At 56.2% G+C, this 57671-nt stretch carries 46 protein-coding genes and 1 pseudogene (1 of these 47 running past the window's edge); 28 read left to right on the top strand and 19 right to left on the bottom strand.

Features of this window, described 5'->3' with window-relative positions:
• The 3 genes in view from BTJ39_RS08060 to BTJ39_RS08050 are tightly spaced (at most 28 nt apart) and all read right to left on the bottom strand, a layout consistent with a single transcriptional unit that may run on beyond the window.
• Positions 1–812 carry the 5' portion of an ABC transporter permease gene (locus BTJ39_RS08060; RefSeq protein ID WP_078002168.1) on the bottom strand. The gene continues 136 nt to the left of window position 1, outside the view, so the window shows 812 of its 948 coding nt (coding positions 1–812); its start codon is at positions 810–812; the stop codon falls past the left edge of the window.
• A 9-nt stretch (positions 813–821) separates the two neighbouring features.
• Positions 822–2420: an ABC transporter substrate-binding protein gene (locus BTJ39_RS08055; RefSeq protein ID WP_078002167.1), complete on the bottom strand. Its 1599-nt coding sequence runs from the start codon at positions 2418–2420 to the stop codon at positions 822–824.
• Between the two features lie 28 nt (positions 2421–2448).
• Positions 2449–3720 carry a M20 family metallopeptidase gene (locus BTJ39_RS08050; RefSeq protein ID WP_078002166.1) on the bottom strand — a complete coding sequence of 424 codons (1272 nt, stop codon included), beginning with the start codon at positions 3718–3720 and terminating at the stop codon, positions 2449–2451.
• Between the two features lie 74 nt (positions 3721–3794).
• Here BTJ39_RS08050 and BTJ39_RS08045 point away from each other — a divergent pair, with 74 nt between their 5' ends.
• The gene (locus tag BTJ39_RS08045; RefSeq protein WP_078002165.1) at positions 3795–4568 is read left to right on the top strand and encodes a GntR family transcriptional regulator; all 774 of its coding nucleotides are present in this window, start codon (positions 3795–3797) and stop codon (positions 4566–4568) included.
• Between the two features lie 11 nt (positions 4569–4579).
• On the opposite strand, the gene BTJ39_RS08040 is transcribed toward BTJ39_RS08045, so the two are convergent.
• From BTJ39_RS08040 to BTJ39_RS08030, 3 genes are all read right to left on the bottom strand, one after another.
• Complete coding sequence (locus BTJ39_RS08040; protein WP_078002164.1) at positions 4580–5770, bottom strand: sugar transporter; 1191 nt, start codon at positions 5768–5770, stop codon at positions 4580–4582.
• A gap of 224 nt (positions 5771–5994) precedes the next feature.
• Positions 5995–7308, bottom strand: a complete 1314-nt coding sequence (locus BTJ39_RS08035; protein WP_078002163.1) for an MFS transporter — start codon at positions 7306–7308, stop codon at positions 5995–5997.
• 111 nt (positions 7309–7419) lie between these two features.
• Positions 7420–8637, bottom strand: a complete 1218-nt coding sequence (locus tag BTJ39_RS08030) for a PfkB family carbohydrate kinase (protein WP_176110261.1) — start codon at positions 8635–8637, stop codon at positions 7420–7422.
• Between the two features lie 238 nt (positions 8638–8875).
• Here BTJ39_RS08030 and BTJ39_RS08025 point away from each other — a divergent pair, with 238 nt between their 5' ends.
• Positions 8876–10072, top strand: coding sequence for an MFS transporter (locus BTJ39_RS08025; RefSeq protein ID WP_078002161.1), 1197 nt, complete (start codon positions 8876–8878; stop codon positions 10070–10072).
• A gap of 274 nt (positions 10073–10346) precedes the next feature.
• Complete coding sequence (locus BTJ39_RS08020) at positions 10347–10838, top strand: RrF2 family transcriptional regulator (protein WP_078002160.1); 492 nt, start codon at positions 10347–10349, stop codon at positions 10836–10838.
• 214 nt (positions 10839–11052) lie between these two features.
• Here BTJ39_RS08020 and BTJ39_RS08015 read toward each other — a convergent pair whose 3' ends face one another.
• Together BTJ39_RS08015 and BTJ39_RS08010 are read right to left on the bottom strand one after the other, a co-directional pair.
• Entirely contained in the window at positions 11053–14211 is a 3159-nt protein-coding gene (locus BTJ39_RS08015; protein ID WP_078002159.1) for an efflux RND transporter permease subunit, read from the bottom strand.
• A gap of 24 nt (positions 14212–14235) precedes the next feature.
• Positions 14236–15384 (bottom strand): efflux RND transporter periplasmic adaptor subunit, encoded by a 1149-nt coding sequence (locus BTJ39_RS08010; protein WP_078002158.1) that lies wholly within the window; start codon positions 15382–15384, stop codon positions 14236–14238.
• A gap of 332 nt (positions 15385–15716) precedes the next feature.
• On the opposite strand from BTJ39_RS08010, the gene BTJ39_RS08005 reads away from it, so the two are divergent.
• The 6 genes from BTJ39_RS08005 (at position 15717) to BTJ39_RS07980 (ending at position 21352) form a co-directional block, all read left to right on the top strand.
• Complete coding sequence (locus BTJ39_RS08005; protein WP_078002157.1) at positions 15717–16064, top strand: helix-turn-helix domain-containing protein; 348 nt, start codon at positions 15717–15719, stop codon at positions 16062–16064.
• A 110-nt stretch (positions 16065–16174) separates the two neighbouring features.
• On the top strand, positions 16175–17197 hold the full coding sequence (locus BTJ39_RS08000) for an AI-2E family transporter (protein ID WP_078002156.1): 1023 nt from the start codon (positions 16175–16177) through the stop codon (positions 17195–17197).
• Between the two features lie 199 nt (positions 17198–17396).
• On the top strand, positions 17397–18911 hold the full coding sequence (locus tag BTJ39_RS07995; protein WP_078002155.1) for a methyl-accepting chemotaxis protein: 1515 nt from the start codon (positions 17397–17399) through the stop codon (positions 18909–18911).
• Between the two features lie 321 nt (positions 18912–19232).
• The gene (locus BTJ39_RS07990; RefSeq protein WP_078002154.1) at positions 19233–20462 is read left to right on the top strand and encodes an anthrax toxin-like adenylyl cyclase domain-containing protein; all 1230 of its coding nucleotides are present in this window, start codon (positions 19233–19235) and stop codon (positions 20460–20462) included.
• A 150-nt stretch (positions 20463–20612) separates the two neighbouring features.
• The gene (locus tag BTJ39_RS07985; RefSeq protein WP_078002153.1) at positions 20613–21083 is read left to right on the top strand and encodes a ribonuclease domain-containing protein; all 471 of its coding nucleotides are present in this window, start codon (positions 20613–20615) and stop codon (positions 21081–21083) included.
• Complete coding sequence (locus BTJ39_RS07980) at positions 21080–21352, top strand: barstar family protein (protein WP_078002152.1); 273 nt, start codon at positions 21080–21082, stop codon at positions 21350–21352. The genes BTJ39_RS07985 and BTJ39_RS07980 overlap by 4 nt, the downstream gene beginning before the upstream one ends.
• Before the next feature lie 32 nt (positions 21353–21384).
• Here the strand turns inward: BTJ39_RS07980 and BTJ39_RS07975 are convergent, their stop codons facing one another.
• The 3 genes from BTJ39_RS07975 to BTJ39_RS07965 are packed head-to-tail and all read right to left on the bottom strand — an operon-like array spanning position 21385 to position 28328.
• The gene (locus BTJ39_RS07975) at positions 21385–23772 is read right to left on the bottom strand and encodes a virulence factor SrfC family protein (protein WP_078002151.1); all 2388 of its coding nucleotides are present in this window, start codon (positions 23770–23772) and stop codon (positions 21385–21387) included.
• Entirely contained in the window at positions 23769–26756 is a 2988-nt protein-coding gene (locus BTJ39_RS07970) for a virulence factor SrfB (RefSeq protein ID WP_078002150.1), read from the bottom strand. Before BTJ39_RS07970 ends, BTJ39_RS07975 begins: the two co-directional genes overlap by 4 nt.
• Before the next feature lie 3 nt (positions 26757–26759).
• Complete coding sequence (locus BTJ39_RS07965) at positions 26760–28328, bottom strand: SrfA family protein (RefSeq protein WP_078002149.1); 1569 nt, start codon at positions 28326–28328, stop codon at positions 26760–26762.
• A gap of 266 nt (positions 28329–28594) precedes the next feature.
• Between BTJ39_RS07965 and feoA the strand changes: the two genes are divergently transcribed.
• Positions 28595–28822 (top strand): ferrous iron transporter A, encoded by a 228-nt coding sequence (feoA, locus tag BTJ39_RS07960; protein ID WP_078002148.1) that lies wholly within the window; start codon positions 28595–28597, stop codon positions 28820–28822.
• Positions 28819–31161 (top strand): Fe(2+) transporter permease subunit FeoB, encoded by a 2343-nt coding sequence (gene feoB / locus BTJ39_RS07955; RefSeq protein ID WP_078002147.1) that lies wholly within the window; start codon positions 28819–28821, stop codon positions 31159–31161. The genes feoA and feoB overlap by 4 nt, the downstream gene beginning before the upstream one ends.
• Positions 31162–31166: 5 nt before the next feature.
• Here feoB and narL read toward each other — a convergent pair whose 3' ends face one another.
• Both narL and BTJ39_RS07945 read right to left on the bottom strand, forming a co-directional pair.
• Complete coding sequence (narL, locus tag BTJ39_RS07950; protein ID WP_422386031.1) at positions 31167–31814, bottom strand: two-component system response regulator NarL; 648 nt, start codon at positions 31812–31814, stop codon at positions 31167–31169.
• Positions 31777–33462: a histidine kinase gene (locus BTJ39_RS07945; RefSeq protein WP_176110259.1), complete on the bottom strand. Its 1686-nt coding sequence runs from the start codon at positions 33460–33462 to the stop codon at positions 31777–31779. The genes narL and BTJ39_RS07945 overlap by 38 nt, the downstream gene beginning before the upstream one ends.
• A 267-nt stretch (positions 33463–33729) precedes the next feature.
• On the opposite strand from BTJ39_RS07945, the gene BTJ39_RS07940 reads away from it, so the two are divergent.
• The 11 genes from BTJ39_RS07940 (at position 33730) to BTJ39_RS07890 (ending at position 45583) form a co-directional block, all read left to right on the top strand.
• A complete protein-coding gene (locus BTJ39_RS07940) occupies positions 33730–35112 on the top strand; it encodes a NarK family nitrate/nitrite MFS transporter (RefSeq protein WP_078002145.1) in 1383 nt (460 codons plus the stop codon).
• 35 nt (positions 35113–35147) lie between these two features.
• Complete coding sequence (locus tag BTJ39_RS07935; protein ID WP_078002144.1) at positions 35148–38864, top strand: nitrate reductase subunit alpha; 3717 nt, start codon at positions 35148–35150, stop codon at positions 38862–38864.
• On the top strand, positions 38864–40396 hold the full coding sequence (gene narH, locus BTJ39_RS07930; RefSeq protein ID WP_078002143.1) for a nitrate reductase subunit beta: 1533 nt from the start codon (positions 38864–38866) through the stop codon (positions 40394–40396). Before BTJ39_RS07935 ends, narH begins: the two co-directional genes overlap by 1 nt.
• Positions 40396–41085: a nitrate reductase molybdenum cofactor assembly chaperone gene (gene narJ / locus BTJ39_RS07925; RefSeq protein ID WP_078002142.1), complete on the top strand. Its 690-nt coding sequence runs from the start codon at positions 40396–40398 to the stop codon at positions 41083–41085. Before narH ends, narJ begins: the two co-directional genes overlap by 1 nt.
• A complete protein-coding gene (gene narI / locus BTJ39_RS07920) occupies positions 41085–41765 on the top strand; it encodes a respiratory nitrate reductase subunit gamma (protein WP_078002141.1) in 681 nt (226 codons plus the stop codon). The genes narJ and narI overlap by 1 nt, the downstream gene beginning before the upstream one ends.
• A gap of 182 nt (positions 41766–41947) precedes the next feature.
• Complete coding sequence (locus BTJ39_RS07915; RefSeq protein WP_078002140.1) at positions 41948–42301, top strand: DUF488 domain-containing protein; 354 nt, start codon at positions 41948–41950, stop codon at positions 42299–42301.
• Positions 42302–42408: 107 nt separating this feature from the next.
• Positions 42409–42561 (top strand): hypothetical protein, encoded by a 153-nt coding sequence (locus tag BTJ39_RS07910; protein ID WP_422386026.1) that lies wholly within the window; start codon positions 42409–42411, stop codon positions 42559–42561.
• A gap of 82 nt (positions 42562–42643) precedes the next feature.
• The gene (locus BTJ39_RS07905) at positions 42644–42904 is read left to right on the top strand and encodes a hypothetical protein (protein WP_078002139.1); all 261 of its coding nucleotides are present in this window, start codon (positions 42644–42646) and stop codon (positions 42902–42904) included.
• A gap of 198 nt (positions 42905–43102) precedes the next feature.
• Positions 43103–44023 (top strand): hypothetical protein, encoded by a 921-nt coding sequence (locus tag BTJ39_RS25365; RefSeq protein ID WP_338418158.1) that lies wholly within the window; start codon positions 43103–43105, stop codon positions 44021–44023.
• 347 nt (positions 44024–44370) lie between these two features.
• Positions 44371–44649, top strand: a complete 279-nt coding sequence (locus BTJ39_RS07895) for a DUF2057 domain-containing protein (protein ID WP_422386024.1) — start codon at positions 44371–44373, stop codon at positions 44647–44649.
• Positions 44650–44662: 13 nt separating this feature from the next.
• Complete coding sequence (locus tag BTJ39_RS07890; protein WP_078002137.1) at positions 44663–45583, top strand: LysR family transcriptional regulator; 921 nt, start codon at positions 44663–44665, stop codon at positions 45581–45583.
• Between the two features lie 9 nt (positions 45584–45592).
• Here the strand turns inward: BTJ39_RS07890 and BTJ39_RS07885 are convergent, their stop codons facing one another.
• The gene (locus BTJ39_RS07885; RefSeq protein WP_078002136.1) at positions 45593–46525 is read right to left on the bottom strand and encodes an alpha/beta fold hydrolase; all 933 of its coding nucleotides are present in this window, start codon (positions 46523–46525) and stop codon (positions 45593–45595) included.
• Positions 46526–46582: 57 nt separating this feature from the next.
• Positions 46583–47787, bottom strand: a pseudogene (locus tag BTJ39_RS07880) (MFS transporter).
• 158 nt (positions 47788–47945) lie between these two features.
• On the opposite strand from BTJ39_RS07880, the gene BTJ39_RS07875 reads away from it, so the two are divergent.
• Together BTJ39_RS07875 and BTJ39_RS07870 are read left to right on the top strand one after the other, a co-directional pair.
• On the top strand, positions 47946–48563 hold the full coding sequence (locus BTJ39_RS07875) for a TetR/AcrR family transcriptional regulator (RefSeq protein ID WP_078002135.1): 618 nt from the start codon (positions 47946–47948) through the stop codon (positions 48561–48563).
• A 48-nt stretch (positions 48564–48611) separates the two neighbouring features.
• Positions 48612–49265, top strand: a complete 654-nt coding sequence (locus BTJ39_RS07870; RefSeq protein ID WP_078002134.1) for a DUF2268 domain-containing putative Zn-dependent protease — start codon at positions 48612–48614, stop codon at positions 49263–49265.
• A 208-nt stretch (positions 49266–49473) separates the two neighbouring features.
• Here BTJ39_RS07870 and BTJ39_RS07865 read toward each other — a convergent pair whose 3' ends face one another.
• Both BTJ39_RS07865 and BTJ39_RS07860 read right to left on the bottom strand, forming a co-directional pair.
• Positions 49474–50667, bottom strand: coding sequence for a TCR/Tet family MFS transporter (locus BTJ39_RS07865; RefSeq protein ID WP_078002133.1), 1194 nt, complete (start codon positions 50665–50667; stop codon positions 49474–49476).
• 249 nt (positions 50668–50916) lie between these two features.
• Positions 50917–51573, bottom strand: coding sequence for a TetR/AcrR family transcriptional regulator (locus BTJ39_RS07860; protein ID WP_078002400.1), 657 nt, complete (start codon positions 51571–51573; stop codon positions 50917–50919).
• 69 nt (positions 51574–51642) lie between these two features.
• Between BTJ39_RS07860 and BTJ39_RS07855 the strand changes: the two genes are divergently transcribed.
• Both BTJ39_RS07855 and BTJ39_RS07850 read left to right on the top strand, forming a co-directional pair.
• Positions 51643–52374, top strand: a complete 732-nt coding sequence (locus tag BTJ39_RS07855; RefSeq protein WP_078002132.1) for an SDR family oxidoreductase — start codon at positions 51643–51645, stop codon at positions 52372–52374.
• Between the two features lie 180 nt (positions 52375–52554).
• Positions 52555–53667 carry a glycosyltransferase family 9 protein gene (locus tag BTJ39_RS07850; protein ID WP_078002131.1) on the top strand — a complete coding sequence of 371 codons (1113 nt, stop codon included), beginning with the start codon at positions 52555–52557 and terminating at the stop codon, positions 53665–53667.
• Positions 53668–53697: 30 nt separating this feature from the next.
• On the opposite strand, the gene BTJ39_RS07845 is transcribed toward BTJ39_RS07850, so the two are convergent.
• Complete coding sequence (locus BTJ39_RS07845; RefSeq protein ID WP_078002399.1) at positions 53698–54060, bottom strand: winged helix-turn-helix transcriptional regulator; 363 nt, start codon at positions 54058–54060, stop codon at positions 53698–53700.
• Positions 54061–54140: 80 nt separating this feature from the next.
• Between BTJ39_RS07845 and BTJ39_RS07840 the strand changes: the two genes are divergently transcribed.
• Positions 54141–55121: a zinc-dependent alcohol dehydrogenase family protein gene (locus tag BTJ39_RS07840; protein ID WP_078002130.1), complete on the top strand. Its 981-nt coding sequence runs from the start codon at positions 54141–54143 to the stop codon at positions 55119–55121.
• 39 nt (positions 55122–55160) lie between these two features.
• Here the strand turns inward: BTJ39_RS07840 and BTJ39_RS07835 are convergent, their stop codons facing one another.
• A complete protein-coding gene (locus BTJ39_RS07835; RefSeq protein WP_078002129.1) occupies positions 55161–56108 on the bottom strand; it encodes a glycoside hydrolase family 6 protein in 948 nt (315 codons plus the stop codon).
• Between the two features lie 287 nt (positions 56109–56395).
• Here BTJ39_RS07835 and BTJ39_RS25360 point away from each other — a divergent pair, with 287 nt between their 5' ends.
• Entirely contained in the window at positions 56396–57340 is a 945-nt protein-coding gene (locus BTJ39_RS25360; protein WP_176110257.1) for an oligogalacturonate-specific porin KdgM family protein, read from the top strand.
• Positions 57341–57671: the final 331 nt, after the last annotated feature.

Raw genomic sequence — 57671 nt, 5'->3', positions numbered from 1 at the left:
AGCTCACGACCAATACCGGGAATCGCGAAAATCTCCTCCACCACCACAATGCCGCCGAGCAAATACCCTACGTCCAGCGCCACAATGGTAATGGTGGGCAGCAGGCCGTTACGCAATGCGTGGCGCCACAGAATACGCCGCCGTGAAAGCCCTTTAAGCCAGGCTGCGCGGATATAATCGGTATGCAGCACGTCCACCATTTCTGAACGCACCATGCGCGATACGTGCGCCACCAGGATCATGGCGACCGTTACTGAAGGCAGGATCAGATGGCTGACGCCGCCCCAGAAATCTTCGCTGAGGGGCACATAGCCGGTTGCGGGTAACAGCTGCCAGACATCAGCAAACAGCAGTAACAGCAGGGTGGCGGTAACAAACTCCGGAAACGAAATACCGATATAAGAGAGCACGCTGACCAGCAGATCGGCGAAGCGGCCGCGACGCACCGCTGCCCAGATGCCGAGCGGTACTGCCACCACCAGCATCAGCAGCAGGGCGCACGCCGCCAGCAGCAGCGAGCGCGACAGCGCGCCCAGCAGCGTGGGGCCAACGGGCAGATTGGTGCGCATCGAGGTGCCAAAATCACCCTGAACGATCGCGCTCAGCCAGTGCCAGTATTGCTGCCAGGCGGGAACGTCCAGTCCCAGGCGCGCGCGCACCGCCGCCAGCGCTTCCGGCGTGGCATTCTGCCCAAGCAGCGTTACCGCCGCATCGGCGGGCAGCAGCTGGGTAATGCCGAACACCAGCAGAGAAACTACCAGCAGCGTGTAGCAGACCAGCAGCAAACGTTTCAGCAGATAGTGGCCAGTCACGCAGCCTCCTTATTTACGCTGCGGCGCTTTCGCCGTTAACCACGTATGGTCGAGACGAAACACCGCGCCGCGTGGATTGAGCTGATAACCGCCTACGTAATCGCGCGCAGCGGAAAGCAAATCGAAAAACGCCGGGATCACCGACGGCACCTGCTGATTCATCAGCGTCTGCGCCTGGCCGTACAGTTCGGTGCGTTTTGCGCTGTCAGCGGTCTCACGCGCGTCCTTCACCGTCTTATCGAACGCGTCGTTGTTCCAGCGGGTTTCGTTCCAGGAGGCGGTTGAGGTATAGAGCAGGGAGAACACCGCATCAGGCGTGGCCTGCATGTTATAAAAGCCGACGTAGAAATTGCCTTTCTTCCACACCTGATCGAGATAGGTGCTGTGGGCCATGGTCTGGACGTTAATGCGAAAGCCGGCTGGCTTAGCCATTTCTCGCAGGGCGATGCCGAGCTGGGTGCGGGAGGCGGGTTTATCAGAAGCAATCAGCGTCAAATCCAGCCCGTTGGGATAGCCGGCCTCCGCCAGCAGCGCTTTGGCTTTGGCGTAATCTGCCGCCTTCAGCGCCAGCTTTTTGTAAAACGGATAGGCCGCGTTGACCGGCGTATCGTTACCCGGCGTACCGAGGCCATCGGCGACAAAATCCACGGTGGCATTACGATCGACGCACAGCGCCAGCGCCTGACGCACGCGAATATCATTAAACGGCTTTTGATCGCAGCCCATATTAACGTTGAGAAACTGTCCGGAGGCGACGCGCAGAGGAAGCACGCCAGAGGATTTGGACAAACGCGGAAACTCGCTGGCCTGCGCGGAAAGCATCAGATCGGTATCGCCGCCAATCAGCGCCGAGCCTTCGGCGATGGAATCGGGATAGACCACCACCTCAACGCCGTCGAGGTACGGGCGCTGCGGATCGTAATAGTGCGGATTGCGTTTAACCACCACTTTGCGTTCGGGGTCGAAAGAGACCAGCATGAAGGGGCCGGCGCCGTGGGCTTCTTTGCTGAGGATATCCAGCTTGCCGTCGGCTATAGCAGCCGGAATAATTTTGGCATCGGGGTAGGCCAGCATCACCGGCAAATCGGCATAGGGGCCGTCGGTGGTTATCACCACGGTATTATCATCTTTCGCCGCAACCTGCTTAATTGGACCAATATTATGCTGGCCTGGCGAGGCGTTTTTCGGGTCCAGTACTGCGTTGAGGCTGGCGACCACATCTTTTGCCGTCAGCGCGCTGCCGTCGCTGAATTTTAATCCCTTACGCAGATTAAACGTCCATTCGGTCAGCGCTTCATCAGGCTGCCAGCTTTCCGCCAGATCAGCTTCGGCTTTCATCTGCTGAGTCAGGCGCGTCAGACCGCTATACAGCAGTTCTGCCAGCAGGTATTCCGGATTAACCCGCGCCTGTTGAGGGTTGAGCATGCCCGTCGCCTGATCGACGCTGATACGCAGCACGCCGCCGTGGCGCGGCTCACCGCCGGGCGTACTGCTGCTGGCATTAACGGCAGCGCGTACGGCGCCAGACCAGGGTAATAAAGCGCTGCCGGCAAGCACGCTGCTGCCAGCAATAAACTGACGACGGTTAACATCTTTCATTGCACACATACTCACTTTCCTCGCTGGTTGAAAAACCCTAGGTTGGCAAAAAGTCAGCGGCCAGATAGGCCAGAATGGACTGCGAAAGAGAAACAATGTCTTGCATAGTGGTAAACTCGTCGGCGGCGTGAATATGATTATCCGGACGCGCCAGTCCCCCGAGCAGAATTTCCTGTATACCCGCCTGCTGCACCCATCCCATATCGGAACTGGTGGAAGAGCCCCAGGCTGCGAAATCGTTTGCCTCAAAACCAAAACCCCGGCTGAGCGCCGCCTGCCAGCGCGGCCAGTGCGGGCCGGTAGGATCGCTTACCGGCGCCAGGTGGCCGATCAGATGCCAGCTAACCGACAGCGCCGGACTGAGGTCAGCCGCCTGCTTCAGGCAGTGCTCCAGCTCCTGCCATACCTGATCAAACTGTTCTTCCGGGGCATAGCGTCGGTTAATCAGCAACTCACAGCGATGGGGCAAGGTGGAACCCTTGCTGCCGCTGTGGGCAGCTGCCAGCGTCAGACGGGAAACCAGCGGTTTTCCCTGCCAGTGCGGCGGAGAAGGCAGAGCAGAAGTGCGCTGCTCTATCTGCTGTTTAAGGCTATAGATCGCATTCATCACCGGTAGCGCCGCCTCCAGCGCGTTAATACCGCCAACCGGATCGCCAGAGTGCGCTGAGCGACCTTCGATATGGATCGCCACGTCCAGGCTGCCGAAACAGCCCGCCCAGATGCGCGGCACGGCGCCGCCGTTAAAGCTCAGCAGGTGGCCGCTAAATAGCTGTTGCTCGGCGAGATAGCGAATACCGGGATATAAGCCGCCTTCTTCATCGGTACATAGCAGGAATACCGGCTTAAAGCGGAGTGGCAGCTGATAACGTTCAGCCGCGCGCAGCGCAGCCAGAGCGGCGACAATGGTGCCTTTCATATCGGCGCTGCCGCGTCCGAGCAGCTTGCCATCGCGCTGAGTCAGCGCCAGCGGCGGGCAGCTCCAGCCATCGCCGGCCGGTACGGTATCAACGTGAAAATAGAGATTACAGTGCTCACCGGCATCGGTCGGGGCGCGGGCTATCAGGTTAACCCTTTCCCCCTGAGCGCTGCCGTCAGCGGTCTGCCACAGCGCCGGCGGTACGCTAACCCGTTCAAACGACCAGCCGAGCGGTGACAGCAGCCCGGTGATTAAATCAGCAAAAGCGCCATAGCCATTTCCCGGCGGAAAGCAGGTATCGATACTGAGCATCTTTTCCAGGTCGGCAAGAATGGCATCGCTGTCTTCGGTAAGGGAAAAAAGTGCTGTTTCCAGCGGGTTGCTGTGCTGCATCTCTACCGCCTGTTGTATTTCTATATAGTTTATAGATAATGCAGAAAAAGCATAAGGTCAACAGGTAACCAACAATGACGGAACGCAAACAGCCGCAGCAGGAGCATCACAGCATTAGCAGGCTCAGTGAAAACGACGGCGCGCCGCTTTATCAGGTAGTGAAATATCGCGTCAGCGAGCCGATCCTTACCGGTGAATGGCCTGCCGGTACGGTGCTGCCCAGTGAAAATGCCCTGGCGGCAAATTTTGGCGTTTCGGTAGGAACAATGCGTAAAGCGCTGGCGGCGCTGGTGGATGAGGGGATGCTAATGCGTCGTCGCAAAACCGGTACCGTGGTGACCGGCTGGGCGCAGGTACACAACCTCGGTTATTTCTTTCAGTATTTTCGCCTGCATGGTCGCGGCGGCGAACTGCTGCACTCTGAAACCACGCTGCTGGATTATCAACAACGGAATGCCAGCCAGACTGAAGCTGAAAAGCTGCAAATTGCGCCAGGCGATAGCGTTTACTCTTTGCAACGTTTGCGTCGGGTCAAGGACGTGCCGGCCATGCATGAACGGCTGGTTTTGCCCGCCGCGAGACTGGCCGATTTTCCCGATGCTGAAAATCTGCCGCCGCTGCTTTACCGTTTTCTGCTGGAACATTATGGCCTGCGCGTAGCGGCGGTGCGTGAACAGATCACCGCCGAGCTGGCAACAGAAGAGGATTTACGCCTGCTGGAACTGCAGGGGCCCCATGCGATTATGCTGATTGATGAGGTGTCTTTTGACCAGAGCGCCATACCGGTGATTTTTGCCCATCATCGCTTCAGTACTGACCGCTTTATGTATGTGAATGATATCCGCTAGCGCCATCTGTTTTAGCCATGCACCCGTAGCTGCGGATAGCGGTGGAAGCTCCACAGGCACCAGGCAAAGGCAATAAAGCCGATAGCGCCGCCTGCATAACCCACCTGAGCCACACTGTAATGCAGACTTATCTGGTTACCCAGCAGGGCGCCGCCGCCGATGCCGATATTATAGATGCCCGACAGCAGCGACATTGCCACGTCGGTTGCATCCGGCGCCAGCGCCAGCACCCGGACCTGTACCGCCAGCCCCATAATCATCACGGCCATTCCCCAGATGATACTCAGCAGGGCAATGGCCAGCATATGGGTTGCCGCCAGCCACAGCAGCAGCATAGATAAGGAAATAATCGCCAGGGCAACCACCAGGAAAATGGCCGGAAAGCGATTTCCCAGGGTGCTGAACAGCACGCTGCCAAGGATCCCCGCCGCGCCGAATAGCAGCAGTAAGAAGGTGGTGCCGTTGCCGGTCACGTTAGCGACCACTTCCATGAAGGGTTCAATATAGCTGTAAGCGGTATAGTGGGCGGTGACCGCCAACGCAATCAGCAGGTACAGCGCCATCAGCGCCGGGCGACGGAACAGCAGCGGCAGGCTTTTTAACGATCCCGTATGTTCGCTTGGCAGCTTTGGCAGCAGGCGCACCAGGCAGATCAAGGTTACCAGCGCCACGATACCGATAACGCCAAAGGTGCTACGCCAGCCAAGATACTGACCAATTACCCGGCCCAGAGGCAGACCCAGCACCATCGCCAGCGCGGTGCCGGTCGCCAGCATGCTTAATGCCTGGGTCTTTTTGCCGGCCGGCGCCACGCGGATCGCCAGCGAGGCGGTAATCGACCAGAACACCGAATGGGCCAGCGCGATGCCGATACGCGATATCACCAGCACATTAAAGCTCCAGGCCACGGTGGAAAGGGCGTGGCTGACGATAAACAGGATAAAGATAATCGCCATCAGCAGCCGACGTTCAACGTTGCGCGTCAGCAGCATCATGGGGAGCGACATTACTGCCACCACCCAAGCGTAAATGGTCAGCATAATGCCGACTTCCGCCGTTTTCATCGACCACGTCCCGGCAATATCTGACAGCAGGCCGACGGGAACGAATTCGGTGGTGTTAAAGATAAAGGCGGCGATAGCCATCATGATGACGCGTAGCCATGCCGTTTTGCGCGAAACAGTGGTAGAAGTCGCTTCCATGTAATAAAACGCCCGCTTCAGGTTGTTGCAGAATATGGATCGCAAAAAAACAACGATGCGCTGTATTGTGGTTGATTTCGCTAAGGGATCAAATCAAAAGTCGTGGAATTTAATAAAACCCCATAATGTGATCAGCATCACGGGGTTTGTCAGAGCAATCTGGGGATAAATCAGCATCAGCGAGGGTCATCTCCGCAGATGCTGCTGACGAAAAGCAGTCTGGATCACTCCTCGACCGGACGCTGAGGTAAGCGCCAGGCGCACAGGGCAGAAAGCAGCGACATGGCAATCATGTAGCCAATGACCAGCGTGCTGTTATGCCAGCCAACCAGCAGCGCAGTGGCCACCATCGGCGACAGCCCGCCGCCTAAAATCGGGCCGATTTGCTGAACCAGCGACAGGCCGCTGTAGCGGATGCGGGAAGGGAAAAGGGCGGAAAACAGCGCGCCCTGCGCGCCATAGGTTGTGCCATGACCTAATGCCAGTCCAAGGGAAATCGCCAGATAAATCCAGCCGAGCTGCCCGGTCTGCAACATCAGCATAAACGGCCAGGCCAGCAGCGCCTGCAGCAGCATGCCGCCCAGATAAACCCGGCGCTGCCCAATTTTGTCCGACAGCCAGCCGAAAAGCGGCAGGGTAAAGCACTCCAGCAGGCAGCCCAGCAGCACGGCATACAGGATCACCTGGCTTGGCAATGACAGCACGTTCACGCAGTAGCTGATAGCGAATACGGCATAAATATTAAACAGGCCGCTTTCGGCGATTTTCGCCCCGATGCCCAGCAGTATGGTGCGCCAGTGATTACGCACGGCCTCAGCAACCGGCACTTTTGCCTGCTGGCCGCTCTGTTTCAGGCGGCGAAAGGCCGGACTCTCGGCTATCTGGTTACGAATAAATAAGCCTACGCCCAGCAGAATCAGGCTCAGCAGAAAAGGCAGGCGCCAGCCCCAGCTGAGAAAAGCCTGCTGATCGAGCACCACGTTCAGTATGGTCATGGCCATGATTGGCAGTAAGAAACCCGCCGGAACGCCAATGTGTACCAATGAGCTGTAAAAGCCGCGTCGTGAGGCGGGGGCGTGTTCGACCATCATCGTCATACCTCCGCCATATTCCCCGCCGATGCCTATTCCCTGTAAACAGCGCAGCAGCACCAGCAGCACCGGCGCCCAGGCGCCTATTTGCGCATAAGGGGGGATAAGCCCAATCAGAAAGGTACCGATCCCCATAATCATCAGGGTGGTCATCAGCGTCACTTTACGTCCGATGCGATCGCCAAAGTGACCAAATACAATGCCGCCGAGCGGGCGGGCGCAGTAGCCGACGAAATAGGTGGCAAAGGCGGCCAGCGAGCCGATTAACGCTGATTCGCCGGGAAAGAAAATTTTATTGAATACCAGCGCGGTGGCGGTGGTATAGAGGGTGAAATCGTAATATTCAATCAGGGTGCCCACCGCGCTGGCGGCGGCTACTTTTCGCATTTCACTGGCGCTGGCGCGCTCAGTCAGCGGTGCGGAAAGCGCAGATTCGCGCAGGTTCATCGTCAGTTCTCCCGTTATGGCTGGTGCTGTTATCGTGAGGCAGGGTTATGGAGACCACAGCGCTGTGCGCCTGCGGCGTTTGCTGTCATTGTCATATTTTCGCCATCGAACTCAGGTGGCAGAGAGCCGTAAATTGCGCTGGCGCAGCGACAGGCGAAAGCGCACCTCATCGCGGTCTGGCATGCTGGCTGCACCCGACTTCTCGCGCGCCAGCGCGGCAAAGGCGCTGGCATATTCCACGGCGTCGTTCAGCGATTCACCGAGCGCCAGCCGGGCGCAGAAGGCGCCGCAAAAAGCATCGTTTGCTCCCGATGCGTCAACGGTGACCGCCGGGCAGGCGGCAAACCAGATCAGCCGCTGCGGCAGGCAAACCAGCACCGCGCCGTCGTCCAGCAGCAGCAACACCTGCCGGGCTCCGGCCTGCTGCAGCTGAAGCGCTGCGCGCTCCGCCAGCCGTTGCGTCGTCAGTAGCAGTCCGCTGATTTTTTCAGCTTCGGACTGTCCGATAACCAGCCAGCTCACCAACGGCAGGCAATCGCCGAAGTCATCGGTTAGCGGTGAAGGGTAGAAAACCACCGCGATATTCAGCCGGTGGGCGAGATGAATTGACTGGCGTACCGCGCTGGCGTTGATCCCGCTGTGAACCATAAATAAATCGGCCGCGCTCATCTGCGGCTGCAGAGAGGCCACTTCCTGCTGCGAGAAGGTACGGTTGGCGCCGGGATTAATGGCAATCAGCGTTTCCCCGCTATGCTCATGCACCCAGATGGTGCTGCAGCCGGTGGATGCGCTGTCAGTTTGTAGCAGAGTGAAGCTCTGCATTCCGGAAGCCAGCAGGTGATCCCAGGCCTGTCGACTGAAAGCATCGGTGCCCACTTTGGCAGTCAGATGCACCTGTGCGCCGGCAACCCGCGCCGCCAGCGCCTGATTGGCGCCTTTGCCGCCAGCACCGAAGCTGATATCGGAAGCCGGGATGAGCGAACCGGGCTGGCGCGGCAGGGCGGCGACTTTGGTCACGATATCAATAAAAATAGTGCCCAAAATGCAGAGTCTTCCGCCGGCCGGCGGGTTTTCATGGCGGCTGAGCTGGCGGTAGAAAGGGCCATGAGGGTCGACATTTGCCTGCGCGGCGTGCGTCAGCATAACGCGCTGCGTTGACAGCGCCATGCCGTGCTGGCGTTCAATCAGCCCAAGCTTTGCCAGCCAGTCAAGGTCGCTGCGGATGGTGCGCGCGGTAACGCCGCAGTGTATGGCAAGCTGATTGACACTACAGCTCTGCTGGGTCTGAATCAAAGAGAGGATTTGCTGTCGCCGCGCCGTCATTATCATTGCATGTATCCACGCTGTCAGGAGCATTAAGCGTAGATGAGTCGCGCAGGCGTATTGGTGACCGGTTTCCGGTTCCGCTAACGGAAATGGAAATAAACGGAAATTTTCCTGTTATGCGCCGCGACTGCGCTATGCCGACTATCCGGCGCGCCAAACGCCGGCCGGATCCCTTAGCGCGAAGGCAGTTGACTCCGCAGCGATAGCCGTGCAGCTTAATGGCGGACTAAGGGGTAACGCGATGATTTCACACCGGCCGCCCACGCGGGCGATCATATTACTCGGACTGGTGCAAATTATTGCCTGGGGCGGTTCATTTTATCTGCTGGCGGTGCTGGCGCAGCCGGTGATTAAAGAGACCGGCTGGTCGCAGGCCTGGGTTTACGGATCGCTCTCACTGGCACTGCTGATTTCCGGTTTACTGGCACCGCTAAGCGGGCGCATTATTGCCCGCGGCGGCGGGCGACGGCTGCTGGCCGGCAGCGGGATAACTATCGCGCTGGGACTGATTATTATCGCCCTCAGCCATGCGCTGTGGCTGTTTTTGCTGGCGTGGGTGATTATTGGCATCGGCATGGCGATGGGGTTGTATGATGCCCTGTTCGCGGTGCTGGGGACCCTGTACGGTACTTTTGCCCGCGGGGCGATCACCGGCATTACGCTCATTTCCGGCTTCTGCACCAGCCTGGTGTGGCCCGGTCTGGCCGCGCTTATCGCTGTGTTCGGCTGGCGTGATACCTGCCTTATCTGGGCCGGGATGCTGATAATATGCGTCTGGCCGATGTATATGTTCGCACTGCCAGGGGACGCGGGTCAGGGCCTGGTCACCCGCCGTCAGGTTAACCGCGGCAATCCCGCACTGGCGCCGCAGCTATTCTGGCTACTGTGCGCTATTTTCACTCTGGCATCGGTAATAATGACGGCTATATCCGTGCAGCTGATCGCCTTGTTGCAGTCCAGCGGCTATGCGTTGACTACGGCGCTGGCGCTGAGCGCAATCCTTGGCCCTTGTCAGGTGGCGTCGCGCATGGTGGATATGGTGTTCAGGCGCAGCCATCCCATCTGGACGACCTTCTTTTCCGTCGGCCTGGTGGCGCTGGGCTTGCTGCTGCTGACACTGGCGCCGCAGCTGGCAATGCTCAGTATGATCCTGTACGGCGCGGGCAATGGTTTACGCGCCATCGTGCGTGGAACCTTACCGCTGGCGATGGTTTCTACGCAAGATTATGCCATCGTGATGGGACGCATGGCGCGCCCGGCGCTTATTGGTCAGGCGCTGACGCCGCTGGCTACCGCCAGCGTTTATGCCACTTTCGGCGCCGGAACTACGCTATGGCTACTGGTTGCCTTGGGCAGCCTCAATCTGCTGCTGGTGGGGGCGCTAAAATGGATGCTGCCGTTGTTCAGCGATGGACGAGCGGAAAGGGCAACAAAATAACCGCAGGCGCCGAAGGGAGCTAAAAAAGCACGGATACTTACCGCGCTGCCCCGCGTTGACGCAAGGATGAGCGGATTGTGCCTTGAATCACGCAATAACGCGCATATTTTCAGCGACCTGTCACAATTAGTCACCGCACCCCGGCGATGAACTTCTAAACGTTGCCAATGTCTGATATATTGTCTGTCAACTAGTTTTTATATTTAAATGATTTTTAATGCTTTTTGTGAGCAACGGTTCCGGTCGGGAACCTTGAAAAAGCAAGGATTTCATCATGCTTGATTTACGCTTTCCTACAGCCTTACAAATGGTGCTCGGCGTGGCTATGGCGGAGCGGGAAGGTCGACGCAGTACCAGTAAAATTCTCGCCATGGGGTTGGAAGCTAATCCCAGCTTTGTGCGCAAACTGATGGTGCCGCTGACCCGTGATGGCATTATTGTTTCTACCCTTGGCCGCTGCGGAACTATTCGCCTGGGGCGATCGGCGGAAGATATCACGCTATGCGATATTTACACCTCGGTGATTGAAGATAAGCCTTTGCTGCCGCAGCGCCCGGAAGTTGAAGCGCGCTGCGTGGTTTCCGCCAATACCTGCTGGTTTTTTAAAGAACTGGCATTTGAAGCCGAACAGGCTTCAATGAAGGTGCTGAAGAGCAAAACCGTCGCCGATGCGCTGCGCGAAATTTGCGAACGTGACAGACGTAATCCGGAAGGCGCTAAGCCGATGATGTGCCGGACGCAAAAGGTAAACGAGTTCGAGCGCTAAAATAAAACCACCCCGCTGGGGTGGTTTTGCATTTGCAGCATGGAATGCTGGCTGAGTGAATCCGGGCCGCTACTATCACTTACTTCTCTACGACCACTCTCCCTTCGTAATCATCCTTACTATCGCTCTCAGAGGCGTTGTAATAAAATTGACCGGTTCAGTATACGGCAGAAGCCCGAAAAGTCTGGCGGCCTTTCGGGCTTCTGATTAACCCTTAGTGTTGCTCAATCCGTCGTTCAACAGGCACCTGATTGCGCGTCACCAGCTTACGCAGCGTGACGTAAAATACCGGCGTAAGGAACAGGCCAAACAGCGTCACGCCCAGCATGCCGGCAAACACGGTAATACCGGTGATGCTACGCACCTCTGAACCCGCGCTATGGCCGATCAGCAGGGGAACGGTGCCGGCGATAAAGGCGATTGAGGTCATCACTATCGGACGTAAACGCAGGCGACAAGCTTCCAGCGCCGCTTCCACAATGCCGCGTCCCTGCATCTCCAGCTCTCTGGCGAACTCAACGATCAGGATGGCGTTTTTACAAGCCAGCCCCATCAGCACCACCAGTCCGACCTGCACGAACACGTTATTATCGCCGCCGTTCAGCCAGACGCCGACCAGCGCCGATAGTATGGTTACCGGCACGATCAGAATTACCGCCAGTGGCAGCGTCCAGCTTTCATACAGTGCCGAAAGCACCAGAAACGCCAGCAGCACTGAAACCGGGAAGACGATCAGCGCCGCGTTACCCTGGGTAAACTGCTGGTAGCTGAGATCGGTCCATTCAATGTTCATGCCGTTAGGCAGGATCTTGCTGGCAATGGCGGAAACCTGGCTCATCGCCTGCGTTGATGACAGCACTCTTGGGTCGGCATCGCCAATCAGGTCCGCCGCCGGAAAACCGTTATAGCGGATAACCGGGTCTGGTCCGTAGGTGGTGCCGATGTGCAACATGCTGCCAATCGGCACCATATCGCCCTGCGCATTGCGGGTGCGCAGGTTGGCAATATCCTCCACGCTGTCGCGGAACGGGCCATCGGCCTGCGCGTAAACGCGCCAGGTACGGCCAAATTTATTGAAATCATTAATATAAGAAGAGCCTAGATAAGTCTGTAGGGTGCTGAAAATATCGCTAAGGGCGACGCCCTGCGCTTTAGCCTTATCACGGTCTACTTCGGCATCCAGTTGGGGAACGTTGGCCTGATATGATGAGATCGGGAACGACATGCCCGGCGTTTGCATGATGGTGCCCGCCATGGCGTTGGCGGCCTGTTGCAGTGCGCCGTAGCCCAGGCCCGCGCGATCCTGAATATAAAGAGAATAGCCGGAACCTTGCCCCAGACCCAGAATCGGCGGCGGCATGATGGAGAAAGCAAAGCCTTCCTGGATCTGCGAAATTTTCGCGTTAATTTCCGCGTTGATCTCCGCCGCGGTTCGGCTGCGTTCGCTCAGCGGCTTCAGGCCGAAGAACACCGTACCGGAGTTTGGCGTGTTGGTAAATTGCAGAGCGTTAAGGCCGGGGAAGGCGACGGCAAATTCCACGCCCTCAGTATGCATAGCCAAATCGCTCATCTTGCGAATAACCGCATCGGTGCGTTCTAAAGAGGCGCCTTCTGGCATTTTCACCCCGCCCAGCAGGTAAAGTTTATCCTGCGTCGGAATAAACCCACCCGGCACCAATTTAAACATTACCCCGGCGCCGCCAAGCAGCAGCAGATAAACCAGAAACACCAGGCCGCGATGGCGCAGCGCCCGGCCTACGCCGCCCTGATAGCGGTCGGCATTGGTGTGGAAAAAGCGGTTAAACGGACGGAACAGCCAGCCGAGCAGCGCATTGAGCACGCGAGTAGGGCGATCGGGCGGCGCATCATGAGGTTTCAGCAGTTTTGCCGCCAGCGCCGGCGATAGCGTCAGCGAGTTGATCGCCGAAATCACCGTCGAAATGGCAATGGTAACGGCGAACTGCTTGTAGAACTGACCGGTAACGCCGGACAGGAACGCCATCGGCACGAATACCGCACACAGCACCAGCGCGATGGCAATAATCGGCCCGGAGACTTCGCGCATGGCCTGATGAGCCGCCGCCAGCGGTGATAACCCTTGCTCTATATTACGCTCGACGTTTTCCACCACCACGATGGCATCATCGACGACGATGCCGATAGCCAGTACCAGGCCAAACAAACTTAGCGTGTTAAGCGTAAAGCCCAGCAGGTACAGCACGGCAAAAGTGCCCACTACCGATACCGGCACCGCCAGCAGCGGAATAATGGATGCGCGCCAGGTCTGCAGGAACAGAATAACCACCAGCACCACCAGCAGCACGGCTTCAAGCAGGGTATGGATCACCGAGGAGATGGAGTCGCGCACGAAAATGGTGGGATCGTAAGGGGCGCTCCACTGCATATCTTCAGGGAAACGGCTCGCCAGCTCAGCCATTTTGGCACGCACTGCGTTAGAGAGATCGATGGCGTTGGCGCCCGGCGCCTGGAAGATACCGATCCCCACCGAATCTTTGTTGTTTAGCTGCGAGCGCAGGGCGTAGCTATCGGCGCCCATCTCAATGCGCGCCACGTCTTTCAGCCGCACTATCTGGCCATCGCTGCCGCTTTTGAGGATGACATTGCCGAACTCTGCTTCGCTTTGCAGACGACCGCGGGCGTTGATAGACAGTAAAAAGTCGCTTTTGGTCGGCATGGGTTCTGCGCCAAGCTGGCCTGCTGAAACCTGCACGTTTTGCTCGCGGATAGCGGCAACCACATCGGAGGCCGTCAAGCCGCGTGACGCAATTTTATTGGGGTCCAGCCAGATGCGCATGGAATATTCACCGGCGCCGAAAATCTGAACCTGACCAACCCCTGGCAGGCGCGCCAGCTCATCTTTCACTTTCAGCGTGGCGTAGTTACGCAGATAGAGCGAGTCGTATTTATTATTCGGCGAAACCAGCTCAACAACCTGAGTAAGGGTTGGTGACTGTTTCTGCGTCGTGATGCCGAGGCGGCGCACATCATCCGGCAGGCGCGCTTCGGCCTGTGATACGCGGTTTTGTACCTGCACCTGAGCCTGGTCCGGGTCGGTGCCGGGACGAAAGGTCACCGTCAGCAGCAGCACGCCGTCTGACCCGGCTACTGACTTCATGTACATCATGTTTTCAACGCCGTTAATCGACTCTTCCAGCGGCGTCGCGACGGTTTCGGCGATCTCTTTCGGGTTGGCGCCGGGATACTGCGCGCGCACCTGAACGCTGGGAGGAACGACATCAGGGTATTCGCTGACCGGCAGCAGCGGAATGGCAATCAGACCGGAAACAAAAATCAGTATCGACAGTACCGCAGCAAAAATAGGGCGGTCGATAAAAAAACGCGAAAAATCCATAACTGTATCCGCAGGCTGAATGAATTAGAGAGAATCAGTGGGCATAGCAACGACATGGGCGTTAACAGGCTGGCCGGGCATCATCACTTTTTGCACGCCATCAACGATCACCCGATCGTCCGGCTTCAATCCCTGGGTGATAATGCGTAACCCGTCGGCGTTACGTCCTGCGACGATGTCACGGCGCTGAGCTTTTCCGCTGCCGTCAACGACCCAGACATAGCGGCGATCCTGATCGGTGAGAATGGCTTTATCGCTGATCAGCAGTGCGGAAAAGCTGGCCTCGCCGGGCAGCTGAACGCGCGCGTACAGGCCGGGAGTAAACATGCGGTCGTGATTATCCAGCAGGGCACGCATGCGGATAGTGCCGGTATTGGAATCGACCTGGTTGTCAGTAAAATCGACGCTGCCGCGATGGGGATAACCCTGCTCACCCGCCAGCGCAACCTGTACCGGCAGCACCTGGTGATCTTTCCCGGCGCCCTGGCCGCTGCGCGCCATGCTCTGATAGCGCAGGAAGGTTGATTCATCGACGTCAAAATAAACATAGACGCTGTCAAGTGAGACCAGGGTGGTCAGAATGCTGGCGCTGTCGCCGGCGGTGACCAGGTTGCCGGCGGTGATCATCGCGCGGCTGGCTCTGCCGGAAATAGGGGCGGTCACACGGGTGAAACTGAGATTCAGGCGCGCCATGTCCACGGCGGCCTGGGCGGCCTGCACGTTGGTTGATGCTTGCAATGCTGCTGAGCGGCGCTGTTCCCACTCTTCACGGGAAATGGCCTGGGTGCCAATCAGCTTTTCGCTGCGTGCGGATTCGCTGCGGGCCAGCGCGGCCTGACTACGGGAGGTCGCCAGCTGTGCTTCAGACTGCGCCAGCTCAGCGCGCAGAGTGCGGTCATCGATAGTGAACAGCACGTCACCCTGTTTCACTTCCTGGCCTTCAACAAAATTCACCTTATCGATATAGCCGCTGACCCGCGGGCGCAGGTCAACATGCTGCACCGCTTCGATCCGGCCGTTGAAATTATCCCACATGCTGACCTGACGCGATGTCACCTGCGCGACGCTAACGCCGGGAGCGGGTGGTGCGCTCTGCTCAGCGCCTTTCGAGTCGCACCCTGCCAGCCAGAGAGCGGCGACAAGGGGTAGCAGGTGATAGGTGTTTTTGTTCATTGTATTCCCCGTTGAAATGCCTGACGCCAAATGGCGGACGTAAAGAAAAGTGCATCCATGATAGATACAGTTTCAGGATTCTAGGGAGCGGAGAAGAAAAGTGCAAGAGCGGAGCAGCTTTAATTTCTTGATTATTCGTGCGGAATTATCCTTAGCTTATGCTGCGTAAGGGAAAAACCGACCGGTTGACTAAAAAGTATTTTTTAAACTTGCATTTCACTACGCGCTACTCTACCGTATTTAAGTGCTCTAGTTAAAGTTACTTTTTCAAAGTTTGCCCTGCCAATGACGCCTGCATCAGGGAAACAACCGGATACGAAAGGGGAAGTCTGATGAATCACCATGATTTTATTGACGATTTGGTAAAGTGGATCGACGGCCATATTGAAGGGAAAATGGACCTGGACAGCGTAGCTGAACGGGCCGGCTATTCCAAATGGCATCTGCAGCGTATGTTTAAGCAGCACACCGGTCATCCACTGGGCGAATATATTCGCGCCCGACGTCTGAAAAAGTCTGCCGAACGTCTGGCAAGAGGTGGCGAACCAATCCTTGACGTTGCCATCTCGTTTGGCTTCGATTCACAGCAGTCATTTAATCGCAGCTTCAAGCGTCAGTTTGGCCAGTCACCGGGCGCCTGGCGCCGTCAGGTAAGGGTAAATACCTGCCAGGCCAGTTAAAATAATCGCGGGTCCATTGGCCCGCGATTTTCCGCTGTACTCAAGCATCCCGCCCCGTTGTATACTTCTCCGCATTCCTTTGTTTTTGTAACTTTTCGACAGGAGTCGATATGGAAATGCGTAACACCCGGCGGCAGGATTACATCCAGTTAACCAGCTATATCCTGGTTGCTCTGGCGCTATTTCTTATTTTTCCTCTGCGGTTGTTGCCCTGTTTTCTTGCCGGTTTTATTGTCTATCAGATTATCGTCGCGTTGACGCCGTGGGTGCAGCGCCTGGTGAAAGGTCAGGCGGCGCGCTGGATAATCATTCTGACGCTGAGCATGCTGATCATCCTTGGTCTTATCACCGGCATCAGCAAAGTTATCAGCTTTTTTCTGCATGATTTTCGCAACGCCCAGGCGTTTCATGCGACGGCCAGCAAGCTGCTCAATGATGCGCAAAGCACGCTATCGCCGGTGATTGTACGCTATCTGCCTTCGGATATTGATGAGCTGCAGGCCCAGCTAATCGGCTGGCTGCGGGAACATCTGGTGGTGGTGCAGGATTTAGGCAAAACCGCCGCTCACACGGTTGCCACCATGCTAATTGGCATGCTGCTCGGCGCCATTATTTCACTGCGCACCGCACTGCGTGATGGCAAAACGACGCTGCCGCTAAAAAGGGCGCTGCTGGATCGACTCGCCATGCTGGCGACTTCGTTTCAGAACGTCGTATTCGCGCAGATCAAAGTGTCGCTGGTGAATACCATCCTTACCGGCGCGTTCCTGTTTGGCGTGCTGCCGCTGTTCGGCCTGCATTTTCCCTTTGGCAAAACCATCGTAGTACTGACGTTTCTTGCCGGTCTGTTACCGATTATTGGCAACCTGATTTCCAATACGGTTATCGTGCTGGTTGGCCTGTCTATTTCGCTGGAAGCCGCGGTGATCGCGCTTGTTTTTCTGATTCTGGTGCATAAGCTGGAATACTTTATTAACGCGCGCATCTTTGGCACGCGGATCAACGCAAAAACCTGGGAAATCCTGCTGGCAATGTTAATTTTCGAATCGGCATTCGGCCTTGCCGGGGTGGTGGCCGCGCCGCTTTACTATGCCTACCTGAAAAGCGAGCTGCGCGCCGCCGGTCTGGTGTAATCGTCCCGATTCATCGCTACATAACCCAGCCCACGCCTGTCGTAACCAGATAAGTTCGACAGGCGTTTTTTATTGATAAATACCTATGCAAAGCGGGCTGCTGACTGAATTTGTCAGGGTAAAGTTTTGTCCTACAACGTCGATAACCGATGCTGAAGGACCGGGTAATTTCACCGGGTTCATTTGCAGGGCTGGAAATATGAAACTTACCCAGTTAAAAATTGGTCAGCGTTTGGGGTTGCTGGCGGGTGTTTTGTTGCTGGCCACGCTGTTTATTGGTTTTCGCGGTCTGATGGTTAATGCCGCCGGTCTGGCGCAAAATCAGGAAATTATGACGCAGGAACGACTGATAGAACAGTCCGTTGATACTGCGCGTAATGCGCAGGTACAGTTCAAAATTCAGGTGCAGGAGTGGAAAGATACGCTGCTGCGCGGCAACGATCCCGCCGCTTTTGAAAAATACAAAGCCGCTTTTATCGCGCAAAGTGCTAAGACTCAGCGACTGCTGCAAACCCTCGGGCAGTTGCTGCCGCAAATTGGTTTGTCGGACGAGGGGGTGGCGAACATCAGGGCGCAGCACCAGCAGCTGGAGAACCGCTATCTCAGCGCACTGAAAGATTATCAGCCGCAGGACGCAACCAGCGCCATGCGCGTGGATAAGCAGGTTAAAGGTATTGACCGCTTACCCACCCGGATGATTGACGGCATAGTGGCCGCGACGTTGCAGCAGGCCAGTGTGCGTCATCAGCAAATCGCCTTACAGGTTGAACAACGCTTCCGGCAAACGCGCATGTTGCTTATTGTATCGATGCTGCTGGCTATGCTCACGGGCTGCGTCATTACCTGGTGGCTGGTGCGCAGCATTACCCGGCCGCTGGCGCAGGCGGTGAAAATTGCCCGCATCGTTGCCGCCGGCGATCTGCAAACCCAGATTCACGTTGATGGTCGCGATGAAACGGCGCAGCTGATGCTGGCGCTGCAAGGGATGAGTGATAACCTCAGGCGCATTGTGGCTGGCGTTCGTGAAGGGACCGAGCTTATGGCGACCGCCTCAGCGGAAATTGCGGTTGGCAGCCGTGACCTTTCAGAGCGCAATGAGGCGCAGGCGAGCGCGCTTGAGCAAACGGCGGCCTCAATGGAGCAGCTCACCTCAGTGGTGCGGGCTAATGCCGAAAACGCCCGTCATGCCAGCGAATTCGCCCGCGATGCCAGCCAGGTTGCTAATCAGGGCGGCGCCGCGGTGGAAAACGTCATTTCATCTATGCACGATATTCATCAGCTTTCACAGGAAATCAGCACCATCGTAAGCCTGATTGATGACATTGCCTTCCAGACTAACATTTTGGCGCTTAATGCCGCCGTCGAAGCGGCAAGGGCCGGCAGTGAAGGGCGTGGTTTTGCTGTGGTCGCGGCGGAGGTGAGGGCGCTTTCGCTGCGCTCGGCCAGCGCCGCGCACGATATCAAGACGCTGATTAACAAATCGGTGACGCGGATTGATGATGGCAACCAGCGCGTGGCGCAGGCGGGAGACGCGATTCAGACGCTGGTTAACAGCGTACAGCGCGTCAGTGAACTGGTGGAGTCGATAGCGCAGGCCAGCCAGGAGCAGAGTCGGGGAATCGATCAGGTTAACCTCGCCGTTACGCATCTACGCCATTTTTTATGGACATCTCAGGTTAGTCTTCATCAATCCGTGCCGTTTGGCTTGCGATAAAAAACAAAAGAGGAATGGTAAAAAAACAAAAAATGAAAGAGGAAATTTTATTTTTGTGATTGTTTTTTCTGAATGTATTTTTTATTAAATAGTTGAATTTTTATTTTCATAAAATTACGTTTGTTTTCGCCCTCATAAATAAAACGCTTTATTATCCCTCCTTGTTTTGCGCAGGTTTATTATTTTATGTGCGCAAGATTTAAATCTACCTCTGTTAAAATTGAGGTAAATAATAAACCAAAAAAGCACGTACTATCGATGATTAACTTATCATCAGATAATAATTTCATATTTTGATTAACTTTTTATGGCCAATACCAGATGATTAATGAATCTATAAGTGAAAGTTATTCCCGCTATCAGACGGCTGATTATTATCACCCTAAAACAGAGGAGACCAGAGCGCGACCGGAGGTTGATGATGCTATAAAAAGCACAGGCGTTTTGCCAGAGCATCTGCAACCTTTACAGGAGGTTGCCAGACAGCACAACTGTATTATTGGCATCCGTCCGGTAGATCAACATGCCGCTGAACTAATCAGAGCCGGACACCCAACCAAAGGGCTAAATATCAAAGGGAAAAGCGCCTCATGGGGCGTGCAGGCCGGATTTATCTGCGTCGACCAGCGACTCAGTAAGCTTGTAGGTGCTAAAGACGAAATCATTAATGAATATAATGAAAAAATAAATGAATGTATAAAAAAAGGGCATGCAACTGCTATGGATCTTACGCTCTCTAAGCAGTATCTGGATAATCTCCTGCAAAAGAATAAAATTGATCATTTCTCAGCTGATGATGGCAGCGGAACGCGTCAGATAATAGCAACGGCGCCTAATGATGAACGCTATACTTTTGAAGCAAAAAAGCTGAGCGGAGAAGGAGATGAGCTCTATACAATATCTTTTCAAGACTCGCCGGTTAGCGTGCTGGGCCCTGATGAAAAGAAGGTGGCTCCTGGTGAGAGGATATTGGCTTTTACCGCAGACTATGACTTGTTAATGGTATCACCCCATATTTCTGATTTGAGCCCGCTGGACAATATTCCAGTTAATCCTGTTTCATATAGACAATTCAGCGCCAGGTACGAAAAAATTATCGATCCCAATCATCCTCTTCAGCAGTATTTAAACAGCAGCGATGACTTTTACAAAGGGCTGGACCCTGAGATGGGTAATGCATCGCAGCGCGTCAGGAATTTGATACCCATGATTAATAGGGCGTTGGTAGGTCATGGCGAAAATGTGGTACATCACGGTAGCGATACTGAAAATCCGGCAACCGATGAGTCAAGCAATTACCCGGCGCTTTTCGCGTTGCCTGTCAAGCTGGGTCGGTTTGATGAATTATGTGTCATTGAAAACCAGCAACAGCTGATTGAACTAATTACTGAAGCAAAAAGGCATGGTTACCATGTCAACATCAATCCAGAGTGGGATAATGCGCTGACTTCCGTTCGCAGTCCTGCGTTTGAAGAGGCCAAAAAGCATCTGGACTCGCATTTGCCGCTTATGCAACTTCGCCAAGTACGGTCGACAGCAGATCTGACTTAGGCTACTGGTTTTTGCAAAAGCTAGATGATTAATGCTTAGTTATGTATGGGCGTATCATAATCACCCTTGATGCGCCCACTGTGCTACCCTGCTAACCGCTGCTGGTGAGTAGCACGGCAAAACAATAAACCTGAGTAAAGTGAACCACAGATGAGTAAGCGATTAATTATTGCCACGCTGCTGGTGGCGGTGGCGGCAATCTATGGTCTGCGCCAGCCGCACAGCGGCCATCGTTCCCCTACGCAGAGCAGTCAGCAGCAGACGACCAGGACCACCGCTGACGATATTGGCCGGCAAACCCGCCAGCAGGCGGTGGTGAGCTATCTGCAACAGCATCAGCGCCTGCCGGACTTTTATCTCACCAAAAGCCAGGCACGCCGTCAGGGCTGGCAGCCAGCCGAGGGTAATCTGTGTCAGGTCTTGCCGGGCAGGGCCATCGGCGGCGACCGCTTTGGCAATCGTGAAAAGCGGCTGCCGGAGCAGGCGGGGCGCCAGTGGTTTGAGGCGGATATTAACTATCATTGTGGCCGGCGGGGTCGCGACCGTTTGCTCTATTCCAGCGATGGTCTGATATTCGTTAGCAACGACCATTATCAACACTTTCAGCAGGTGGGTGGATGATACAGCATCTGAGTCTCGACTTTCGTCATATTGCCGGCATGGCGGACTTTTATCGCCAGTTTGCTGCGCTGCTGGCGCTGGATGGTGGCTTCGGCGCTAATCTTGATGCCTTATGGGATGCCATTACCGCAGAGATTGCGCTGCCGCTGCATTTAACGCTGCGCCACCTTCAGCAGCACGCCGACCCACAGCAGTTCAATGCGCTGATCGATGTGTTAAGGGACGCTGAAAAAGAAACAGCCGGCGCATTCCGGCTGCTAATTGAGTGACGGCGTCACTTTAATTTGTTCTCAGCCAGACCTCAGGCGATCACCCTGGCGGCGATTAACGTCAGCATCTGACGCGCTGCGCTGCTAATATTTTGCGATGCCGAGTAGCCCGCGTTTTGCACGATCAGCGTGTTCAGCGCCACCAGCCAGTCGTAAATATAATAGGCTGCGGTATTCAGCGGCCGGGCTGACAGCCGCGTCAGGCGCTGACCGGGGCCGAGCGTTGCGTTGCTGGCGTCGGGGCGGGCAAAAATTTTCTGGCCGCGATGAATGCGACTGTCAGGCTTCTGCTCATCGGGCAGTGACTGGAATCCCAGCCAGGCGATGTAATCTCCCAGCACGCTGAGCGCCCGCGAAACCTGACGCTCGGCAATCTGCTCGGCAGGTAATCCGCCGAGCGACGCATCGCTGAGCGCTGACAGCAGCGCACTTTCAATTTCCAGCCGGATGCTGCCGGTGATCAGCTCTTCGGTCAGCATCTCCAGAGTAGGCTTGGTGACGCCCAGCAGTTCTTTTAGCGAGGCGTTATCGGGAACCTGCCGTAGCTGATTAATCCAGTAGCGATACACCTGATGGGCAAAGGCGGCGCTTTCACTTTCTACCGCTTCATGACCATCATCAGCATCAAAAGCTGCGGGCTGGTCGCTGAGCAAATCGATAGTGACGCCAATGCTGAATGGGTCGTCATTCGGCAGGGCATAAAGCTCATGATGACCGCTTTCATTTCCCTGATACTGCTGCATAAATAAATGTCGTAACGTATCGCGCTCGGGCAGCAAGCGTTCCAGCAGCTCGCCATGGACGCCGGTGCGTACCTGTAGCGCTTTCAGCAGCGATTCGGCAATGCGCTGCTTTACCGACGGATCTGCCGCGCTGTCCTGCTGCAGCCAGGGGCCGAGCAGGTTATCATGTAGCTCCCGGCGCAGCTCCTGATACTGTTCGCTCAGCCGCGCCAGCTTGGTTTCCCGTTTTACCTCGTTAGTCAGCCAGGTCGCCATGCGCAGCACGCCTTTATCATCCATCATCAGCATGGTGCCCCAGCTGTCGCCTGGCTGGCCGACGAAACGCTGCACGGCGGCATCGAAATTCTCGCCGGTAGTGACGCGGTGATCGTAAGGGGTTAGCGCCCAGATCAGGCCCGGCTTGCGCCGACCGCGCTCCTCACTATCTTCTCCTTGAGTCTGCCGGACCCAAAAATCCAGCAGTTCTCCCGGGGTGCGCGTATCGTTGCGCGCTGCGCTGGCCGTACACACCAGCAGCCAGTGGATTTGTTGCTCTTCACTGGCAAGGCTGAGCAGCAGTCCGCGTTTAGCCTGAATAACTTCCAGCGCCAGAGGATTCGCCTGGCTGTTGCTGTCATCACGCGCGCCGGGGGCGGGAAGGTCCAGCACGTCGACCTGTTCAAACAGTGCCTCGCGCGGGGCGGCGTAAAGCGAAAATACGATTTCACGACCAATGAGCGCCAGCTCTGAAAGTGACAGCGTAACCGGTTTAAGTAGCCGCCCCTGATGGCGCGGGCACACCTGCAGGGTGATGTCCGCCGGCGTATTAAAATCCTGTAACGCGCTGGTGTTGAGCAAACTGTAGGTTGCGTCATCAATGGTACCAAGGGGCGCGGCGACATGGCGTGCGCTGCCGAGATGGTGCAGTACGTGTGCCAGCTGCCGGTAGAGCGCCGTCAGCTCGCGATCTTCATCCCACAGCAGGGAAAACAGCCGCGCGCGATCGTCTACGCCTAACAGCGGAGCAAGATCCATTGCCAGCGGCCAGAAATGGCTGTTCAGTGCCTTTTGCCCCGGACGGGCAACGCGATTGTAGCGATCCCACAGGGCAACCATATCGTCCGGCGTAATGCCCGCAACCGCTTCGCTTTGCCGGTACAGCAGCAGGTTTTTCATTCGTTCAGCCAGAAGCTGCTCGTCGGCCGGCTGCGGCTGATGTAAACGCTGATGCCAGACCGTGGCCAGCATGCTGGCGATCTCGGTTTCACTCAGCAGGGTAAGCTGAACCGGCCACTGAGCGTCGCCGCGCAGCGGCTGGCGCGTAAAGCGCTGCGCCAGGGTTGCGCTTTGCTGCCAGGGATTGAGCTGCTGGGCGTAATCAAGGGGGTGGCCGCCGAGGTCGATCGCCAGCCGGCCGTTATCGCCGCTCAGCAGTGAGCCGGCCAGATACTCTTTTCCGGTTTGCGCCAGACCGAAAAAACCGATAGCGCACTCCTGCTGGCTGGCGTTGGCATAGCGCCTGGCCTGATTATTCAGGCGGCGTAGCTTAACCGTCAGCCGATCGGCTTCCATTTCAAGACGCGGCGCCTGTTCACGCTGGCTGCTGACCCAGGTCAGCGCATCATCCAGCGCCGAGGCGGCCTGGTCGAGTTTGCGCCCCAGCTGGGTCGCAAGTTGTTTGCTGGTTACGGGTTTCATTTTTTGTAGACGCTCCCGCTGTCAATCCAGTAATGGGCAATGCCCGTGCTGCTGGCGGTCAGCGTATTGAGCCGCAGTCGCAGGTGCTCCAGCGGCACCCGGGTGCCATCCTCCAGCAGCGCATCGGCAATTTCAAAGCGCTCCGGTCCGAATTCCTGCGGGGTTTTACTCACGGCCAGGCGTACGCGCAGCTCACTGTCACCGGCGATTTTGCGCGCCAGTAGCGGGTCGCCGATGGTCAGCGTGTACAGCGGCGATGCGGGCCAGCGGTCATTATCCAGCTGGCGGAAGCCAAGGCACAGGTTGCCACGCACCTGAAAGCGCGCTTTCGCATCAAGGGCGTACTTCGCGTCATCAAGGTCGATATCGCTATACCAAAGATTGTCATCGGTCATGACCTGATTTTCATCCAGCATGCCGAGATAGCGAATGGTCGAATAGGGCTGAAAGTCGCCCGCCTTAAACCAGAAGTTACCCAGGCGCAGGTCAAGTGATAGCAGGCAGAGCATCGCGCCTACCGCCGCCGTTGATTTTGGATTTTCAATACGCCCGTCTTTATTAAAGGGATACCAGTCGCTGGTGTGATAGCCGTCCAGCGACAGGATGCGACTCACCGGTAGCGGCTGCAGATGGCGGAACAACGCCTGAATGCCGGGAAAGCGCGACGGGCGCCCGGTCAGCAGTAATATATCGCAGTCGTAAACCGCCACCACTTCCGCCATCGCGCGCAGGCTTTGGGTGATGTTCATTCGCGGGGAAACAAACTCGGCGTGAAGCTTGCTAAGTCGCATAATCAGCGGCACCTGCAGAATATCGAAGGCTGCCGCGTCGGGGGGCAGTTCGCGCTGGATTTCCCGGTTGATGTAATCGTGCAGTCTGGACGTGGGCTGCTGCTGCAACAGCTCACCAAATGGCGCATCAACTTCAGCGGTGAGGTCAAGCGGATCGTAACGTTCATAAGCTTCGAGGATCGCCTGGCCCAGCGGAATAAAAATTTGCAGCGTCACCTGCTGGCGCAGCGTTGAGTGGCCATCAAGCCGGCCTTCTGAGCCGAACAGGCGGGTCATCACCGCTTCCGGGTTGATCATGCCGGCTTGTTTAAAGGCGTGCTGCAGACAGGGCAGCACGTAGAGCTGAATAACATCGAGCAGGATATCATCGCCAGCCATTTTAAAGCCTTCGCGAAACAGCAGGCGCGGCATGATTTTTACATTATTCCCCTGGCCGTCGTCCAGCCGGTACTGGGTAATCGCCAGGTCGGTCGTCCCGCCGCCAATGTCGATCATGGCGATACGCAGGGTTTTACCCAGCGGTTCATCCGCCTCACGCTGGCGATCGGGGCGCGCCATGCTGGCGAAAAACGCCTCGGCGCGGCCGCCGAAATTAACCTGGGTTTCATTATAGAGATACACCATCTGCCCGCAGGTGGCTTCATCCCACTCCATCTGCACATCCGGCACCGGCACCCGACTAAGGGCCAGGTCCGCTGCGCTGCTAAATGACGCGTCCTGTGGATGCCAGCCGAGCGCTTTCCACACCAGGCCGATGGCCTCTTGCATGCGGCGACGGAAAATTTCACGCTCCGGCTTGGGCATGGCCGACGGCAGCGTCAAAATAATATGGCGCAGCTGGCGGGGAGCGCCGCTGCGCAGCATGCGATAGCGCTGGGCCACACTGTTCATTTGCATCAGCGCCTGACTGAGCAACTCGCTGAGCATCTGGCTCATAATGGCGCTGCGGCTGTAGGTTGGATTAAATACCGGCAGGCGCTCTTCTGGCGGCTGGCGGAACAGCGGCTGTCCTTCATCATCAATCAGCCAGGTGAACGGGGCGGCGATCGCCAGCGGTTCCTGGCCGCTTACGCCGTTTTTCTGGCTGAAGCGCCAGCCGGAAACCCAGGGGTCTTCATCCCACAGATAGCGTCGGGGGCTGGAAATGCCGGTCGTGCCATCGGTGCCGAGACGCTGTAGCGCCATGTGGCTCGCTTCCCGTCCTACGCGCACCATTGAAGGCCAGAGAAAGGCGCCTTCGCGTCCGCTCTCCAGTGAAAAGTTGGCTTTACCAAAGCTGGCTTCGCAGAACTCCACCCGGCTTTCAAACAGCTCATTGTATTCCTGGGCCGGTTCACTAAGATTACGCAAATGCAGCTCGTAACTATGCTTCAGTCCCTGATGATCTTCAGGATGGTCCTCGACCATGATGCCGCAGGTGTGCGAGTTGCCGACGTCGAGGATCAAATCGACATCAACTGCCGGTTCCTGCAATGACGCCGCGTTGATTCTTATCTCCGGCAGCCTCAGCTCGTTGCCGATAAGATGCAGTAAATTAAGGTAGTGGGCCTGATATTCAAATTCGCGCAGGGCGGCATTGACGTTAACAACCGCACGGCTCTCTCTGGTGTCCGCCTGCTCACTGAAGACTTCGCGCAGCCAGCCATCGACCCAAGTATGGTCGAGAAAATCAATCAGCTCGTCGCTGCGCCAGGCGAGGGCAAAGGCTGTACCGTTGGTGACATCGCTTTCGCTCAGCGCCAGCCCTTCATATTCGTGGCCCTGAGGATAAACCCGGGTGTCAAATGCCAGGCAAAGCCGGTGGGTATAGCCGCTGGCATCCGGTTCGTCGAGGGCGACCAGCATCATGCGCGCCCAGTTATCCGGCCCGCCGACAAAAGTACGCGGCGGATTGAAGCGCAGCCAGGGCATCGGCAGCCATACGCCGTTTAGCAGTTGCAAAGACTGCTGCAGCGGGTAGCTGTATTCCGGTTTAACCATCTCGGCGGCCTGGGTGTCCGACTGCGGCAGCAGATAGCGGCCGTTATCCGGATTATGTTGCAGACGCAGCAGCGGGCCGTTAGTGGTTTTACGCACAAATTTGCCTTCCGGGTCGAGGGCCCGGCCGGGCAGCAGGCCAAAGTCGAGAAACTGGATCCCGCTGTCCTGGATTAGCGTCAGGTTAGCTTTATAATCGCTGAGAGTGGCGAGCATCAATTATTTCCCTTCGCGCTTCATAGTAATTGGGTAGGCGGTATTTTCATCATAGCGTGCGCTGCACTGTGCCGGTCCCGTGGCGCCCTGAGTACAGGTTAACTCCGGTATCGCATAGCGAGCGCCATCGCTGCATTTTGCTTTGGTGCGGGAGTTGATCACCAGATTGCCGGATTTCATCAGACCGGCAAATACCTCAACCCGACAGCTGGTTCCATCGCCCTGTAGCAGTCTGGCAATGCCCTTACCGTTGGTTAACTGATAACGCAGGCTCGGCGGTTTGCCGGTAATCGGCGTTTTGATATCCAGGATCGCGCGCCAGCTGCCGTTAAGAAACCTGGTCGAGCCGAGGCGTACGGCGTTTTCCGGTAATACCAGGTCGTCTTTTGCGACCGGAACCGGCGTGGCGGGTGGCTGCTGCTCGCCGGGCGCTGGCTCTGTTGGTGTGCTGGTCGCCGGCGGGTTTGCTGCTGGTGCTGGCTGACTTCCTTGCGCTACGCTGGCGGCGTTAAGCGGCAACGGCGGCGTTGTTTGCGCCGCGGGGGGCTGCGCGGCGACGTCGCTGGTTGCAGGCTGCGGCGGCTGAGGTTTTGGCGCCTCAGTTTTCGGCGCGACGGGCGCGGGAGCCTGGCTGGCTGTGGGCGTGGCTTTCTCGGTCGACATGCAGCCGCGCAGCTGGAAGCCGAGCAGGGCGACCAGCGCCACGCCCGGTAATACCCAGCCATAGCGGCGCAAGCTGGCGCCCGGGGTGGCTTTGGCAACGGATGGCGCGGCGAAGGGCGGCTGCGGCTGGGAAGCGGGTTGTGACGGTGTCACTATGGCGGCGGCAGGTTTTGTCGGCATCGGACGCTGATAAACCGCGGCGGGTTCGTCATCGGCGGGAATATCAGCCGCCGGCGGCGGCGCAACGACCGGCGCAGGCGTCGGCGCTGAAACTGGCGCTGAAGCTGGCGTTTGTGGCTGAGCGACAGGCTCATTCTGCGGCGCGGTCTCGAGCAGCGGCGCCGTCGGCGCCGTAAAGCTTTTTGCCGTAACGGCAGGAGCGGCCTGCGGCGCAGGTTCCTTAGCCAGCGAAGCCGGAGGGGCGTCACGGGCGCTGCTGCGTAGCAGGTCGAGACCTTCAGCCGATTTTTTATTTAAGGCGTTGAAGCCCCAGAAGGCGATCACCGGCTTGCCGCCCACCAGAAACACGCAGTTCTGATCGGGAAACTGCAGCGCCTTTGACAGCAGGGCGCCAAAGAGCTTCTGCCCCGGCTTGCCAGCAGCCAGCGCGGCATTACTCATCTCACGTAGTGCCGTTTCGCTCTGCTCAAGCTTGCCGAGTGCCTGGGCGCGAACGCTCTCGCTGGCGCTGTTCCAGGCAATCACTTTTCCGCTGAAGGGCGCATACCAGTCGAGCCGGTTGCCCGCTTCATTGGGCTGAGGGATGGCAAACAAATCGGCCAGCGCCTGCTGTTGGCGCAGGCGCAGGGTTTCACGTATTTGCAGCGCGGAGTGCCAGACAGGCTGTCCGTTTTCTCCCAGCGCCAGTACCGAGTCCAGATTTCCGCTGCGTAAAAATGTATTAGCCACGCAAAAAAGACCTTTTAATTAGATGCCATCAGGCGAAAACAGAATGTGTTGCAGAATACCAGATACTTACAGATTTTTTCCGTTATTCAAACGCGGAAATAAAGGCTCAAAAATAGTCTTCATTAGCCAATGAAAAGAATAGCAAATTTAGCTTTAGTCGTGCTAAATCCGCCAGCAAATCGCCTGGCTTTGATTAAAATCAATAATGAGAATTATTATCATAACTACTCTTTTGCCTGATTTCCTATCACGTTCAGGACAAGATAATGCACTTTCATCCCAGACAGGTCTTTTCGATTGTTGGTTTCTCGCCGGAGATATCGCCAGCATGGCGGCAAAAGCTACTGTCATTTGGTTTGTTGCCTGGCAGCAATTTTGAAATCGTCCGCATCGCGCCGCTAGGCGACCCCGTGGAAATCCGCACCTGTCGCAGCAGCCTGATGCTGCGTAAGAAAGACATGATTCATCTTGAGTTACGGGAAGTAACCCTATGAACAACGTCACTATTGCACTGATCGGCAACCCCAATGCGGGGAAAACCACCTTATTTAATCAACTCACCGGCGCGCGTCAGCGAGTCGGCAACTGGGCGGGCGTCACCGTTGAACGTAAACAGGGCCATTTCACCACCGCTGCTGCGGATGTGACCCTGGTGGATCTGCCCGGCACGCTCTCGTTAACCACGCTGTCGCACCACGGCTCGCTGGATGAGCAGATCGCCTGCCAGTATCTGCTGAGCGGCGATGCCGATCTGATTATTAACGTTGTCGATGCCTCCTGCCTTGAGCGCAGCCTTGGCTTGACCTTTGAGCTGCTGGCCCTTGGCGTACCCTGCATTGTGGCGCTGAATATGCTGGACATGGCGCAAAGCCAGCAGATTGAAATTGATACCACCGCGCTGGCCGCATCCCTTGGCTGCCCGGTGATCCCGCTGGTCAGTACCCGAGGCGAAGGCATTGAATTGCTTAAAGCGCAGATCGATCGCCCCTGTGACATTCCCCCTTTGCCGGTATTACCTTATCCGGCGGCCTTGCTGCAGGCGTTCGCCACGCTGACGCACGCGATGCCGGAAACGCTGAGCGATCGTCATAAACTCTGGCTGGCGCAGCAGTTGCTGAATGGCGATATCGTCAGCCGAAAACAGGCGGGTGAGGCGAGTGCGCTGGTTGCCGATGCGCTGGCTACGGTAAAAAAAAGTAGCGGCAGTGATGCCAGTATGCTGATGGCCGCTGCGCGCTATCAGATGATAAACCAGCTTTGCCAGCAGGTAACCACCGCCAGCCGGGCGCAGCTCAACCGGTTAACCCTGGCGCTGGACCGCATCGTGCTCAACCGCTGGCTGGGCTTACCGATCTTTTTACTGATAATGTACCTGATGTTTTTGCTGTCGATTAACCTCGGCGGCGCGCTGCAGCCGCTGTTTGAGTTAAGTTCCGCAGCGGTATTTATCGACGGGGTGCGCTGGCTGGGCGCCGATCTGCATTTCCCCGCGTGGCTGAGCATCTTCCTGGCGCAGGGGGTTGGGGGTGGCATCAATACCGTTTTGCCGCTGGTGCCGCAGATTGGCCTGATGTATCTGTTTCTGTCGTTTCTGGAAGACTCCGGTTATATGGCGCGCGCGGCGTTTGTGATGGATCGGTTGATGCAGATGCTTGGGCTGCCGGGAAAATCCTTTGTCCCGCTGATCGTGGGCTTTGGCTGCAACGTGCCGGCGATTATGGGGGCCAGAACCCTTGATGCGCCTCGCGACCGCCAGATGACCGTTATGATGGCGCCTTTTATGTCCTGCGGCGCCAGGCTGGCGATTTTTGCCGTGTTTGCCGCGACCTTTTTTGGTCAGCACGGTGCCAGCATTGTATTTTCGCTCTACGTGCTTGGGATACTGGCGGCGATTGCGACGGGATTGATCCTCAAATATACCCTGATGCGCGGTGAGGCGACGCCGTTCATTATGGATCTGCCGCTTTACCACGTACCGCATATTAAAAGCCTGCTGCTGCAAACCTGGCTGCGGCTGAAAGGGTTTACCCTGCGTGCCGGTAAAGTCATTGTACTGGCCAGCATGTTGATTGGCGGGCTGAGCAGCTTTGCTTTTAACGGCAGCGTGGTGAGCAAGATTGATAACTCGGCGCTGGCGGAGGTCAGTAAAACGCTGACGCCGGCGCTGGCGCCGATCGGCGTGCGAAGCGACAACTGGCAGGCGACGGTCGGCTTGATAACCGGCGCCATGGCTAAAGAAGTGGTGGTGGGTACGCTTAATACCCTTTATACCGCCGAAGCCATTCAGCAGCAGCCGTTCGATCCCGCCGCTTTCAGCCTGAGCAGCGAGCTTAAAAACGCGGTGGTTCAGACCTGGCAGGCGATTAAAGGCACCTTTTCGCTCAGCGTATTAGCCAACCCGGTCGAAGCCAGTAAAGGGGATGGCGACATGGACAGCGGTGCGTCTGGCACCATGAGTAAAAAGTTTGGCAGCGAGCAATCTGCTTACAGCTATCTGATTTTCGTGCTGCTGTACGTGCCCTGCGCGTCGGTGATGGGCGCGATTACGCGGGAGTCCGGGGTTCGCTGGATGCTGTTTGCCATGGGATGGGGGTTGAATCTGGCCTGGTCGCTGGCGACGCTTTATTATCAGACGGTGACCTTCAGTCAGCATCCTGCCAGCAGCGGATTATGGCTGCTGCTGGTGACCGGAATCAACGCGCTGTTTATCTGCGGCTTACGCTGGCTGAGCCAGCGTAAAGGGGGCGTGGACTTCATCAGTACCAGCCGCCCGGCGGCAGGCTGTACGTCAGGCGGCTGCGCGGGCTGTTCAGGAAACAAAGCCTGTCACTAAAGGCGCTATGGCTTTTGCTGCAGCAGCCAGACGGCGGCTTCGGTTCGTGAACGCAGTCCGAGCTTTTGCAGCAGATGCTTAACGTGTACTTTGACGGTGCTTTCACTGATATCCAGCTCGCGCGCGATCAGCTTATTACTCAGCCCGCGCGCCAGCTGGCGAAGTATTTCCTCTTCACGCGGTGTAAGGGCGCAGGCCGCAAGGCTGGCTGGCACCTGCGGCGTACGAAGCTGCTCAGCCAGCAATGGCACCAGATTTTCACTGAGCACCATCTCACCGGCGGCCGCCTGATGCAGGGCAGCCAGCAGCGCTTCCGGCTCCATATCCTTGAGCAAATAGCCATCGGCGCCCTGTTGCAGAGCGGCGATTACGTCCTGGCGCAGATCCGAAACGGTGAACATCACCACCCGACCGGAAAGCGGCTGCTGGCGCAGCGCGCGCAGCGTGGCCAGGCCATCGTAATCGGGCATATTCATATCCAGCAGGATCAGGTCCGGATCGTGCTCGCGCGCCAGCGTCACGCCATCGGGGCCGTTTCCGGCCTCGGCAATGACTTTTAGCATGGGATCAAGGCTCACCAGCTGGCAAATTCCCCGACGCAGCATGGGATGATCATCAATCAGTAAAAGCGTTGCTGGCGTCATAGTTATCACCATCGGTAGTTATTAAAGGGAAGCTGACGTCGATGCGGGTGCCGCTGCCGGGAACAGTATGCAGGCTGAACTGCCCGTTTAGCGCCTGAGCGCGACCGTGCATAATAGCCAGGCCGTAATGCTGACTGGCGACGCTGTCGGCGACAAAACCCCGGCCGTTGTCTCTGATTCGCAGGCAAACCTGATTAGCACTGCATTTAACGGTAATTTTAACCTTGCTGGCTGAAGCATGGCGCGCAACGTTGTTTAAGGCTTCACGCACGATATTAGTAACGTGCAGCGCCTGCGACGGGGTAAATGCGGCGCCGGCGGCCTGCCAGTCCAGTTCGGGCCGGTAACCAAGCCGGGCAGTGAATTCCTCACAGGTTTCCGCCAGCGCCGGCAGCAGCCCCGGCTGTGAGAGCTGTACGCGAAAAGTGGTCAGCAATTCGCGCAGCTGTTGCCATGAGCGATTAAGCTGCTGGCGCATCTGCGCGAGCAGCTCAACGGTATGCGGATCTTTCAGCCCCGGCTGCATCTGCACGTAGCCCAGCTGCATTTTAAGGCAGCTCAGCGACTGGGCGATGGAATCATGCAGCTCGCGGGCGATAATGGCGCGCTCTTCCATCAGCGCTACCTGCTGACGGTAATCCTGCTGGCTGGTGACCGTCTGCGTATTGGCAATCATCTCGCACAGCGTCACAATCAGCTGCTGCTGGTCCGCCGTCAGCTGGATTGAAGAGGGCAGCCGCGCATTAAGGTAGCCCCGCTCCGGTTGGGCCGGGCGCAGCGGCCAGTAAAGCTGATGCTCCCCAGCATCGGCGGCCGGCAGCGGGCCGGCATTCAGGGTGGGAGACATCAGCGGCGTAACGAAGGTCAGCAGCGTCAGTACCCCGTCAATGCGCTCGTTGAGCGGTTGGTTGCCCTGCAGGCGCTGGCTGGCTTCAAACAAGAAGCGCAGCTCATCGTGCTTTTGCGCCAGGGTGGCGGTTTTTTCCAGAACGCGCTGTTCCAGCAAGCCGTAGCTCTGGGAAAGCGCGCCGGTCATTTGGTTCAGCGCCAACGCAAGCTGCGCCATTTCGTCACTGCCCTTAACCGCTACGCGCGGCGTAAAATCGCTCAGGCTGATTTTATCTGCCTGATTCATCAGCGCCCGCCAGGGAAGCAGCACCCGCTTACGCAGCCAGGCACGCATCAGCAGCAGCTCGGCAATCAGCACGATGACCAGCAAAAAGTGCATGCGGGCGATCTGTTCCAGACGTCGGGTTGTGCGATTATCCAGAGTCTGCACCAGCTTATTGATGTTGTCGACGAAGGCCGCTACTTGCGTTTTGACCATTTCACGGTTTTGCGCCGTGCGCAGCGACGGCTCTATGATCTGCAGCCACTGCTGCTGTAGCGCCTGCAGAGACGGCTTCAGCCCGGCGTTATCAGCAGCGCTTTTAATTTCCGGCTGCCAGAGTAGATGTCTGATGCGCGCAAACACCGCCTGGTCTTCCTCCTTAACCGGCACTTCCGCTAACAGACGATAGCTGAGCATGCGCAGTGAGCCTGCGTTATTTATCACGTGGGCATTGCCATCGACGCTGCGCGTCAGCCAGGCGGAAAGCAGCACGCCGCCGAGGCAGGTCAGGGCAATAAGCAGGATCAGACTGCTGAGCTGGGTCATTAGTGACAGCCTGGCGCTTACCAGTGCATTTATGCGCCAGAATGGCAATACCCCTTTGGGAGTAACCCTTAATATCCGGAAAGCGAAATTTTGTATCTTTCTTAAGTAACTCATTGTTTATAAATCCATTTTTAATGGATAAATCGATATTTTTGGTCAGGGTGTCATTATCACCAATTCACGCTACGTTTCGTTTTGATTTGTATCAAGACTGCCGATCGCTAACATTCTTAACGTACCGTCATCTTTTCTTTCCGGAAAAATATTATGACGGATAATACACCAGCGGTAAAAGGGCGTCAGCTTAGCCAGTGGGAGCCCGAAAATCCTCAATTTTGGCAGCAGAAGGGACACGCTATTGCCCGACGCAACCTGGCTATTTCGGTTCCCTGCCTGTTACTTTCATTCTGCGTCTGGATGTTGTTCAGCGCCATCGCGGTGAATTTACCAAAAGTCGGCTTTAATTTTACGACCGACGAACTGTTTTTACTCACCGCCTTGCCTTCGGTTTCAGGCGCGCTGATGCGCGTGCCTTATTCCTTTATGGTACCGCTGATGGGCGGACGCCGCTGGACGGCAATCAGCACCGCAATCATGATCGTTCCCTGCCTGTGGCTTGGCTTTGCGGTGCAAAACCCGCACACCAGCTTTGAGGTATTTATGGCGATCGCGCTGCTGTGCGGCTTTGCAGGCGCTAACTTTGCCTCAAGTATGGGCAATATCAGCTTCTTTTATCCTAAATCACGCCAGGGCGCCGCGCTGGGCATTAACGGCGGCATCGGCAATATGGGCGTCAGCGTTATGCAACTGCTGGCGCCGCTGGCGATTTCGCTGTCCGTCTACGGCGCGTTTAATGGCCGGGTGGTTACGCTGCCGGATGGTGCGCAGCTGTGGTTGCAAAACGCGGCCTGGATTTGGATACCGTTTCTGATAATCGCCACGCTGGCCGCATGGTTTGGTATGAACGATCTGGCGACCGCCAAAGCCTCGGTGCGTCAACAGCTGCCGGTACTGGCGCGGGGTGATATGTGGCTGCTGGGATTGCTTTATCTGGCCACATTTGGCTCTTTTATCGGCTTTTCCGCCGGGTTTGCCATGCTGACCCGCACCCAGTTTCCCCAGGCCAATATTCTGCATTACGCCTTTTTTGGCCCGTTCCTCGGCGCACTGGCCCGCTCGCTGGGCGGCATGATTTCCGATCGGCTGGGTGGCAACCGCGTAACCTGCGTGAACTATTTATTGATGGCTCTGTTCAGCGGGCTGGTTTTCCTTACGCTGCCTGGCGCCGGAGATGGCGGTAGCTTTGCCGCCTTTTTTACGCTGTTTATGCTGCTGTTCTTCAGCGCTGGTCTGGGCAGCGGTTCTACCTTTCAGATGGTCGCCACTATTTTCCGCACCCGCACGCTGGCGCGCGCTAAAGCGCGTGGCGCCAGCGATGAAGCGGCGCAGCATGAAGCGGCGACGGACACCTCCGCCGCGCTGGGTTTTATCTCCGCGATTGGCGCTATCGGCGGCTTTTTCATTCCAAATGCGTTCGGCATTTCACTGAAACTTACTGGTTCTCCGGCAGGCGCGATGGGCGTATTTCTCGCCTTTTACCTGATTTGCGCAGTAATCACCGCCAGCGTGTACAACAAAAAAAGAGCGTGAGTCTGCGCCGTAGGATTTGATGGGAGTAATGAATAATGAGTAAATTTCTTGACCGATTTCGCTATTTTAAACAGAAAGGGGAAACCTTCTCTGGCGATCACGGCCAGACCTGGGACCAGAATCGGGACTGGGAAGATGGCTATCGCCAGCGCTGGCAGCATGACAAAATCGTGCGCTCCACCCACGGCGTTAACTGCACCGGCTCATGCAGCTGGAAAATCTACGTTAAAAATGGCCTGGTGACCTGGGAAACACAGCAGACCGACTATCCGCGTACTCGCCCGGATCTGCCAAACCATGAGCCGCGCGGCTGTCCACGCGGCGCGAGCTTCTCCTGGTATATTTACAGCGCGAATCGCCTGAAACATCCGCTGGTGCGCCAGACGCTGATTTCGCTATGGCGCGAGGCTAAGCTCCAGCATCCGGACCCGGTCGATGCCTGGAAGGCGCTGGTCAGCGATCCGCAAAAGGCGCAGCAATGGAAGCAGGCGCGCGGTCGCGGCGGTTTTGTGCGCGCTAACTGGAACGAACTGAATGAACTGATCGCCGCCGCGAATATTCATACGATTAAAACCTGGGGGCCGGACCGGGTCGCAGGTTTCTCACCGATCCCGGCGATGTCGATGGTTTCCTACGCCGCAGGCGCCCGCTATTTGTCACTGCTGGGCGGCGTTTGTCTTAGCTTCTACGACTGGTACTGCGACCTGCCGCCAGCCTCGCCGATGACCTGGGGCGAGCAAACCGACGTGCCTGAATCGGCCGACTGGTATAACGCCGGCTACATCATCGCCTGGGGCTCTAACGTCCCGCAGACCAGAACGCCGGATGCGCACTTTTTCACCGAAGTACGCTACAAAGGCACAAAAACGGTGGCTATCACCCCGGATTATGCTGAGGTCGCCAAGCTGTGCGATCAGTGGCTGGCGCCCAAGCAGGGCACCGACAGCGCCCTGGCGATGGCGATGGGCCACGTTATTCTGCGCGAGTTTTATCTCGACAACCCCTGCGATTACTTCCTCAACTACGCTCGCCGCTATAGCGATCTGCCGATGCTGGTTATGCTGGAACCGCATCAGGATGGCTATCAGGTCGCCGGCCGCTTACTGCGCGCGTCTGACCTGAGCGATGGGCTGGGTGAAAGTAACCATCCGCAGTGGAAAACGGTGGCGGTTGATGACGCCAGCGGCGAGTTGATTGCGCCTAATGGCTCCATTGGGTTCCGCTGGGGCGACAAGGGTAAATGGAATCTTGAGCCTAAAGCCGCTGAAAAAGAGGTGACTTTACGCCTCGGTTTGAAAGGTCAGCACGACGAGACGGTACCGGTTGGCTTCCCGTATTTCGGCGGGGATGCCCATCCGCAGTTTAAGGCCGTGGAGCTGGATAACGTGCTGGTTCGCGCCGTTCCCGCCCGACGGGTTACCCTGGCGGACGGGCGTGAAGTGTATGTTACCTCCGTCTATGATCTGACGCTTGCCAGCTATGGCGTCTCCCAGGGACTGGAAGAGAGCGGCTGCGCGACCAGCTATAACGATATTACCGCCTACACGCCGGCATGGGCTGAGCATATTACCGGCGTAGCGCGCGGTAACATTATTCGCATTGCCCGTGAGTTTGCCGATAACGCGGCGAAAACGCACGGTCGTTCAATGATTATTGTCGGCGCCGGCCTGAACCACTGGTTCCATATGGACATGAACTACCGCGGCCTGATCAACATGCTGGTATTTTGCGGCTGCGTTGGCCAGAGCGGCGGCGGATGGGCGCACTATGTGGGCCAGGAAAAGCTGCGTCCGCAAACCGGCTGGCAGCCGCTGGCATTCGCCCTCGACTGGCAGCGCCCGCCGCGTCATATGAACGGCACCTCGTTTTTCTACAATCACAGTGGTCAGTGGCGCTACGAAACCGTCAGCGCCAGCTCGCTGCTGTCGCCGCTGGCGGATAAGTCGCGCTATCAGGGGCACCTGATCGACTTTAACGTGCGTGCCGAACGCATGGGCTGGCTGCCGTCGGCGCCGCAGCTGGATACTAACCCGCTGCATATCCACGCCGCCGCGCAGCAGGCCGGCATGACGGATAAAGACTATCTCAGCCAGCAGATGCAGCAGGGCGATGTTCGCCTGGCTTCAGAGCAGCCGGAACGCGAGCAGAACTATCCGCGCAACCTGTTTATCTGGCGCTCAAACCTGTTGGGATCGTCAGGCAAGGGCCATGAGTATTTCCTCAAGCATCTGCTCGGCACCGAGCATGGCATTCAGGGTAAAGATCTCGGCGAGCAGGGCGGTGAGCACCCGCTGGAAGTGGAATGGCAGGATGAGGCCGTTGAAGGCAAGCTGGATCTGGTGGTGACGCTGGATTTCCGCATGTCCAGTACCTGCCTCTATTCAGACATCGTGCTGCCGACCGCGACCTGGTACGAAAAAGACGACATGAATACCTCGGACATGCATCCGTTTATTCACCCGCTGTCGGCTGCCGTCGACCCGGCCTGGGAATCACGCAGCGACTGGGATATTTATAAAGGACTGGCGAAGCAGTTCTCCGAGCTGTGTCCGGGCCACCTCGGCGAGGAAACCGATATGGTGCTGCTGCCGCTGCAGCATGATACGCCGGCCGAACTGGCGCAGCCGTTTGAAGTGAAAGACTGGAAGCACGGTGAATGTCCGCTGATCCCCGGTCAGACCGCGCCGCAGATGATCAGCGTTGAACGTAATTATCCGGAAACCTATCGGCGCTTTACCTCCCTTGGCCCATTGATGGAAACCCTCGGCAACGGCGGTAAAGGCATCAACTGGAATACGCAAAGTGAAGTCGATCTGCTCAAACGCCTGAACGGCGTCAAGGATAACGGCCAGGCGGCGATCGAAACCGCCATTGACGCTGCGGAAACCATCCTGTCGCTGGCGCCGGAGACAAACGGTCAGGTTGCTGTCCGCGCCTGGCAGGCGCTGGGCAATATTACCGGACGCGACCATCGCCATCTGGCGTTGAATAAAGAGGATGAGAAGATCCGCTTTCGCGATATTCAGGCGCAGCCGCGTAAAATTATCTCCAGCCCGACCTGGTCAGGTCTGGAAGATGAGCACGTTTCCTATAACGCCGGTTACACCAACGTTCACGAGCTGATTCCATGGCGCACGCTGACCGGTCGCCAGCAGCTTTATCAGGATCATCCATGGATGCGCGACTTCGGCGAAAGCCTGGTGGCTTATCGCCCGCCGATCGACACCCGCAGCGTACAGAGCATGCTTAACCTGCGGCCCAACGGCAATCCGGAAAAGGCGCTGAACTTTATTACTCCCCACCAGAAATGGGGCATCCACTCAACTTACAGTGACAACCTGCTGATGTTAACGCTGTCGCGCGGCGGTCCGATCGTCTGGATAAGCGAAGAGGATGCGCGCGAGCTTGGCATTGAAGATAACGACTGGATTGAGGCCTTTAATGTTAACGGCGCGCTGACGGCGCGTGCGGTTGTCAGCCAGAGGGTGCCTGCCGGTATGACCATGATGTATCACGCCCAGGAGCGTTTGTTGAATATCCCGGGATCGGAGATTACCGGTCAGCGCGGCGGTATTCATAACTCGGTGACGCGTATTACCCCGAAACCTACCCATATGATCGGCGGCTACGCGCAGCAATCTTACGGCTTTAACTACTACGGTACGGTCGGCTCAAACCGCGATGAGTTTGTTGTGGTGCGCAAAATGCAGCGCGTTGACTGGCTTGACGACGAATCACAGGAGCACGTTTGATGAAAATCCGATCTCAAGTGGGCATGGTGCTCAATCTCGATAAATGTATTGGCTGTCATACCTGTTCCGTGACCTGCAAAAACGTCTGGACCAGCCGCGAAGGCATGGAATATGCCTGGTTTAATAACGTTGAAAGCAAACCCGGCGTCGGCTATCCCCACGCCTGGGAAGACCAGGATAAATGGAAAGGCGGCTGGATCCGCAAAATTAACGGGCGTTTGCAGCCGCGCCTCGGCAGCAAAGTGGGCGTATTGCAGAACATCTTTTCTAACCCGGTAATGCCGGAAATTGATGATTACTACGAGCCTTACACCTTTGACTATCAGCATTTGCAGAATGCGCCGAAAGGCAAGCATCAGCCGGTTGCTCGCCCGCGTTCGCTGCTGACCGGTCAACGGATGGAAAAAGTGCAGGGCGGTCCGAACTGGGAAGAGATCCTCGGCGGCGAGTTCAGCAAACGCAGCGCCGATAGCAACTTTGCCGGTATTGAGCGCGAGATTTACGGTCAGTTTGAGCAGACTTTTATGATGTATCTGCCGCGTTTATGCGAACACTGCCTGAATCCTGCCTGCGCGGCGACCTGTCCGAGTGGCGCAATCTACAAGCGCGAAGAAGATGGCATTGTGCTGATTGACCAGGATAAATGCCGCGGCTGGCGCATGTGCATTAGCGGCTGCCCGTATAAAAAAATCTACTTCAACTGGAAGAGCGGTAAATCAGAAAAATGCATTTTCTGCTACCCGCGTATTGAAAGTGGGATGCCGACCGTCTGTTCAGAAACCTGCGTAGGACGCATTCGCTATCTGGGCGTACTGCTGTACGACGCCGATCGCATTGCCGACGCCGCCAGTACCGAACATGAACAGGATCTGTATCAGCGTCAGCTGGATATTTTCCTCGATCCGCACGATCCGCAGGTGATTGCCGAAGCTGAAAAACAGGGGATTCCGTGGAGCGTCATCGAAGCCGCGCAAAAATCACCGGTGTACAAGATGGCGGTGGACTGGCAGCTGGCGCTGCCGCTGCACCCGGAATACCGCACGCTGCCGATGGTTTGGTACGTGCCGCCGCTGTCGCCGGTGCAGTCGCAGGCTGATGCCGGCCATCTGCCAGGCGAAGGCGTACTGCCTGACGTTAGCGCGCTGCGTATACCCATGCGCTACCTGGCTAACCTGCTGACCGCCGGCGATGAAAAACCGGTGAAGCTGGCGCTGGAACGACTGATGGCCATGCGTCACTACAAACGCGCCCAGAGCGTGGAAGGGGTCACCGATACCCGGGCGTTGCAGCAAACCGGCCTGAGCGTGGCCCAGGCAGAGGAAATGTACCGCTACCTGGCGATTGCCAACTATGAGGATCGCTACGTCATACCCTCTTCACATCGTGAACTGGCGCGCGAAGCCTTTCCGGAGCGTAACGGCTGCGGATTCAGCTTCGGCGACGGCTGCCACGGTAGCGATACCCGCTTTAATCTGTTTAACAGTCGTCGCATCGATGCTATTGAAGTCGACGCTAAAGACGGGAGCCGCTGATGAAACGATTAAAAGTTATTTCGCTGCTGCTGGACTATCCACGGGAGGTTCTCTGGCAGCATCAGCATCAGCAAGAGCTGCTGGAGGAATGCGACAACCTGCCGCTGCTGCAGATATTTATCAACGAGCTGTGCGCGCTGCCGCAGCTCGAAGCGGAAGCGCGCTGGGTGGCGCAGTTCGAGCGCGGGCGCGCCACCTCGCTGCTGCTGTTTGAGCACGTACACGGTGAATCGCGCGATCGCGGCCAGGCGATGGTCGATCTGCTGACCTGCTATGAGCAGGCTGGATTAGTGCTGAATGAGCGCGAGCTGCCGGACTATCTGCCGCTGTATCTGGAATATCTCAGCGTTCAGCCAGAGCAGGATGCCCGTCAGGGGATTACGGATATCGCGCCGATTCTGGCGCTTATCACTGCCCGCCTGCGCCATCAGGACAGCTTATACGCCGTGCTGTTTGCCCAGCTTTTATCCTGGGTAGATTATCGGGCCGACAGTGAGCGGCTGAGTAAAAAAGTGCGTGAGGAAAGCGATGACCGGTCACCGGAAGCAATTGATGCCGTCTGGCAGGAAGAACAGGTGCGTTTCCTGAGTGAAAGCGGGGGGTGCGATAGCGCACAGCAGCAACATCAGCGTCGCTTCGCCCGGCAGCCCGCCGTGCAGTATTTAAATCTGACGTCAGGAGGCCAGTGATGTCGCATTTTCTATCGCTTTTTTTCTTCGATATATACCCCTACATTGCCGGAAGCGTGTTTTTAATCGGCAGCTGGCTACGCTACGACTATGGCCAGTACAGCTGGCGAGCGGGTTCCAGTCAGTTAATGAGCCGTAAAGGGATGCGCCTGGCCTCTAACCTGTTTCACGTCGGTATTCTTGGCATTCTGTTCGGGCATTTTTTTGGTCTGCTGACGCCGCACTGGATGTACGAGAGCTTCCTGCCGATCGCCACCAAGCAAAAGCTGGCGATGATTGCCGGCGGCGTGTGCGGCATGTTAACGCTGGTGGGGGGACTGATGCTGCTCTACCGGCGGCTGTTTAACCCGCGCGTTCGCTCAACCTCCAGCATCGCAGATATTCTGATCCTGTCGCTGCTGCTGATTCAGGCGACGCTGGGACTGATTACCATCCACTTCTCTGCGAAACACATGGACGGCAGTGAAATGATGAAACTGGTGGGTTGGGCGCAGTCGGTGGTGACGTTCCGCGGCGATGCTGCGGCTCACCTGCAAGGGGTGGACTTCATTTATCGGGTGCATATGGTGCTGGGCATGACGCTGTTCCTGCTGTTTCCATTCACTCGTCTGGTGCATATATGGAGCGCGCCGGTGGAGTATCTCACTCGCCGCTATCAGGTGGTACGGCTGCGTAAATAAGTCCGCACTTTTACCCCAGACTGCCCGCCGACGCGCCGTGATAACCGGCTGCTTCGGCGGGCTTTTTTTTGCGCGGCGCACGGGCCGGATGCCCTGCGTGCCAGCCACAGGCGCCGACGCTTTGCCACGTCGGGGATGCTATGCTGGTTAACGCAGCGAAGCGCGCGTAATGGGAGGTGACGATGTTTCAGTGCAAACGGGTATATCAGGACGTGGAAAAAAGCGACGGCTACCGGGTGCTGGTTGACAGGCTGTGGCCGCGCGGCATTAAAAAAGCCGATCTGAAGCTGGACGAGTGGCTGAAAGTGCTGGCGCCCTCGGCCGATCTGCGCCGGCAGCTGCACGCTGAGCAGATCGATTTTTCCGGCTTCAGGCAGGCCTATTTACAGCAGCTTGAGCGGCTGGATCCCGCCATATGGCAGCGGATAGTGGAGACCGCCGCCCGTGGCAGGGTCACGCTGCTGTACGCCAGCAGGGACCAGCAGCATAACCACGCGCGGGTGCTACAGCAGTTTCTGGAAGGACGACAATCGTAATCGGGGCTTAGCTGAAACAAAATGAAAGAATGTTTATACGCAAAGCGTCTCAGGCCGCGTGGCATAATCCTTATATAAAATTTTATATAACGATAAGGCAGAGAGCGATGACTACCTTCCCGCAGGGAATGACGGTGAAGCTTTATAATAATTTGCAAAATGATGGCATCAACGCGGTGTATACCCTGGTCTGGTTGCTGCTGTTATTTACCCTTCCGCTACCCGCCTTCTGCCTGCTACCCGGCCGTGCCCGTCGCTGAGTCGCCGGAAAATATCCGAATTATGCTGACGGCGCTTTTTCTGCGTCATACTTAGCGCTGACAAGGTTAAAGGAGAGCGCCAATGAAAAACATCACAACGGCACTTTTGCTGCTGGCAGCCATGGCGGCCGGCAGTCAGGCCGCTACGGTAAAAACTAATCAGGTTGATCATCTGCCGCGAAAGTCCCAGGCGGTATTTACCCCAGCGGCTGCACGCTGCGATAGCTCCGCCTGCCAGACCAATTGCTATGTGGAAAACAGCCGCTGTAATGCACGTGAGGGCGGCGGCTGTAGCGCCAATCTGGTCAGCTGCACTCAGGCCTGCAATACGCAATGTCGCTGATAAAGCGCCTGGGTAAATCAGCGCCGCAAACAGCTGTCTGACGGACCCGCATCGCTATCCGTCAGCGCCTTTATTTTTGCCGTATTGCTACGCTTCTTTACAATTTTTGAGACAAAGCTTAACCTCAGCTCGCTGTTAACCAAACATGGCGTTGGTTAGAATAGCGCACCCGTTTGTTACAAAGGTTTGTTTTATAGCATGTACATTCGCTTAACGCTGGCTGGCGTTGCCGCCGCTATTTTTCTTTCCGGATGTGCCAAACAACCCGGCACCGATGACGACAGCGAGGCCTTTTCGGGGCCAACGCTTATCCATGTTTCCCATCAGCTGACCCGCGCCGATGATGGTTCGCGTATTTTCCTCACCGTTGATGGTAAAGACGCCGGGCTGCTTCCGGCAGGAGAAAGCCGCGACATCCATCTGAAAGCCGGGAAGCATAAGGTTGGCGGCTATGTTTCCACGCTGTTCAACTATGGGCGCGTTACCGTTAAGCCGGTTGATGTCACCACTCATGCACGTGCGGTGCAAAACATTACCTACGCAGTAACTAACAACCAATCCGGATTCAGGGTGACGGGTTCTACGCCGGTTCCGCCGCCGGCACCGGTCGCCGCACCGGTTACGCCACCAGCTTCTGCAGAAGCGCCGCAGAGCAGTGGCAGCGCTTCTGCTTCCACAGCTGAAGCCGCAAATGCTAACCAGAGCAGCACCGGGAATGCAGCCGCAGCGCCTGCGCCAACAACATCTGGCGCGCCGGCGGCAACGCCAGCCCAGAGTACGACAGGAAACGCGAGCGCTTCGGGCGCCCCTGCCGCTGCGGAGCAAAACGCGACCGGAACCGGAACCACATCAGCTCCGACCAGCAACGCTTCCGCCACCTCAGGGCAGAACGCGACGCAAGTCGTCACGGCGCCGGGCGCCGCAGCGACCACCACCACGCCGACGGCCGCCTCAGCCGCCTCCGGCAATAGCGCAACGCATTCAACCAGCGCTTCAACTGATAGTTCAGGCAGCGCCGCGCCGCAAACGCCGACGACAACCTCGTCTTCACAACCGGCCGCTGCCTCTGATACACAAACTCCGCCACCTTCTTCATCCAGTCATTCCGCTAATAACTAAACCCGGCATCCGTCTGTTGCTCATCATTGTCTACCCTTAAGTCTGATATGGCTTTACAGGGGACGGCAATGATGAGTATAAAAACCCGCGACATAGCAAGCCAACGACTACCACGAAAAAGGACTGCAGAGGGCAGTTTAGGAACATGCTGAACTTTGCCGTTCTGCAAAGCGCTTCGTCTGAAGCTAAAATAAGGGTTTGTTAATTTTCATGGAGGTAATAGGTTCACAATGCTTTCTCGTTATACTCTGACTGCTATGATGACGTGTGTTTTATTAGCTGGCTGTGCGCCAAAGCAACCAGACCAGGCGGCGGTCCACGCCTTTGATGGCCCGACGCGGATTGATTTGTCCCATATTGTTACCCGAACCGATGATGGTTCAGAAGTTTTCGTGACGGTTGATGGTAAGGAGGCCGGGGAACTGCCCTCCGGTGAGGATAAAACCATCCATCTGCCGCCCGGTGAGCATCAGATCGGCGGCTATGTGCCAACGCTGTTTGGTTATGGTCGGGTCACGATTGAGCCGATAACGGTAACCACGACGGGTAACGATGTGAAAAACATTGCCTATACGGTGGCAAGAGAGAAACCTGAGTTTACGGAAATAACGCAAACCGAAGGATAATGCGGCGTTGGCCATGAACGAGCCCGACTTTAATCTGCTTATCGCGCTGGATATGCTGCTGACGGAAGTCAGCGTGGTCGCCGCTGCCCGGCGTCTCAATCTAAGCGCTTCTGCCATGAGCCGTACGCTTAGCCGCCTGCGCAGCGCGACCGCCGATCCGCTTCTGGTCCGCGCCGGACGCCATATGGTATTAACCCCGTATGCTCAACGTATCCGCGAGCGCACCCGCCAGGCTGTGATTGACGCGCGCGCAGTACTTCGTCCTTGCGCAGAAGAGTTTGACGTCACCACGCTGGCCCGTACCTTTATCATCCGCAGCAATGAAGGGTTTGTTGAAGCTTACGGCGCCGCGCTGATAGCCGCCGCTCGCGTTGCGCCGCAGGTTCTGCTGTGCTTTGCCCCTAAGCCGGAAAAAAGCGCCAGCGGACTGCGCGAAGGGTGGGTGGATCTGGAGATCGGCGTGCTGGGCGACACGGGGCCGGAAATTCGGCTGCAAGCGCTGTTTCGCGATCGCTTTGTCGGCGTGGTGCGCGCGGGGCATCCGTTAGCACAGCGGGATCCGGTCACGCTGGAGGACTACCTCGCATTCAGCCATGTTGTCGCCTCACGTCGCGGCAAGGTACGCGGCCCGGTCGATGAGGCGCTGAGCAACATGGGGCTGTCGCGCAACGTGGCAGCCGTGGTGCCCGGCTTTCCGGCCGCGCTGGCCGTTGCGCGGAGTTCAGATTTGGTGGCGCTGGTGCCGGCATCCTTGGTTAGTAGCCGCTCAGGGCAGCAGAGTCATGGCTGCCCTGATGTTTTTGCTTTTGAGTTACCGCTGAACGTTGAAGGGATTACCGTTTCTTTGATATGGCATCCGCGCCTTGAAGCCGATCCCGGCCATCGCTGGCTACGCCAGCTGGTACGCGACTGTTGTCATAGCGCCGGGGCTTAGCTTTATCGGCTATGGGTTAATAAATCCCAACACCAACGCGTTTAGCTCTGAAGGGCACTCTTCCGGCAGCCAATGACCGCCGCCGGACAAAACGTGGCCCTGCACATCAGTCGCATACTGTTTCATCTGGTCGACCTGAAACTGTCCCATCCCCCCGTGACCGCCGCCGCCGATGGCCATCACCGGCATTTCCAGTTTAGTCTCAGCCAGTTTTCGGTTTTGCGCGATAGAGACGTTAAGCGCGCGGTAATATTCAAATGAAGCGGTAAGCGAATGCGGCTTACTATACGATCGGCTATACATCTCCAGCAGTGCTGGCGTGAAGGCCTCCTTGTTGGCGGCGTGTTGCTGTATGAAGTGGGTAAGAAAGAATCCCTCATTGCCGGCGATCAGGGTCTCTGCCAGCCTGTTCTGCGCCGCGAAGAAGCTGAAATGCCATACCAGCGATTCCCCCTGAGGTGAAAACGCCGGGAAATCATACATGCGCTGATCCGGAACCGGCGCTTCCATATAAATAACTTTGTCGATTTTATCCTGATGTTTCACCGCCATCGGGTAGGTGTTCCAGATGCCGATGTCATGGGCGATGAGGGTGAATTTTTCATCCCCGGACAACGTTTCCGCAAGCTTATACAAATATTCAGCCACCTGTTCGCCACTGTAGCCAGTGAGCGGGGGCTGCGACATGCCAAGCCCCGGCAGGTCGACGGCGACAACGGTATGATTGGTCGCCAGCTGTGGCATCAGCTGGTGCCATTCGTACCACGCCTGACCAAAGCCATGCACCAGATAAACTAATGGTCCATGCCCACCTTTGACGTAGTGCATATTTATGCCGTCCACCGTCTGATATTCGCTGCTGAATCCTTGCGGCAACGGAAATTCAGGGGTTGACCCCGTGACGACGAATGAACCGTCAGCCTGTTTATTTTCTAATGCCATTCTGTGCTCCTGTTTAATCAAAGAAACATTACCCGCTTTATTGTCATAGCCAGCGCATCAGCGGCTGGCAGACGCGCACAGCCGACGACCCGCAGACGGAAATCCACTTTGCGCCCGCAGAGAAATGATTAGTGCGACGGACAGCAGGGCAAGCAGCACCCACGGAAAGGCGCGAATACCGGGATAATTCAGCAGAGCGCCGCCAGCCACGCCGCCAAGTGCGATCGCGCTGTTCCAGGTAACGACGTTCATCGATAGCGCCACATCCGTATGCTGGCCGGCGGCGTCTGCCAGCGCCGTTTGCAGCAGGGTGGCGGCGCCGCCGAAGGTCAGTCCCCATAGCGCAACGCCTGGATAGATTATCCATGGAGAGCTTGCGTTAAGGGCGAAAACCAGAGATACCGCCGCAAAGCCCGACAGTGACAGCAGGACCGCCCGCCGCAGATGGTTATCAACCGCCGACCGGTAATAAAAATTCCGCTAAGGGCTGCCAGGCCAAAAATCAGCAGCACCAGGTCCACGTCATTTGCAAGGCCTGCGGGTGCAATAAAGGGCGCGATGTAGGTGTAGAGAATGTTATGAGCCAGCATCCAGGTTAGCACTACGCCCAGCACCGGCCGCACGCCGGGGAGCAGCAGCACGCGAGCCGTCTCTGCTTTCGCGCCAGCGGGCTGCCCCGGATAGTCCGGAACGCTCAGCAATATCCAGCCAATGAGAATCACTGACAGGGCGGACATAACAAAAAACGTCAGGTGCCAACCGAGAAAGGCGCCCATCCAGGTGCCGGCCGGCACGCCAAGCGACAGGGCCAGCGGTGTTCCTACCATGGCCAGCGCCAGCGCCCGGCCCTGTAGCGCAGGCGTAACCATCCTGCGCGCATAGCCGGCAAGCAGACTCCAGGCCAGCCCGGCACAAGCGCCGGCAAAGAAGCGCGCGACCAAAATAACCATAATCTGCGTGGAGGCGGCCGTTAAGCTATTGAAAATCAGAAAACCGCCTACGGTCGTTAACAGCACCCGCCGACGGGGCCAGCTACGGGTAAGCAGGGTAAGGGGGATAGCCGCCAGCAGCGAGCCGGCGGCATAGGCGGTAACCAACTGTCCGCTCAGCGAGGGGGCGATATTCAGTCCAGCACTGATTTGCGGCAGCAGTCCAGCCGGAATTGTTTCGGTTAGTATGCAAATAAAACCCGTCATGGCCAGCGCCAGCAGGGCAAAAACCGGGAGTGTGTGGCTTTCCCGAGGTTGAGTAAGTGTCTTCATCATTAAACCTGTAAGTCAGTGAATAAGCTGTCATGACTGCCATTTGCGGGTTAACGTCGATCCAAATCATTAATGTATCGATCGGTATATATGTTGCGAGTGGTAATCCTGCTTGTCAATAATTTATGTACCAATTAGTATAAATGTCGGGAGGAACCATGATGAGAACAGGTCGACCGAGGCAGTTTGACCGCAGCCAGGCGGTAATTAAGGCGATGCATCTTTTTTGGCAAAATGGCTATGATTCAACTTCGCTGGCGCAGCTAAAAGCAGCCATCGGCAAAGGCATCACCGCGCCGAGTTTTTACGCCGCTTTTGGCTCGAAGGAAGCGCTGTTTAATGAGGCGGTCAATTGCTATCTGGACACGCACGCGCAGGTCACGGAATCGCTGTGGAATTGCGAACTGTCGGCGCGTGAGGCGCTGGAAACTACGCTGATGAATTCAGTCAGGATGCAGTATGCAGAGGGGCATCCAAAGGGCTGCATGGTTGCGCTCGGCGTTATGTCCGCCTGCTCAGATGAAAACCGCCGTCTGCTGAAACCGTTTGAAGATTCCCGCCAGCGCACCCGGGAAGGAATAAAAAATTGTATTAACAGAGGAATTGAGGCGGGTGAGCTGGAAGAGGCTCAGGATGTCGTTGCGTTGAGCGCCGCTTTTGACAGTTTTCTTATGGGAATATCGACGCTGGCGCGCGACGGCGTGGCGCAGCAGGAAACTGAACGCGCTGTTGTCAGAATGATGAGCCTGTGGGATGCTGCCCGGGCGGTTAAATAACCCTTCATAGTCAAGCGAGCGGGCGCAGCGACAGCAAAAGGAGATCAGATGTCAGAGGTTTGCATTCATTTTATTGATGCCAGAGGCCAGCTTTCACAGCACAAGTCATGGATTAACCAGGTTCTGACTGAGACCTTTATTAAAGCCAGAAATACGCTGCCGCTGGCGGGGAATGTTGATGTCATCGTTAAGGCCGGACCGCAGGTGATCCCGGAAAAGGGCCATCTTGGCTATACGCCGGAACCCGGTTTTATTTACATAACTATCGATCCGTACAGCGCGGTGTTTGGCGCAAACCACAATGCTTCCCTGGAAAGAATGTTTGCCCATGAGCTGCACCATGCAGCCCGCTGGGACGGGCCGGGGTATGGCTCAACCCTGGGTGAAGCGTTGGTTACTGAGGGGCTGGCCGGCCACTTTGTTAGCGAACTGCTGGGTGGGCCGCCGGAAATCTGGGAAACCCTTGATGATGCGCTGATTTCTGACTACGCCAGAGAGGCTGAAACCCTTTGGGAACGTCATGATTACTCCCATAGCGACTGGTTCTTCGGCAGCTCGTCAATTCCCAGATGGACCGGCTATTCGCTGGGCTACGCCATCGTTGAGCAATTCCTGGCTGCGCACCCGGATAGCACTGCCGCCGCGCTGGCGAGCGAACCGGCAGTGACATTTCGCCACTGCCTCAGGCCGTACTTTCGCTAAGCTTTGGCTTAGCTGAACAGGTGGCAGACAAGCAGGGTACCGGAAACCAACAGGATGTCGTCAATTAGCAGAGCGGAGGCGTTCCCGGCAGCAGCTACGCGATGTGGCTTCCGCGTGATGCCGCCAAGTCTTCAGCGCTGAAAACGCTGCTCAGCTGGCTGGAGCAGGAAGCGAAGCCTTGTGACGTCAGTCAGCCTTAGCCGCTGCCTCAGCTATGCTGTGCGCTGACAGAACGACTGGCGATGCCATAAATAACCAGCGGCAAAGCAATCAGATAAACCATGGCTACCGCCAGCCAGATGGCGCCAGGCCAGCGCTGTTGCACGGCAAAATAGCACGCAGAAAAAATGAGCGGGGCGATAATGGAGGCCAGGCTGACCGTTGAGGCCAGTAGCCCCTGAAACCGCCCCTGATTATCGGCATCGACCTGGCGGCTGGCCAGCGTCTGCAGCGCCGGCGTGCCGATACTGCCGAGAGCGAACAGCGGCATGATGGCAAAAACCATCCAGCCTTCACGGGCTAAAGCCATGGCGCACAGCGCCGTGCAGGCGCAGGCGATGCCGGTTACTACGGTATTTCGCTCGCCAAGGATTCTGGCAGCGGGGCCGGGCAGAAAAAGCTGCACCAGCGTCTGACACACGCCAAACGCGCCCAGCGACAGCCCGATATAAAAGCCATTCCACTGAAAGGCATCTTTGCCCCATAACGCCCAGCAAATGCCATAGGCTTCACCGGTGAAGCTGAGAATAAAAAAAGTCAGCACCACCGGCATAACGCCTTTCAACGAGAACAGCCAGCGTATCGGCTGCAAAGGATTGAGTGCTGATAGCGTTAATTTATCCCTGCTTGCTTTACGCGTCTCAGGCAGAACCAGTAGCGCCAGCAGGAAGTTACCGCCGTTGAGTAGCGCGGCGGCAATAAAAGGCAGGCGCACCCAGTAATCGCCGAGCGTACCGCCAAGAACCGGACCCACAATAAAGCCAATGCCGAACATGGCATTGAACCAGCCAAAGTGTCGGGCGCGATGTTCAGGCGCAGATATATCGGTGATATAAGCCATCGCCACCGAAATACTGGCGCCGGTCATGCCAGCGATGGCGCGGCCAACCAGCAGTAATGACAGGGTTGGCGAAAAGCACAGCAGCAGGTAGTTAATGCTGGCGCCGCCAAGAGAAAACAGCAGTAGCGGACGCCGTCCCAGGCGATCGCTAAGTGCGCCGAGCAGCGGGGCACAGATAAACTGCATTACTGCATATAAGGCGCCGAGGATGCCAATATACAGGGCCACATTATCAGAATGGGTAATTTCTTTGATCAACGCGGGGAGAATTGGAAAGATAATCCCAATGCCCATGGCATCAAGGGTGATGGTAGTAAAAATAACGATAAGCGGTCGGTTCATGCAGCGCTCCTGTCAATATCCAGACTGGCTGGCAGCCTTTTGACATTGCCTGAAAAAGCCTCAGGCGGTTAGGGAAAACGCTGGCCGGACGGTAAAACAGTCGGCGTATGTGTTGACCACGGACGTAGCCAATTTTTCGCGAGGTTATTTGCGGTATTGCCCGCCCAATGCAAGGCAGTACCTGATAGATTATCCAGCATCTGCATGGCATCAGCGCGGGATAATAAATCGTGCGTGCGTATTCTGGCTTTATTTTTGAGTGTTGTAAACAGGTGAGCGGTCACTAACGGATCTGAGGTAAGCAACGCACATCATCATCAGATGATCACGAATGGTGAGCGCCTCCTGCGGCGGTAAGTTACGCTCGAACACGCTGCGAACGGTGCCGAAAACGCAGTGAATCAGCGTCAGATTTACTGCCGTCAGATCGGCAAAGCTGGCATCGTTCGCACTGGCAAACATAGTGAGTGCGGCGGCATCCACCCGCGCGGCGAAAGAGGCGATTAACGCCTGATTATCCAGCTCTGCAACCGAGCGATAGAGCGCGCGAGTCACTTCAGGTCTCTCCATTTTTGCCTGCCAGTAGGCGTTTACCAGCGCGGCGACCATCTGCTCAATCGATGCGCCAGATTGGGCCTGGCAGGCTGCGGTTATCCTCCCGGCCAGCGCGTCCAGATAGTTTTCATTTAACGCATAAAATAGCGCCTGCTTGTGAGGAAAATACTGGTACATGGAGCCAATCGAAACGCCGGCGCGTTCCGCGACCCGCGTCGTCGTCAGCCGGTACGGACCTTCGGCAATTAAAACCTGAGTGGTGGCCTGAAAAATAGCCTCAAGCGTAGCTTTGGCTCGTGCCTGGCGCGGCCTTTTACGCGGGGTCAAATGTGCCGGCGTGCTCTGCGTCATAAGCGAATACTCAAGCTGCATGATCCTTCATATCATAATTAGTGAAACACAATAGCAGAAGGAGTCACCATGGTCAGCAGCATACGTATTGCGCTCGTTACCGGCGCGAATAAGGGCATTGGTCTGGAAATAGCTCGCCAGCTGGCGCAGGCCGGCACCGTTGTCATTATTGGCGCCCGCGATGCAGGGCGCGGTAAAAGCGCGCTGGAAAAACTCTTATCAGAAGGTATTAACGTACAGGTTGTTGCGCTTGATATTACCGATAAACATAGCATTGCCGCCGCCGTTGAAACGATCACCCGCGAGTACGGCAGGCTTGATATTCTGGTGAATAATGCCGGCATTGTTGACGCAAAAGATGGTCCGCCGGACGTTGCTTCACCTGATGCAGTGCGTCGCATACTTGAAACTAACTTTATCGGCACCCTGGCGCTAACGCAGGCGATGTTACCGCTACTGCATAAGTCTCCGGCAGCCAATATTGTCAATCTTTCCAGCTCGCTGGGGTCGTTGATGCTGAACGGCGATCCGGATTCGCCTTACTATTCAGCGCGTCTGCTTGGTTATAACGCCTCTAAGGCGGCGCTTAACATGCTGACCGTCCAACTGGCTGAACAACTGCGCGGCAGCGCCATTAAGGTTCATTCGGTCAGTCCTGGCTATGTGAAAACCGATCTTACCGGCCACAGCGGAACTATGACGGTAGAGGAGGGGGCAAAACTGCCGGTTCAGTTCGCTCTGGCAGCCGGCGACGGCGTTAGCGGAAGCTTTGTCGGGCCTGATGGCCCTGCGCCGTGGTAGGGATGATTAATCCAGGCAACACAGCCTCTGAATAACTGGCTTGCCTTCAGCGGTAAGTCAGTCTGAATCATGTAGATAAACTTCGTTGCGCCGGTGCTCAATCTGCTATTATTTTGCCTTAAGAAAAATCCGTATAGATAAAGGCATGCGCTGATCTACACAAGATGGCGACGGAGATCTATGAGTAAGGTTGCAAAACAATTAGCTGCTGGAGTCTTTCTGTCCCTGTGGAGAGTGACCGGCTACAAAGTAAAAAAGATTACACGCTTCGACGAGAAAGACGATCTTAAAACTATTGCCATTTTTTCTACTACCGCGCTCGGTGATTTTATCTTCAACACGCCAGCAATTGGCGCAATAAAGGCGCGCTGGCCCAGGGCAAAGCTACTGCTGGTGATGAGTCAGCGTAATGAAGCACTGGTATCTGGCAGCGAGTTGTTTGATGAGATCATCTTCTGGAGCGGCAGAGTAAATAGCGTAATAAAACTTGCCAGCGTATTGCGTCAGCACAAGGTCGATGCGACTTTTATCCTTCACTCGCGTACGCCGTATGACATCATCGCCGCCTCAATGGCATTTTCGACCTATATCATCAAAGACGTTTATTATAACGATTACCAGGGTCAGAAGGATTTTGCGCTGGCGCCGTTCTTGTCAGTACACTACGACAATCGCCAGCAAGGCAATATTCATCTTATTGAACAGAAGGCCCAGTTATTGAATTCGGTCGGTATTGCTATGCCGTCGAAGGCGATGTTTATCCCCGCACCTTTTAGCGTAGAACAGCCGGTAAGGCCGGTGATTGGAATACATGCCGGCGCATCAAGCCTTGAACGGTGCTGGCCGGCTGAAAACTTTACTCAATTGATTCAAATGCTCCTGGCTCAGCATCCGGAAGTGGATATTGAACTTATCGGCGCAGGCGGTGAAAGCGCGCTTAATCAGGGCATTATTGATGCCCTGCATTCCGGGCAAGTTAATGTGCGCAATCTGGCCGGAAAAACGAGTCTCAAACAGCTTGCGGCGCGGATTGCTGGCTTTTCCTGCCTGGTGGTTGGCGATACGGGACCGCTGCATATAGCGGTGGCGCTAAAAACGCCGGTAGTTACGCTGTTTGGCGGTCAGGCTCAGGTTGCCGGAGCCGCGCCGATTCAGGATCAGCACCTGCATCGGGTGCTGGTGCCCGCTGCTGAGAGCGACGGAGTCAGGTCCATTAGCGTAGCAGAGGTCTACACGGCAGTTGAGCACTGCCTGATGGCCAGCGCGCGCGACCAAATCTCCGTGGAAAACTAAATCTGATCGTGGGTTGCCTGGCAACCCACGCTACTGCGACTGATACCTGCTTCCCCAATCCCGCATCGTCAGCAGTATTGGTTCGAGCGACCGGCCGGTTTCGGTTAGCTCATACTCTACTCGCGGTGGGACTTCAGCATACACCGTGCGACTTATTATTCCGTCACTTTCAAGCTCTCGCAGCTGAAGCGTCATCATCCGCGGCGTCGCGGACGATGTGCGTTTACAAAGCTCATTGAAACGTAGCTTTCCCTGCAGCAAATGAAAAAGAATTACCGGTTTCCAGACGCCGCCTATAACCGAAAGCGTGACTTCAACGGCGCATCCGGTGCGTTGCGCTTTGCGCTGGCGACCCTTTCTGCCTTCTTTTAACGTCTCAATACTATCATTCATGATACTACATGCCATTTTTGTACGTACTTATGAAAGATGTATTGTCCTGATATGCTTTTCTCTTTACAAGGAGAAATCAGATGAAAGCTTATAAATTAACGGGCCGGCAGAGACCGCTGCTGGCAGCAGAGGAGCTTCCGACGCCGCAGCCCGGCATCGGGCAGGTTGTTATCAGGATAAAAGCCGCTTCGCTAAACTACCGGGACATTCTGGTTGCAAGTCAGGCTGAAGGTATTGTCCCGCTTTCTGACGGCGCTGGCGTGATAAGCGCGATCGGCGCGGAGGTCAGGGGGTTCAGCGTTGGCGATCGGGTGGTGATTGGATTTATGCCTGGCTGGGTTGAGGGGGAATTCTCGGCGGACAAGCAGGATTCATCGCTGGGTGGCCCTGGCGTCGATGGCGTACTGGCTGAGCAGGTGGTGGTTAATGCCGCAGGCATAAGTCATATACCTGATTCAATGACGTTTGAAGAGGCGGCAACGCTGCCCTGCGCGGCGGTTACGGCGTGGTCGGCACTGTTTGAGCGCCGCCCTTTGCTGCCTGGCGAAACGGTGCTGCTGTTGGGAACCGGTGGGGTTTCTATTTTTGCTCTGCAGCTGGCAAAAATCGCCGGGGCAAAAGTCATCATTACCTCAAGTTCTGATGAAAAGCTGCAGCGCGCACGGCAGCTGGGTGCCGATCACCTGATTAACTATCATCATAATAGTGACTGGGCGAGCGAGGTATTGCGGCTGACCGCAGGGAAGGGGGTTGACCTGGCCGTTGACGTTGCCGGGCCGGCCACGCTCAACTCAACCCTTAAAGCAACCCGCCACGGCGGCAGGATCTCGCTGATGGGCGTGCTGACCGGCTTTGACGGTAAGATTGATACTGGCGCGATCCTGGCAAAGAGAATTACGTTGCAGGGAATTTATGTCGGTCCGGTTTCTACGCTAAAAGCCTTAACGCTTTCAGGAATTAAACCTTACATTGACCGGGTTTATCCGTTGGATGAAGCGGATCAGGCCTATCAGAGCATGAGTGAGAAAAATCACTTTGGTAAGCTGGTTATTAAGCTATAAGCGTATCCAGCCCGGAGGTGAGCGGGGCGATTATCATACTCAGCCCCCGGAAATAAGCTTTGCTGCCAGTGCTGGGCTAAAGCTACCGGCCGCAGGACCGTGGTGGCAGTCTGTGTTTACTGATGACGAACCATCGGAGTTGCCCGGTGTTTTTATCCAGGCGGCAAGCACGTCCGGAGACAAGCGCCGGGTGGCAACGCCAAGCTTGCGCCCCGGCGGATTACACCAGTCGCCAGGGCTGGCGCCGTTTCCATTACGACTGGTATCGATTAATAAAGATCTGCTGTAGCCGAAGTGTGCCAACAGATAGCGATTGATGGCGTCGCCATAGGCCAGATTTTGTTCGGTTGAATAAAAATTGGATACGTTAAGCGCAAAGCCTTTTAGCGCTTTTACCCCGGACTGGTTCAGATAGCGCGCCATTTCCGCCGGCGCTTTCCAGCCGGGATTACCGGCATCAAGATAAACCTGCGCCGCCGGCGCGCCGCGCCTGAAAGCCGCCGCCGCATAGGCCAACATGCCGAAACGCTGACGGCGCTTTGGCGCTGGAAGGCAGTCCGCGTCTGCAATGGCATCCGGCTCAAGAATGACGATGGCCGGACGGGCACCGATACCGCGAACGAGGCGATCAATCCACGTCTTGTAGCCGGCCTCATCCGCCGCGCCGCCGGCCGATGCGCCGCCGCTGCAGTCGCGACCGGGGATATTATACGCCACTAATAGCGCCACGGCGTCGTCCCGGCGCGCTGCTGCGGTGTAGGCCGCCACGTTTGCGCTAAGCGCGTCGACCGGCTGGCTGGTGCCGGTAAACCAGCGGGCGCTGGGCTGAGCGGCAATGGCGCGGGCTATCAGCGCGCTCCTGGGGTCATCGGGATGATTTTTGACCCAGACCGCCGCACCCGCATTGGGATTAACATAAAACCTTTCTGCTGCGGAAGCGGTGACGGCAGTAAGAAGCAACAGCAGCAGCCAGCCTGATTTGCACATAGTGAGCGCGCCGGAAAATGATTTATCAGCGAATACTATGTCGCCGTACAGTATTAATCAAAACATTCAGCCAGCGTATGGCCGCCACTACGATACATCAGTCTAAAATCGCCGGCCTGTCGACACTGGCGCTCAGCGTCTTTGCCTGCGGTGATCATTGGAAATGAAATAAATTTGTCATGAAATTACTTGACTGATGATAATAAGAATTATTACCATTTTTCGGACTTAACCCTTGCAGGATTTCAACGACGTAAACACAGGATTAAAAAAGGGATACAAAATATATGGATATGCGCACTTTGTACAAGGCGGCGTTATGTACAATGGCTTTATGCACCGGGATGGCGCAGGCAAGCACGCTTGATTATCGGCATGACTATATTGACAGCGGGAAAAATAAAGATCAGTTAAAGGTCGCTCATAAATTTGATAATGGTATCGGGGTAGCGCTGACCGTCAAATGGGCGTCAGGTAATCGGCCCTTTGAGGACTTTGTTGGCAATGGTCATAAAGAATCGATTAATTACCGCTATAAGGTGAACGATTTTCTGACCTTAACTCCGGGATTTTCCCTCAATAACACTGATGATAAGGTGGTATACAAACCAGGTATTGCGGCAAAAGTTAAGCTAATTGATAGCGTGGCCCTCGGCGGTAAATATAACTACGAATACACCAATAGCAATAAAGGTTTAAATAAGATAGTCCATAAAGCTAAATTTTATATTACCGAAAAGTTCGGCAAGATTAAGACTAAAGTCGAATATATTTATAAAACCAGCCCGTTCTCCACGCTAGCAAATAATAAGAAACACAAGGATGAATATAATATTTCGCTTGCCTATCAGGCCAGCAAGGTCATCGTTAATGATTTAGCCGAGGCCGAAGTCTGGTACAAAGAAGTGCTGGGGTTTACTCGTGATGAGTCCTTACTTTTCTGGTTTACTCAGGGTGGCCCGTTAGTTTTGAAGCATAATGATGCCGCACTTTCGCTTTTCGAGAGACAGCATCACGCTCCGGGGCATACCGTGGCCTTCAGCGTAAAAGCCAGCTATTTCAATGAACTTATGACAACGTTGTCGTCACGGAGCATTCCTTTCACCGTCAGCGATCATCAGGTCTCAATGTCTGTTTATTTTGAAGATATAGCAGGCAATAAAATTGAAATGACGTCTTATGAATATCCGGAGGCCAGAAGAAATATACAGTCTTATTACGATAATGCCTAATCTGAACGCGACGCGAATATCAGCTGACTTCATCTCTGTAAACAGAAGGTGATTCAGGGCAAGGTTATTGGATATGGTCGTGATGCTTCAGACGCATCTGTCGTGATTTCTCTTAGGCGTCGCATATACGAAGCGTATCAGTGAATGTCGTTAAGATCCCATTGCTGAAAGATGCATTTCCCGCTGTACGCCATAATTGTTCGTATAATGTCGACGCATTATGTTGAAAAGGCCGCTGCGAAAATATCTCCCGCAGCGGCCTCTTTAGCATAATGTCATTGTGCGAACCAATTTATATTGAGACGAAAAATTCCTCTTCGTTCCTTCTCTT

The sequence above is a fragment of the Izhakiella australiensis genome (genome assembly GCF_002006995.1).
GTDB lineage: Bacteria > Pseudomonadota > Gammaproteobacteria > Enterobacterales > Enterobacteriaceae > Izhakiella > Izhakiella australiensis.
The sequence above is the reverse complement of the archived record's forward strand: the minus strand, read 5'-3'. Positions and strand labels throughout refer to the sequence as shown.

Excerpts from the sequence above, each read along its gene's own strand:
- BTJ39_RS07995 (WP_078002155.1), top strand. The coding sequence starts at position 17,397 with ATGAAACTTACCCAGTTAAAAATTGGTCAGCGTTTGGGGTTGCTGGCG.
- BTJ39_RS07875 (WP_078002135.1), top strand. The coding sequence starts at position 47,946 with ATGATGAGAACAGGTCGACCGAGGCAGTTTGACCGCAGCCAGGCGGTA.
- BTJ39_RS07870 (WP_078002134.1), top strand. The coding sequence starts at position 48,612 with ATGTCAGAGGTTTGCATTCATTTTATTGATGCCAGAGGCCAGCTTTCA.
- BTJ39_RS07885 (WP_078002136.1), bottom strand. The coding sequence starts at position 46,525 with ATGGCATTAGAAAATAAACAGGCTGACGGTTCATTCGTCGTCACGGGG.
- BTJ39_RS08015 (WP_078002159.1), bottom strand. The coding sequence starts at position 14,211 with ATGGATTTTTCGCGTTTTTTTATCGACCGCCCTATTTTTGCTGCGGTA.
- BTJ39_RS07910 (WP_422386026.1), top strand. The coding sequence starts at position 42,409 with ATGACTACCTTCCCGCAGGGAATGACGGTGAAGCTTTATAATAATTTG.
- BTJ39_RS08055 (WP_078002167.1), bottom strand. The coding sequence starts at position 2,420 with ATGTGTGCAATGAAAGATGTTAACCGTCGTCAGTTTATTGCTGGCAGC.
- BTJ39_RS08000 (WP_078002156.1), top strand. The coding sequence starts at position 16,175 with ATGGAAATGCGTAACACCCGGCGGCAGGATTACATCCAGTTAACCAGC.
- BTJ39_RS08050 (WP_078002166.1), bottom strand. The coding sequence starts at position 3,720 with ATGCAGCACAGCAACCCGCTGGAAACAGCACTTTTTTCCCTTACCGAA.
- BTJ39_RS08025 (WP_078002161.1), top strand. The coding sequence starts at position 8,876 with ATGATTTCACACCGGCCGCCCACGCGGGCGATCATATTACTCGGACTG.
- BTJ39_RS07975 (WP_078002151.1), bottom strand. The coding sequence starts at position 23,772 with ATGAAACCCGTAACCAGCAAACAACTTGCGACCCAGCTGGGGCGCAAA.
- BTJ39_RS07980 (WP_078002152.1), top strand. The coding sequence starts at position 21,080 with ATGATACAGCATCTGAGTCTCGACTTTCGTCATATTGCCGGCATGGCG.
- BTJ39_RS07940 (WP_078002145.1), top strand. The coding sequence starts at position 33,730 with ATGACGGATAATACACCAGCGGTAAAAGGGCGTCAGCTTAGCCAGTGG.
- BTJ39_RS08020 (WP_078002160.1), top strand. The coding sequence starts at position 10,347 with ATGCTTGATTTACGCTTTCCTACAGCCTTACAAATGGTGCTCGGCGTG.
- BTJ39_RS08010 (WP_078002158.1), bottom strand. The coding sequence starts at position 15,384 with ATGAACAAAAACACCTATCACCTGCTACCCCTTGTCGCCGCTCTCTGG.
- BTJ39_RS08005 (WP_078002157.1), top strand. The coding sequence starts at position 15,717 with ATGAATCACCATGATTTTATTGACGATTTGGTAAAGTGGATCGACGGC.
- BTJ39_RS07890 (WP_078002137.1), top strand. The coding sequence starts at position 44,663 with ATGAACGAGCCCGACTTTAATCTGCTTATCGCGCTGGATATGCTGCTG.
- BTJ39_RS08040 (WP_078002164.1), bottom strand. The coding sequence starts at position 5,770 with ATGGAAGCGACTTCTACCACTGTTTCGCGCAAAACGGCATGGCTACGC.
- BTJ39_RS07845 (WP_078002399.1), bottom strand. The coding sequence starts at position 54,060 with ATGAATGATAGTATTGAGACGTTAAAAGAAGGCAGAAAGGGTCGCCAG.
- BTJ39_RS07985 (WP_078002153.1), top strand. The coding sequence starts at position 20,613 with ATGAGTAAGCGATTAATTATTGCCACGCTGCTGGTGGCGGTGGCGGCA.
- narI (WP_078002141.1), top strand. The coding sequence starts at position 41,085 with ATGTCGCATTTTCTATCGCTTTTTTTCTTCGATATATACCCCTACATT.
- BTJ39_RS07915 (WP_078002140.1), top strand. The coding sequence starts at position 41,948 with ATGTTTCAGTGCAAACGGGTATATCAGGACGTGGAAAAAAGCGACGGC.
- BTJ39_RS08030 (WP_176110261.1), bottom strand. The coding sequence starts at position 8,637 with ATGATAATGACGGCGCGGCGACAGCAAATCCTCTCTTTGATTCAGACC.
- BTJ39_RS07935 (WP_078002144.1), top strand. The coding sequence starts at position 35,148 with ATGAGTAAATTTCTTGACCGATTTCGCTATTTTAAACAGAAAGGGGAA.
- BTJ39_RS07945 (WP_176110259.1), bottom strand. The coding sequence starts at position 33,462 with ATGACCCAGCTCAGCAGTCTGATCCTGCTTATTGCCCTGACCTGCCTC.
- BTJ39_RS07865 (WP_078002133.1), bottom strand. The coding sequence starts at position 50,667 with ATGAACCGACCGCTTATCGTTATTTTTACTACCATCACCCTTGATGCC.
- narJ (WP_078002142.1), top strand. The coding sequence starts at position 40,396 with ATGAAACGATTAAAAGTTATTTCGCTGCTGCTGGACTATCCACGGGAG.
- BTJ39_RS25365 (WP_338418158.1), top strand. The coding sequence starts at position 43,103 with ATGTACATTCGCTTAACGCTGGCTGGCGTTGCCGCCGCTATTTTTCTT.
- BTJ39_RS07855 (WP_078002132.1), top strand. The coding sequence starts at position 51,643 with ATGGTCAGCAGCATACGTATTGCGCTCGTTACCGGCGCGAATAAGGGC.
- BTJ39_RS07835 (WP_078002129.1), bottom strand. The coding sequence starts at position 56,108 with ATGTGCAAATCAGGCTGGCTGCTGCTGTTGCTTCTTACTGCCGTCACC.
- BTJ39_RS07840 (WP_078002130.1), top strand. The coding sequence starts at position 54,141 with ATGAAAGCTTATAAATTAACGGGCCGGCAGAGACCGCTGCTGGCAGCA.
- BTJ39_RS07970 (WP_078002150.1), bottom strand. The coding sequence starts at position 26,756 with ATGCTCGCCACTCTCAGCGATTATAAAGCTAACCTGACGCTAATCCAG.
- narH (WP_078002143.1), top strand. The coding sequence starts at position 38,864 with ATGAAAATCCGATCTCAAGTGGGCATGGTGCTCAATCTCGATAAATGT.
- BTJ39_RS25360 (WP_176110257.1), top strand. The coding sequence starts at position 56,396 with ATGGATATGCGCACTTTGTACAAGGCGGCGTTATGTACAATGGCTTTA.
- BTJ39_RS08045 (WP_078002165.1), top strand. The coding sequence starts at position 3,795 with ATGACGGAACGCAAACAGCCGCAGCAGGAGCATCACAGCATTAGCAGG.
- BTJ39_RS07850 (WP_078002131.1), top strand. The coding sequence starts at position 52,555 with ATGAGTAAGGTTGCAAAACAATTAGCTGCTGGAGTCTTTCTGTCCCTG.
- feoA (WP_078002148.1), top strand. The coding sequence starts at position 28,595 with ATGCACTTTCATCCCAGACAGGTCTTTTCGATTGTTGGTTTCTCGCCG.
- BTJ39_RS08035 (WP_078002163.1), bottom strand. The coding sequence starts at position 7,308 with ATGAACCTGCGCGAATCTGCGCTTTCCGCACCGCTGACTGAGCGCGCC.
- BTJ39_RS07905 (WP_078002139.1), top strand. The coding sequence starts at position 42,644 with ATGAAAAACATCACAACGGCACTTTTGCTGCTGGCAGCCATGGCGGCC.
- BTJ39_RS07860 (WP_078002400.1), bottom strand. The coding sequence starts at position 51,573 with ATGACGCAGAGCACGCCGGCACATTTGACCCCGCGTAAAAGGCCGCGC.
- BTJ39_RS07990 (WP_078002154.1), top strand. The coding sequence starts at position 19,233 with ATGATTAATGAATCTATAAGTGAAAGTTATTCCCGCTATCAGACGGCT.
- feoB (WP_078002147.1), top strand. The coding sequence starts at position 28,819 with ATGAACAACGTCACTATTGCACTGATCGGCAACCCCAATGCGGGGAAA.